At 71.5% G+C, this 57,671-nt stretch carries 41 protein-coding genes and 1 pseudogene (1 of these 42 running past the window's edge); 26 read left to right on the top strand and 16 right to left on the bottom strand.

The window, feature by feature from the left end:
- Together ACWCSV_RS10670 and ACWCSV_RS10665 are read right to left on the bottom strand one after the other, a co-directional pair.
- Window positions 1–592, bottom strand: partial view of an endonuclease/exonuclease/phosphatase family protein gene (locus ACWCSV_RS10670; protein ID WP_451140604.1) — the 5' portion only. It extends 482 nt beyond the left edge of the window; the window shows 592 of its 1,074 coding nt (coding positions 1–592); it begins with the start codon at window positions 590–592; its stop codon lies beyond the left edge, outside the window.
- Window positions 589–1,089, bottom strand: a complete 501-nt coding sequence (locus ACWCSV_RS10665; protein WP_451140602.1) for a MarR family winged helix-turn-helix transcriptional regulator — start codon at window positions 1,087–1,089, stop codon at window positions 589–591. Before ACWCSV_RS10665 ends, ACWCSV_RS10670 begins: the two co-directional genes overlap by 4 nt.
- Before the next feature lie 159 nt (window positions 1,090–1,248).
- Between ACWCSV_RS10665 and ACWCSV_RS10660 the strand changes: the two genes are divergently transcribed.
- Window positions 1,249–2,358: an MFS transporter gene (locus tag ACWCSV_RS10660; protein WP_451140600.1), complete on the top strand. Its 1,110-nt coding sequence runs from the start codon at window positions 1,249–1,251 to the stop codon at window positions 2,356–2,358.
- A gap of 108 nt (window positions 2,359–2,466) precedes the next feature.
- Here ACWCSV_RS10660 and ACWCSV_RS10655 read toward each other — a convergent pair whose 3' ends face one another.
- The 4 genes from ACWCSV_RS10655 to ACWCSV_RS10640 form a co-directional block, all read right to left on the bottom strand.
- Window positions 2,467–3,834, bottom strand: a complete 1,368-nt coding sequence (locus ACWCSV_RS10655; protein WP_451140598.1) for an NtaA/DmoA family FMN-dependent monooxygenase — start codon at window positions 3,832–3,834, stop codon at window positions 2,467–2,469.
- Window positions 3,835–3,844: 10 nt separating this feature from the next.
- Window positions 3,845–4,960 (bottom strand): LLM class flavin-dependent oxidoreductase, encoded by a 1,116-nt coding sequence (locus tag ACWCSV_RS10650; RefSeq protein ID WP_451140596.1) that lies wholly within the window; start codon window positions 4,958–4,960, stop codon window positions 3,845–3,847.
- The gene (locus tag ACWCSV_RS10645; protein ID WP_451140594.1) at window positions 4,953–6,374 is read right to left on the bottom strand and encodes an MFS transporter; all 1,422 of its coding nucleotides are present in this window, start codon (window positions 6,372–6,374) and stop codon (window positions 4,953–4,955) included. The genes ACWCSV_RS10650 and ACWCSV_RS10645 overlap by 8 nt, the downstream gene beginning before the upstream one ends.
- Window positions 6,375–6,606: 232 nt before the next feature.
- Window positions 6,607–6,747, bottom strand: coding sequence for a putative leader peptide (locus ACWCSV_RS10640; RefSeq protein ID WP_451140592.1), 141 nt, complete (start codon window positions 6,745–6,747; stop codon window positions 6,607–6,609).
- Between the two features lie 275 nt (window positions 6,748–7,022).
- Between ACWCSV_RS10640 and ACWCSV_RS10635 the strand changes: the two genes are divergently transcribed.
- Window positions 7,023–7,847 (top strand): DUF1684 domain-containing protein, encoded by an 825-nt coding sequence (locus ACWCSV_RS10635; protein ID WP_451140590.1) that lies wholly within the window; start codon window positions 7,023–7,025, stop codon window positions 7,845–7,847.
- Between the two features lie 353 nt (window positions 7,848–8,200).
- Window positions 8,201–9,226 (top strand): PLP-dependent cysteine synthase family protein, encoded by a 1,026-nt coding sequence (locus ACWCSV_RS10630; protein ID WP_451140588.1) that lies wholly within the window; start codon window positions 8,201–8,203, stop codon window positions 9,224–9,226.
- Between the two features lie 96 nt (window positions 9,227–9,322).
- On the opposite strand, the gene ACWCSV_RS10625 is transcribed toward ACWCSV_RS10630, so the two are convergent.
- Together ACWCSV_RS10625 and ACWCSV_RS10620 are read right to left on the bottom strand one after the other, a co-directional pair.
- A complete protein-coding gene (locus tag ACWCSV_RS10625) occupies window positions 9,323–10,873 on the bottom strand; it encodes a pectate lyase family protein (RefSeq protein ID WP_451140586.1) in 1,551 nt (516 codons plus the stop codon).
- A 1,127-nt stretch (window positions 10,874–12,000) separates the two neighbouring features.
- Entirely contained in the window at window positions 12,001–13,110 is a 1,110-nt protein-coding gene (locus ACWCSV_RS10620; protein WP_451140584.1) for a hypothetical protein, read from the bottom strand.
- A gap of 607 nt (window positions 13,111–13,717) precedes the next feature.
- Between ACWCSV_RS10620 and ACWCSV_RS10615 the strand changes: the two genes are divergently transcribed.
- Window positions 13,718–15,241 (top strand): glycosyl hydrolase family 18 protein, encoded by a 1,524-nt coding sequence (locus ACWCSV_RS10615; RefSeq protein ID WP_451140582.1) that lies wholly within the window; start codon window positions 13,718–13,720, stop codon window positions 15,239–15,241.
- 589 nt (window positions 15,242–15,830) lie between these two features.
- Window positions 15,831–17,330 carry a peptide ligase PGM1-related protein gene (locus tag ACWCSV_RS10610; RefSeq protein ID WP_451140580.1) on the top strand — a complete coding sequence of 500 codons (1,500 nt, stop codon included), beginning with the start codon at window positions 15,831–15,833 and terminating at the stop codon, window positions 17,328–17,330.
- 64 nt (window positions 17,331–17,394) lie between these two features.
- Here the strand turns inward: ACWCSV_RS10610 and araA are convergent, their stop codons facing one another.
- Together araA and ACWCSV_RS10600 are read right to left on the bottom strand one after the other, a co-directional pair.
- Complete coding sequence (araA, locus tag ACWCSV_RS10605) at window positions 17,395–18,906, bottom strand: L-arabinose isomerase (RefSeq protein ID WP_451140578.1); 1,512 nt, start codon at window positions 18,904–18,906, stop codon at window positions 17,395–17,397.
- Window positions 18,907–18,959: 53 nt separating this feature from the next.
- Window positions 18,960–20,672 (bottom strand): ribulokinase, encoded by a 1,713-nt coding sequence (locus tag ACWCSV_RS10600; RefSeq protein WP_451140576.1) that lies wholly within the window; start codon window positions 20,670–20,672, stop codon window positions 18,960–18,962.
- A 612-nt stretch (window positions 20,673–21,284) separates the two neighbouring features.
- Here ACWCSV_RS10600 and ACWCSV_RS10595 point away from each other — a divergent pair.
- From ACWCSV_RS10595 to ACWCSV_RS10565, 7 genes and pseudogenes are all read left to right on the top strand, one after another.
- Window positions 21,285–22,280 (top strand): ABC transporter substrate-binding protein, encoded by a 996-nt coding sequence (locus ACWCSV_RS10595; protein WP_451140574.1) that lies wholly within the window; start codon window positions 21,285–21,287, stop codon window positions 22,278–22,280.
- A gap of 76 nt (window positions 22,281–22,356) precedes the next feature.
- Window positions 22,357–23,916 carry a sugar ABC transporter ATP-binding protein gene (locus tag ACWCSV_RS10590; protein WP_451140572.1) on the top strand — a complete coding sequence of 520 codons (1,560 nt, stop codon included), beginning with the start codon at window positions 22,357–22,359 and terminating at the stop codon, window positions 23,914–23,916.
- The gene (locus ACWCSV_RS10585) at window positions 23,913–25,013 is read left to right on the top strand and encodes an ABC transporter permease (RefSeq protein WP_451140570.1); all 1,101 of its coding nucleotides are present in this window, start codon (window positions 23,913–23,915) and stop codon (window positions 25,011–25,013) included. The genes ACWCSV_RS10590 and ACWCSV_RS10585 overlap by 4 nt, the downstream gene beginning before the upstream one ends.
- A complete protein-coding gene (gene yjfF, locus ACWCSV_RS10580) occupies window positions 25,010–26,035 on the top strand; it encodes a galactofuranose ABC transporter, permease protein YjfF (RefSeq protein WP_451140568.1) in 1,026 nt (341 codons plus the stop codon). Before ACWCSV_RS10585 ends, yjfF begins: the two co-directional genes overlap by 4 nt.
- A gap of 55 nt (window positions 26,036–26,090) precedes the next feature.
- Window positions 26,091–27,212: an aldose epimerase family protein gene (locus ACWCSV_RS10575; protein WP_451140566.1), complete on the top strand. Its 1,122-nt coding sequence runs from the start codon at window positions 26,091–26,093 to the stop codon at window positions 27,210–27,212.
- A gap of 154 nt (window positions 27,213–27,366) precedes the next feature.
- Window positions 27,367–29,871, top strand: a pseudogene (locus tag ACWCSV_RS10570) (beta-L-arabinofuranosidase domain-containing protein); the annotation flags it as partial.
- Entirely contained in the window at window positions 29,872–30,066 is a 195-nt protein-coding gene (locus ACWCSV_RS10565) for an RICIN domain-containing protein (RefSeq protein ID WP_451140826.1), read from the top strand. It abuts the pseudogene before it with no gap.
- A gap of 59 nt (window positions 30,067–30,125) precedes the next feature.
- On the opposite strand, the gene araD is transcribed toward ACWCSV_RS10565, so the two are convergent.
- Window positions 30,126–30,845 carry an L-ribulose-5-phosphate 4-epimerase AraD gene (gene araD / locus ACWCSV_RS10560; protein ID WP_451140564.1) on the bottom strand — a complete coding sequence of 240 codons (720 nt, stop codon included), beginning with the start codon at window positions 30,843–30,845 and terminating at the stop codon, window positions 30,126–30,128.
- A gap of 451 nt (window positions 30,846–31,296) precedes the next feature.
- On the opposite strand from araD, the gene ACWCSV_RS10555 reads away from it, so the two are divergent.
- The 9 genes from ACWCSV_RS10555 to dhaL all read left to right on the top strand — a co-directional run bounded on the left by ACWCSV_RS10555 (window position 31,297) and on the right by dhaL (window position 46,496).
- A complete protein-coding gene (locus ACWCSV_RS10555; RefSeq protein ID WP_451140824.1) occupies window positions 31,297–32,334 on the top strand; it encodes a LacI family DNA-binding transcriptional regulator in 1,038 nt (345 codons plus the stop codon).
- Window positions 32,335–33,076: 742 nt separating this feature from the next.
- Complete coding sequence (locus tag ACWCSV_RS10550) at window positions 33,077–36,484, top strand: CARDB domain-containing protein (RefSeq protein WP_451140562.1); 3,408 nt, start codon at window positions 33,077–33,079, stop codon at window positions 36,482–36,484.
- Window positions 36,485–36,640: 156 nt separating this feature from the next.
- On the top strand, window positions 36,641–37,669 hold the full coding sequence (locus ACWCSV_RS10545; protein ID WP_451140560.1) for a bile acid:sodium symporter family protein: 1,029 nt from the start codon (window positions 36,641–36,643) through the stop codon (window positions 37,667–37,669).
- A 189-nt stretch (window positions 37,670–37,858) separates the two neighbouring features.
- Window positions 37,859–38,836 carry a hypothetical protein gene (locus ACWCSV_RS10540; RefSeq protein WP_451140558.1) on the top strand — a complete coding sequence of 326 codons (978 nt, stop codon included), beginning with the start codon at window positions 37,859–37,861 and terminating at the stop codon, window positions 38,834–38,836.
- 105 nt (window positions 38,837–38,941) lie between these two features.
- Window positions 38,942–40,804 carry an HSP90 family protein gene (locus tag ACWCSV_RS10535; RefSeq protein ID WP_451140556.1) on the top strand — a complete coding sequence of 621 codons (1,863 nt, stop codon included), beginning with the start codon at window positions 38,942–38,944 and terminating at the stop codon, window positions 40,802–40,804.
- Window positions 40,805–43,807, top strand: a complete 3,003-nt coding sequence (locus ACWCSV_RS10530; protein WP_451140554.1) for a hypothetical protein — start codon at window positions 40,805–40,807, stop codon at window positions 43,805–43,807. It begins immediately after the preceding gene.
- A gap of 138 nt (window positions 43,808–43,945) precedes the next feature.
- A complete protein-coding gene (locus ACWCSV_RS10525) occupies window positions 43,946–44,596 on the top strand; it encodes an endonuclease (protein WP_451140552.1) in 651 nt (216 codons plus the stop codon).
- A gap of 174 nt (window positions 44,597–44,770) precedes the next feature.
- Window positions 44,771–45,769: a dihydroxyacetone kinase subunit DhaK gene (locus ACWCSV_RS10520; RefSeq protein WP_451140550.1), complete on the top strand. Its 999-nt coding sequence runs from the start codon at window positions 44,771–44,773 to the stop codon at window positions 45,767–45,769.
- Window positions 45,770–45,821: 52 nt separating this feature from the next.
- Window positions 45,822–46,496, top strand: a complete 675-nt coding sequence (gene dhaL, locus ACWCSV_RS10515; protein ID WP_451140548.1) for a dihydroxyacetone kinase subunit DhaL — start codon at window positions 45,822–45,824, stop codon at window positions 46,494–46,496.
- A gap of 16 nt (window positions 46,497–46,512) precedes the next feature.
- On the opposite strand, the gene ACWCSV_RS10510 is transcribed toward dhaL, so the two are convergent.
- Together ACWCSV_RS10510 and ACWCSV_RS10505 are read right to left on the bottom strand one after the other, a co-directional pair.
- Window positions 46,513–47,301, bottom strand: coding sequence for a restriction endonuclease (locus tag ACWCSV_RS10510; RefSeq protein WP_451140546.1), 789 nt, complete (start codon window positions 47,299–47,301; stop codon window positions 46,513–46,515).
- On the bottom strand, window positions 47,298–47,507 hold the full coding sequence (locus tag ACWCSV_RS10505; protein ID WP_451140544.1) for a hypothetical protein: 210 nt from the start codon (window positions 47,505–47,507) through the stop codon (window positions 47,298–47,300). Before ACWCSV_RS10505 ends, ACWCSV_RS10510 begins: the two co-directional genes overlap by 4 nt.
- Before the next feature lie 494 nt (window positions 47,508–48,001).
- Between ACWCSV_RS10505 and ACWCSV_RS10500 the strand changes: the two genes are divergently transcribed.
- Entirely contained in the window at window positions 48,002–49,609 is a 1,608-nt protein-coding gene (locus tag ACWCSV_RS10500; protein ID WP_451140542.1) for a hypothetical protein, read from the top strand.
- A gap of 480 nt (window positions 49,610–50,089) precedes the next feature.
- On the opposite strand, the gene ACWCSV_RS10495 is transcribed toward ACWCSV_RS10500, so the two are convergent.
- Window positions 50,090–50,776: an HAD family hydrolase gene (locus ACWCSV_RS10495; RefSeq protein ID WP_451140540.1), complete on the bottom strand. Its 687-nt coding sequence runs from the start codon at window positions 50,774–50,776 to the stop codon at window positions 50,090–50,092.
- A 571-nt stretch (window positions 50,777–51,347) separates the two neighbouring features.
- On the opposite strand from ACWCSV_RS10495, the gene ACWCSV_RS10490 reads away from it, so the two are divergent.
- Complete coding sequence (locus ACWCSV_RS10490) at window positions 51,348–52,034, top strand: ScbR family autoregulator-binding transcription factor (protein ID WP_451140538.1); 687 nt, start codon at window positions 51,348–51,350, stop codon at window positions 52,032–52,034.
- Window positions 52,035–52,169: 135 nt separating this feature from the next.
- Here the strand turns inward: ACWCSV_RS10490 and ACWCSV_RS10485 are convergent, their stop codons facing one another.
- Window positions 52,170–52,796 carry a class I SAM-dependent methyltransferase gene (locus tag ACWCSV_RS10485; RefSeq protein WP_451140536.1) on the bottom strand — a complete coding sequence of 209 codons (627 nt, stop codon included), beginning with the start codon at window positions 52,794–52,796 and terminating at the stop codon, window positions 52,170–52,172.
- A 275-nt stretch (window positions 52,797–53,071) separates the two neighbouring features.
- Between ACWCSV_RS10485 and ACWCSV_RS10480 the strand changes: the two genes are divergently transcribed.
- On the top strand, window positions 53,072–53,752 hold the full coding sequence (locus ACWCSV_RS10480) for an AroM family protein (protein ID WP_451140534.1): 681 nt from the start codon (window positions 53,072–53,074) through the stop codon (window positions 53,750–53,752).
- A gap of 16 nt (window positions 53,753–53,768) precedes the next feature.
- Here the strand turns inward: ACWCSV_RS10480 and ACWCSV_RS10475 are convergent, their stop codons facing one another.
- The gene (locus ACWCSV_RS10475; protein WP_451140532.1) at window positions 53,769–54,551 is read right to left on the bottom strand and encodes an IclR family transcriptional regulator; all 783 of its coding nucleotides are present in this window, start codon (window positions 54,549–54,551) and stop codon (window positions 53,769–53,771) included.
- A gap of 249 nt (window positions 54,552–54,800) precedes the next feature.
- Here ACWCSV_RS10475 and ACWCSV_RS10470 point away from each other — a divergent pair, with 249 nt between their 5' ends.
- Window positions 54,801–56,477: an OPT/YSL family transporter gene (locus tag ACWCSV_RS10470; RefSeq protein WP_451140530.1), complete on the top strand. Its 1,677-nt coding sequence runs from the start codon at window positions 54,801–54,803 to the stop codon at window positions 56,475–56,477.
- A 56-nt stretch (window positions 56,478–56,533) separates the two neighbouring features.
- Complete coding sequence (locus tag ACWCSV_RS10465; RefSeq protein ID WP_451140528.1) at window positions 56,534–57,598, top strand: S-methyl thiohydantoin desulfurase domain-containing protein; 1,065 nt, start codon at window positions 56,534–56,536, stop codon at window positions 57,596–57,598.
- The last annotated feature ends 73 nt before the right edge of the window (window positions 57,599–57,671 follow it).

The following is a 57,671-nucleotide window of genomic DNA, read 5'->3' as shown; positions in this document are numbered from 1 at the left end:
GGGAGTAGATCGAGGAGTCGTACTCGGGGTGCAGCGCGTGGTACGGCAGCAGGGCACCGAGGCCCGCCCGGTCGAGCGCGTCGAGCCCCCGCGCCGGTGTCTGCTCCACGGCGAGTACGTCGATCCGCTCGGCGCGGACCATCTCCACCACCGCCGCCGGGTCCGCCGCCCCCTCGTCGGTGTTGAGGGTCGCCACCCGCAGGCGGGCGGCCGACGGCGGGACGGCGGCGGAGTCGGAGACGAACCTCGGCGTCACCAGCCAGACTTGGGCGACGATCAGGAGCAGCGCCACGGCCGCCACGGCCCAGGACCGCAACGCGCGAACGGTGGTCGTGAGGACCAGTACCAGCAGCGCCAGGAAGGCCGTGTGGGGGAACAACACCATCGGGACGGCGAGGTACGTACTTGCGTCCCGGCCCGTCAGCCGTACGGCGAGCAACGCGGCGGGTACGGCGAGCACGAGCCCGCAGGCCGCGAGCACCCAGAGCCGGCCGCGGCCCGCGCGCCGCCGGACACGTCCGCCGGGGCGGTGCGGACCGGTCCCGCCCGCGGAGCCCGTGCTGTCGGCGCCCAGCGCCGTACCGCCTCTCACGAGCTCTGCTCCGAGGCGTCCAGCACGCGCCGGAGCAGCATGGTGAGGGTGTCCCGTTCGTCGGGGGTGAGGCCGGCGAGGAAGACGTCCTGGGAGGCGTCGGCGGCGAGTCGCACCCGTCGCTGGAGGGCCGCGCCTTCCTCGGTCAGCGCGACGAGTTGGCGGCGGCGGTCGACCCGGTCCCGCTCGCGGCGCACCAGCCCGCGCTCCTCGACGGCGTCGAGGTAGCCCCCCAGGTGGCTGCGCTGGAAACCGAGCCGTTCCGCCAGCACGTGCTGGGGCAGCGGGCCGAAGTCGGCGAGTGCCGTGAGGGTGGCGAAGTGCGGTATCCGCAGGCCGTGTTGGCCCACCGCCTCCACCAGCGCCTCGTGCCCGAGGCGTGCCACGTGGCTGACGAGATAGGAGGGCAGCGCGAGGAGGCCGGGCGGCCGGGACAGGGATGCCGCGCTCTTCTCCCGGGAGTCTCCACCGGTCCCGCACGCGGGGATTTCGCTCATGTGTGCACGATACAGCGGCAGTTGCTGGACGTAAGAATAGCGCCATGTAATGATTCCTCGGTGATATAGCTCGCCTCACCGGCGCAGCGCCGCCCCGTTCCCCGAGCTCTCCGTCCGCCCTGTCCGTCCGGTCCGTCCGGTCCGTCCGGGGGAGGTCCGATGAGTGACATCCCCGCTCCGGCGTCCGATGGTCCCGCCTCCGCCCCGGCCCGTGGCACTGCGGCGCCCTTCGCGGCGCTGCTCCTCGCCGTGCTCTCCTTCTCGCTGATGCGGACGATGGCCGTCCCGGTACTCCCCCAACCGCAGAGGGAGTTCGGGGCCTGCACGACGTCCGTGTCCTGGGTGCTCAGCTTGTTCCTGCTCACCGCCTCCGTCGCCACCGCGCTGCTGGGCCGGGTGGGCGACATGTTCGGCAATCGCCGTGTGCTGGTCGCCGGCCTCGCGGTCTTCGCGGTCGGTGTGCTGCCGGCCGCGCTCTCCTCGGGCGGCCACCATCGGCGGTCCACCGCTCGGCGGCCTGGCCATGGCGCTGGGGGGCCCGGCGTTCGCGTTCGCCGTCGCCGGGACGCTGTTCGCGATGTCGCTGCCGCTTCTGACCGCCCTGCGGATCGCGCTCTCCCGGACGACGAACGGGCGGCCGCCGACGGCGGTGCCGGCGCCACCGCACGGCGGGAAGTCACCGACGGCCTGCGGCACATACGCCACGACCGGGTGCCGGCCGCGCTGATCATCGTGCTCGCGATCGGAGAACTCGGCTTCGCCGGTCCGTTGAACATCGGCGTGACCCTGCCGGCCGACGAACGCGGCTGGGGCGCCGCCGGACTCGGCTGGATCGTCGGGGGCTTCGGAGCCGGCGCGGCCGGGTCCTCTCTCCCGCTGGCCGTGCGGGGCCGCCTCCCGCGCGCCGGGCTGGTGCAACAGATCCGCATGACCCTCGGCGCGGCGGCGACAGGCGCGCTCACCTTCGCACCCTCGCTGCCCGCCACCGTCGCGGTCGGCGCTGCCGTCGGGCTGACCGCCGGGCTGAGCGAGGCGCTGGCGGCGTCCCTCCTGCAGACGACCGCCGCTCCCGCGTACCTGGGCCGGGTCACCGCTGTCTCCGGGCTGTTCTCGCTCGGACTCGCTCCGCTGACATACCCCCTCGGCGGCTTGGCCGCCGCCACCTGGGGAACGCGACCGGTCTTCGTCGCCGGCGCCGCGATGGTGGCGGCCGGATCCCTCACCGGGCTGTGCTCCCGGTCGCTGCGCAGGGCCGAACTGCCGCACTGAAAAGGTGACTCCGGACCGCTGACAGCTCGGTCCCGCCCCGTCCCGGCCGGCGGCTTCGGGTGCGGTCCCGCCCGTCCGTGTTATGCGGGACGGGCGGGACCGCACCGGTCACCCGCCGGTCGCGGGGAACGGCGGCAGGTCCAGGTGCTCGCGCAGGGTGGTGCCCCGGTACTCGGTGCGGTAGACGCCACGTTCCTGGAGTTCCGGCACGAGCTTGTCGACGATGTCCGTGACGGAGGCCGGAAGCAGGTGCGGCAGGAGGTTGAAGCCGTCCGCCACCCCCTCGCGCACGTACCGGCTCCACTCCTCGGCGATCGACGCGGGCGTGCCGACGAAGGACGGGTGCCCCGGTGACACCTCGGTCACCAACTCTCTTATGGAAAGACCGCGTTCGGCGGCCGTCTCGCGCCACTTCCGGATGGTGGCAAGCTTGCCGCTGCGCTGCTCGACGGCGAGGGTTCCCCGGGAGGGGTCGAGTTCCTGGTCGCTCGGTTCGATGTCGGGCAGCGGGCCGTCGGGGTCGTAGCCGGACAGGTCGGTGCCCCAGTACTGCTCCAGGAAGGCGATCGAGCGGGGGCCGTTGATCTGTTCGCCGCGCACCCAGCGGGCCTTCTCCTCCGCGTCGGCCGGGGTGTCGCCGATGACGACGTTCGCGCCCGGCAGGATGCGCAGCGAATCGGGGGTACGGCCGTGGCGGGCCAGCCGGTCGCGGAGGTCGGCGGCGTAGGCGGTGGCCTTGCCGAACTCGGCGTTGGCGGAGAACACCACGTCGGCGTGGCGGGCGGCGAGTTCACGGCCGCCGGGTGAGTCCCCGGCCTGGAAGAGGACCGGCCGGCCCTGGCGGCTGCCCGGAACGGTGGCGGTGGCCCGGAACCTCACGAGGTCGGTGTCGCGTTCGACCGGGCCGATGGCGCCGGGTTCGGCCCAGTGCCCGGCGCTCCCGTCCCGCGCGATCGCGTCCGGCGCCCAGGAGGCCCAGAGCTCCTTGGCCGCCTCGACGAACTGCCCGGCGCGCTCGTAGCGGCGTTCGTGCTCCAGCCAGCCGCCGTGCCGGAAGTTGGCTCCGGTCCAGGCGTTGTCGGTGGTGACGATGTTCCATCCGGCGCGGCCCTCGGAGAGCAGGTCGAGGCCGGCCAGGCGGCGGGCCAGATCGGCCGGGTAGTTGTACGTGGTGTTCTGGGTGGCCACCAGTCCGATGCGGGTCGTGACGGCGGCGAGCGCGGAGAGCTGGGTGATCGCGTCGGGCCGGCCGGCCACGTCCAGGTCGAAGACGCGGCCCCTGTTCTCCCGTACGCGCAGCCCCTCCCCCAGGAAGAACGCGTCGAACAGGCCGCGTTCGAGGATCTGCGCGATCTCGACGAAGGTCCCGATCTCGGTGTGCGAGGGGGCGTCGGGGTCGGACCAGATCAGCTGGGGTCCGACTCCGGTGTAGAACACGCCGAGGTGGAGCTGGGGGCGGGGGTTTCGTGCGGTCATGTCGGTCACCTCAGGTGTTCGTGGCCGCCGGGGCGGCGGCGAACCGGTTGGCGGGGCGGGGAAGGCCGAGCGTGTCGCGCAGTGTGTCGCCGGCGCGCGGTACGGGCCGCTCTCCGGTGCCCGTCAGGGCCGGCAGCACCCGCTCGGTCAGGACCGGCAGGTCGACGGCGAGCACGGCCGGGTGCAGTCTGACCCCGTCGACAAGACCGGCCAGTTCGCGCAGCAGACGGGCCAGGGCCTCGGGCGAGCCGACGTGGCGCAGCCGCCCGGTCTCCGGCCACGGGGCGGACTCGTCCAGGGCGGCGAGCCGGTCGGCCGCCGGGGCGTCCGCGTCGAGGACGACCTCCACCTCGGCGAACACCAGCGGCGCCCCGGCCTCCTTGGCCGTGGCGGAGCGTTCCCGGATCGCGGGGAGGTCGGACCGGCCGACGAGTACGACGTCGGCGCGGGCGTCCGCGTCCAGCCCGTCCGGTACCAGGACGACGAGTCCGCCCTGCGGAGGGCGCGGGGTGATCAGGGGGCCCTTGACCGAGAAGGAGGGGCCCTCGAAGTCGATGTGGTGCACCCGGTCCGCGTCGAGGAAGCGCCCGGTGACCAGGTCCTTGATGACCGCGTCGTCCTCCCAGGAGTCCCACAGCGACCGGGCGGTGTCGATGACGTCGGCGGTCTCGCGGGCCAGCTCGGCGGGGGAACGGACCGGCTCGCCGACGGTGGCGGCGTCGTCCGCGCCGTTCGCCGCGCCGACGACCCAGGCGCCCCGGCCGTGCGAGGCATGGTCCAGGCTCGCGAGCTGGGTGGCGAGGTGGAACGGTTCCGTGGTGGTGATGTGCAGGGTGGGCGCGAGGCCGATCCGGTCGGTCAGCGGCGAGACGTACGCGGCCCGGGTCCCGGCCTCCACCCGGCCGGCCGGGCCGCCCGGCGCGCCGGGCGGCAGCGGCGAGTCCGCGAAGGTGACGAGGGCGAAGCCCGCGTTCTCGGCCGCGGTCACCACGTCCCGCAGGGCCCGCGGGCCGAGGGCCGCGCCCGGCGGACGTCCCGAGTGCCGCCAGGACGCGGGGTGGGCGCCGTCGCCGTCCGCTTCCAGGGCGAGGTGCAGGCCGAGGGGCCCGGTGTCGTGATCAGTCATGAGGATTGCCTCCGGTCGAAGGGGTTCGGGGGACGCACGGGTCGGCGTGCGCCGAGGAGAGGGACGGCGCCGGGTCCCGGGGCCGGGAGGCGGTACGCGTACGGGCGCGGAGGACAGCGACGGCCGGACCGGCCGCGACCCACGCCCGGGAGGCCGGGCCGGGGGCTGTGGTGCCCCGGCGCCGGGAGAGCAGGAGGGCCACTGCGAGAGCGGAGAGCACGGCGACCGTGGCTCCGGAGGCGAGCCCCCACCGCACCCCCGCATGCTGGGAGACCCACCCGATCGTGGGGCCGCCGAGCGGGGCGCCGCCCATCGAGACGACGGTGTAGATGGCCATCACCCGGCCGCGCATGGCGTCGGTGACCTCCGACTGGACGAAGGCGCTGACCGCGGTGTTGAGGGTCATCAGGGCGAATCCGGTGGGCAGCAGCATGATCAGGAAGGTGGTGTAGGAGGGCATGAGGGCAGCCACCGCCTCGCTCACGCCGAACAGGACGGCGCCGACGACCACGGTCCGTACCCGGGGCGAGGCGCGGCGGGTCGCGGCGAGCGTCCCGGTGACGGTGCCCACGGACAGCGCGGTCGACATGAAGCCGAGGCCGCTGGAGCCGACGTCGAAGACACGCCCGGCGAAGAGGGTCAGGGTCGTGGGGAAGTTCACCGCGAAGGTGGCCACCAGCCCGAAGAGGGCCAGCACCCCGGCGAGTTCGGGCCGGGCGGCGACGTACCGCAGCCCCTCGGCCCCCGCCCCCGCCCATCGCGTGCGCTTCACGGGCTCCTGCTCACCCGCGCGCCCGGCCGCGGACGCGGGGGTGCGGGGGCGGATCGTCAGCAGCCCCAGGGTCACGGCCACGAAGGAGACGGCGTTCACCGCGAACACGCCGCCCGGTCCGATGAGTCCGATCAGCATTCCGGCGATCGCGGGTCCGATCAGCCGGGCCGCGTTGAGCGACAGGATGTTGAGCCCGGCCGCGTTCGGTATCAGCGAGGGGCCGACGAGCTCCGTGACGAAGGAGAGCCGTGCGGGGTTCTCCACGGTGAACACGCAGCCGAGGCCGAACGACAGCAGGTAGACCGACCAGAGGGGCGCGTGGCCGGAGAGCACGGCGACCGTGAGGAGCACCGCCTGGACCGCGTACAGGGACTGCGCCCACAGCAGGAGGGTGCGACGGTCGTACCGGTCGGCGAGTACTCCGCCCCACAGGCCGAACAGCAGGACCGGGGCGAACTGGAGGCCGGCCGCCCAGCCGACCGCCGTTCCGCTGTGCGTGAGGTCGAAGACGAACCAGTCCAGGGCCACACCCTGCATCGCGGAGCCGATGTTGGAAATGAGGCCGGTGCTCCAGTAGACGCGGTAGTCGCGGACCCGCAGCGCGGTGAACACCCCTGTTCGCGCGGTGTTCTTGGGCACCATGATCCTCTCGTTCGGGGCGCGCGGAGCAGCCGGGCGCGGCGGTCGCGCTTTCGCGTGAACACGCGGAGGGGTGACGGTTCGTCACAAGAGCGGGGGCGCCGCGCGGGAGCACCGGCGGACGCGGAGGGTGTTCAGCCCACGGCCCGGGGCCTCACGGCCGACGGACGTACGAGGAGCGGTCGTGCGTTCCGCGGTGGCACTGCGGCCGCGGGCGGGAGCGGAGTGCGCGTGCTCAGTGGCGCGGGGCGGTGTCCGTACACAGCGCGCTGCTCACCCTGAGCAGATCGACGTGGCGCCGGACGACACGGAACGCGAACGTCCCACCGTGGTGGCGAAGATGACTGCCGTGCTCGCTGAAGGGTCGCGCCCGCACGCCGGTCACCTCGCACTCTTCGGGTCGGTCGGCGGTCCGGTCCGGCCGCCGATGCACAGGATCACCACGTGGCGGCACGGGTGATCTCGTCGCAGGCTAACCCCTGGCGCCTCCTCGGACAATGCCGCCCCGGAGTGCCGCGCCGGTTCGCAAAATCCGTTCATACTCCGTTCGCAGAATCCGGGAATGAAGCTCACGCCGGGAGGAGTTGCGCTCTGGAGAACCGCACGGCCGCCCCGCGGGCCCTGCCCGCCGCACAGCACGAGGGAGTGCACATGACCGACCCGCAGACCGACCCGGAGACGTTCGCCAAGGAGTGGGAACTGTGGCACCGCGAGAAGGAGGAGCAGCTCGCCGGACCGCACGGGTTCCTCGCGATCACGAGCCTGCGCTGGCTGAGCACCGAACCGGAACGCTTCGAGGACGCCCCGGGTGCCTGGTCCACCTCGGCCGAGGGCGTGGTGGTGGAGCTGGCGGAGGGCGAGGAACTGACGATCGACGGAGTGACGGTGACGGGCCGTCATTCGTTCGGAGTCATCGCTGAACGCGACAGCCTGTACCCGGCGTACGGCGATGCGGTGATCGAGGTCGCCAAGCGCGGCGGGCACGACATCGTGCGCCCCCGCCACCCGGAGAACGCCCTGCGCACCGCCTTCACCGGCACTCCCGCCTACGCCCCTGCCGCACGCTGGGTCCGCCCCGGCAGGTTCCTCCCCTTCGAGGAGCCGCGTCCGGTGACGGTCGGTGCGGCGGTCGAAGGTCTGGAGCACGTCTACGACTCCCCCGGCCAGGTCGAGTTCGAGCTGGCCGGCGAGACGCACCGGCTCACGACGTTCAACGGCAAGCGTCCGGGGTCGCTGATGGCGCTGTTCACGGACCGCACCTCCGGTGTGACCACCTATGCGGCGAACCGGACCCTCCAGATCGGGGCTCCCGACGAACAGGGCGTCGTGCGCATCGATTTCAACCGTGCCGCGAACCTTCCCTGCGCCTACACCGACCTGGCGACCTGCCCGCTGCCCCCGAAGGAGAACCGTCTTCCGGTCGCGGTCGAGGCCGGCGAGCGCATTCCCCTGGAGCGCGGCGGACCGGCCGCCTGACGTCCCGCCCAGGCCGGTTCTGACCCTTCGTGGCGGATCGTCGGGCAGTGTGCGGTGCGTCGCGAGGCGGAGGGCCGCCCGTGCACGGAATGTGCACGGGTGGTCCGACAGCGCCGCGAGGTGCCGTGCCGGACACCGCCCCACGCGTCGCGGTCCGCGTCCCCGCTCCCGTACGGAGCGTGCGTACCGCCGTCACGGCCCTTCGACGCGCGGCCCGCCCGCCGGCAGCCTGCCGCACCGGCCCCGCATGCCCGGCGCGGGTGCGGGAAGCCCGGCGCGGCGTCCGGCCGCCGCCCGCGCCTTCCCGGATCATCCGGTGACATCAGCTTCAGCAGACGCAAGGAGCACCGCACATGGACGTCCACGCCTCACTGGCCGACGCGGTCGGCAACACTCCGCTGGTACGCCTCAACCGCGTCACCGGCACGGCTCTCGCACCGGTCTACGCGAAACTGGAGTACGTCAATCCCGGCGGGAGCGTGAAGGACCGCATCGCGCTCTCCATGGTCGAAGCGGCGGAGAAGCAGGGGCTGTTGGCGCCCGGCGGGACCATCGTCGAGGGCACCTCGGGCAATACCGGGGTCGGCCTGGCCATGGTCGCCGCGCAGCGGGGGTACCGGTGCGTGTTCGCGATCCCGGACAAGAGCAGCGCGGAGAAGGTCGCGGTGCTGCGGGCGTACGGCGCCGAGGTCGTCGTCTGCCCGGGCAACGTACCGCGTGAGCATCCCGAGCACGTGCACGCCACGGCCGTCCGGATCGCCGCGGAGACCCCGGGCGGCTGGCTGGCCAACCAGTACGACAACCCGGCGAATCCGCAGGCTCATTACCGTACGACCGGGCCGGAGATCTGGCGGCAGACGGAGGGCCGGATCACCCATCTGGTGTCCGGGGTCGGTACCGGCGGCACCATCACGGGGACCGGCGAGTACCTCAAGGAGGTCAGTGGCGGGAGGGTGACCGTCGTGGGCGCCGACCCGGAGGCCTCGGTCTACTCGGGCGGCGACGGCGGCCCGTACCACGTGGAGAGCATCGGCTATTTCCGTCATCCGGAGACGGTGGACAACAGCTGGCCCGAATCCTTCCACCCCTCGGTGGTCGACCGCTACGAGCGGATCAGCGACCGGGACTCGCTGCTGACCGCCCGGCGCCTGGCGCGTGAGGAGGGGCTGCTGGTCGGCGGTTCGGCCGGTACGGCGGTGGCGGGCGCGCTGCGGGTGGTGGCCGGTCTGGGCCCGGACGACCTGGTCGTCGTCCTGCTGCCGGACTCCGGCCGCAACTACCTCTCCAAGGTCTTCGACGACGACTGGCTGCGGCAGCTCGGACTGCCGGAGGACGACGGGGTGTCCGCCGGTCCGCGTCCGGTCCCGTCCCAGGGCTGAGCCCCGGTCTCCCGCGGGTTCACGGCGTCACCCGTGGGAACGCCGGTGGGGCCGGGACCGTCGCGCTCGACGGTCCCGGCCCCACCGGTCCCTCTGTCAGGCGCACGTCTCGAACTCGGCGACCTTCGGGGTGCCGCTGGAGCTGGTGATCTCGAAGGTGACCTTGCGCAGCGAGGTCGAGGCGAACGAGATGGTGCCCGCTCCACTGCCCGAGGTGAGGACAGCGCCGGTGTCACCGTTGAGGACCCGCCACGATCCGATGCTGGAGCCGGACGCCTCGCGGATGTTGACCGAGGAGACCGTGGTCGCGGCGTCCCACTTGACCGAGACGGAGCCCGTCGAGCCGGAGGGCGACCAGTAGGTGCTCAGGTTGCCGTCCTTGACGTTGCCGTAGCTGGTTCCGCTCGCCTTGCTGGAGCCGTCGGCACCCCCGGAGAGGCTGAGGTTGGTGCCGCCGGGCTGCGTCGGTCCGGTGGTCGGCGACGGCGTGGCCGTGGTGGGGCTCGGCGTGGGCGTGGTGGGGTTGCCGGTGGGGGTGGTCGGCGTGCAGTTGCCGTCCGAGACCTGGAGGCCCTTGTTGGCGCCTGCCGTCTGGGTCACGATGCTCGGCACGCAACTGGCCGCGTCGAGGCTGTAGGAGTACGGGATGCTGACGGTGGTGTTGGAGGTGGGGTTCGGGCCGGCCGGGTTGTTGTCGGAGGCGTGGGCGGACCAGGTCACGTTGTCGAAGGTGTTGCCGCTCACCTGCCAGTAGCCGGCCGCGTCGGTGTAGAAGGTGCCCAGGACGTCCTTGGAGTCCTTGAAGTAGTTGTTGTCCACCTTCGCCTTGGCCCCGGCACGGGAGTTGATGCCCGACTCGTTGAGGTCGACGTAGTAGTTGTTGTAGATGTGCGCGATGCCGCCACGCAGCAACGGCGTGCGGGAGTCGAGGTTCTGGTACAGGTTGTGGTGGAAGGTGATGAAGCCGTTGGAGAGTTCGGTCTCGCTGGACCCGATGAGGCCGCCTCGCCCGGAGTTGCGCAGGATGCTGTAGGACAGCGTCACGTACTGCGTGTTGTCCTTCATGTCGAAGAGGCCGTCGAACCCTTCGGCTTCGCCGCCCGAGGCCTCCAGGGTGGAGTGGTCGACCCAGATGTTGCGGACGTCGCTCTCCATGCCGATGGCGTCGCCGCCGTTGGAGGTGGGCGAGCCGGACTTCTTGACGTTCTTGACCGTGACGTTCTGGATGATGATGTTGCTGGACTGGCGTATGTGGATGCCCAGTTGGTCGAAGACGGCGCCGCTTCCCACGCCGACGAGCGTGACGTTGCTGATCTGCTTGAGCTCGATCACGCCGGCCGCGGTGTTGCAGCTGTCGCCCGACACCTTGGCGGTGTTGGCGTGGTTGATCGTTCCCTCCACCTGGATGGTGATCGGGGTGCTGCTGGTGGCGCGACCGCACAGGGCCTGGTGGATCTCGGTACCCGTCGTCGCTTTCACGACCTGCCCGCCGGCCCCGCCGGTGGTACCGCCGTTCTGGGTCGCGTAGCCGGTGACACCGCCGGTCGCGGCCGATGCCGAGGGCATCGACACGATGACGCCGGTCGCCGCCGCCAGGGCCGCCGTGGCCACTGCCGCGGAGAGTCGCAGTGCGACTGCTTTCCTCATGCTCGTCTCTCCCTGTTCGTCTTCGAATACGGGGTTGAGCGAATGGCATGTCCATGCCATTCATGAAGTCGTGCCGAGCCCGCCGACACACACCGGTTACGTTCCGACCACCCCTGGCGCGGGCTCGATCGCGCCGGTCGGATCGATTCGGCCGTTCTGCCGCGACCCACAAGCCTGCACCGCCGGCGGCACCGGCCACAGGGTCTCCGTGTCCGCACCACCGCCCACTCCCGCCGGTCGCGTCACACCGGGGGCGGGAACACCGCCCGGTGGACCACCGCCGGGCATTCCGACGGCGTGACCGGCCATCCGCTACAGGAAGTCGTCGCTGCCCGAACCGTGACGGACGGCGTGACGAGCATGGATCATGGCGTACACCCTTCACTCCGTGGCGCGGCGACGTCCTGGATGCGGCACCGTTCCGGATCGGTGGCGGCTCGCCGGTGAAGTCGCCTGCGGATGAGGTGACTTCACGTTCACCGGTGCGGGGCCCTGGAGAGGGAAAGCGCTTTCTGAACGTGAGGATAGGGCGGCCGTCGCGAGGCTGGCAAGGTTCTGGACGCGTACGGAAATGGGCGCCACCGCGACCGGTGGCCGAAGCCGGCCCACCCGGAGGTCCCACGCCAGGCCGTCCGGCACCGCGAACAGGGTTCACACCCCTGAACGTCCATGGGTTGCCGAACGATCCTCCCCAGGAGGACGACGGACACCATGTCCGCAGCTCACGACCGTGATTCTAAGGTTCTGTCCGAAGGAATGCGACACCGCACCCCGCGCCGGAAGCAATCTCTCCGCTCCGCCCGCTGGACGAGCGGGCGCCCCACGGAACCAGTCGTCCGAAGATCCCGGACTCCCGAAAATTTCCCCCCGGCGCACCCTCCGGCACCTGCCGAAGGGCGCGCCGATCGCCGCCGGGGACGCGGCGCGGGGGCCGCTCGGCCCATCCGTCCGACCCGGCCGATGGAAAGCGCGCACCCCACGGGCGGCTGTTCTCCGCTGCCGTCGTCGATGGGCTCACGGGCCCACGGGCACAGCACGACGTCGGTCCCGGGAGCCTGACCGCTCCCGGGACCGACGCGGTGACTGGGTGGTGTCCGGCCCGCGTTCGCCGGAGACCGCCTACGGCGTCAGAACGCCGAGGTGTACGCGGTGAAGAACGGGGCCTTCACCGGAGTCCCGCCGGGGCCGAAGCAGTTGACGGGAAGCTGTACGGTGCCGCTCGACCTGGCCCAGGGGGCGTACAGGCCGCAGTATCCGGGCCCGCTGCCGTAGGCGGTGGCGTGCGCGGTGTCCGAGGGGACGGCGACCGACGGGAGGGTGACGACGAAGGGCGCTCCCGAGCCGCCGAGGGTGTTGGTGGCGCCGGTGGAGTTGTAGTTGGTGAGCGCGGGCAGCGACCCGTTGTACCAGAGGTAGCCGAACGACTTCGGCGGGAAGGCCGGCCCGTGGACCGCCCGCAGGTAGGAGTAGCTCAGCGTCCACTTGGCGTCGTACGGGGCGTCCGACGCGTCGTAGCAGGCGACCACCGCCGTCTGCCCGGTGGCGCCCGGCGCCCAGTCGGACACCTTGCAGTGCGCGCCCTGCTGCGGGTCGACCGCGGTGACCTGGAAGTCGCCCGCGTAGCCCGACTGCCCGAGGCCGGGGAGCCACGCCTTCCAGATGCCGGTCGAGCCCTTGCTCACCGTGTTCACGGCCGAGGTGGAGTTGTACTGGGTGAGTACCGTGCCGCTGGTGTCGGAGTAGATGTAGCCGTACGACCCGCTCGGCGTGGCCGGCGCACCGCTGCTGGTGGTGTACAGGACGGTGAAGGTGGAATTGTCGGGTGCGCCGCTCGGGAGATAGCAGTTCACGAAGACGTCTTCACCGGTACCCACCTGCTTCCAGGCGGCGATCTGGCACCAGTGGGCGGTGCTGTTGACCGCGGTGGCGTGGGCGATCCCGCCCGCGCCGCCGATCAGCGGGAAGTGCGCCACGTACGAGCCGAGGCCGAGCTGGTCGACCTTGACGGGGTTGGCCGACGGAGAGGTCCAGCTGCCCCACTGACGGGTGGGGTCGGGCACGTAGCCGGAGGGCGGCGTGGGGTTGTCCAGGTAGGCGAAGCCCCAGCGGTCGGGGACGGCGGCCTGCGCGGTTCCGGCGGTCGGAAGGGCTGCCGCCAGCAGGGCGGCCAGCATCCCCATGATGAGCAGAACGGCTCGAACGCGTCTGTTCGTCGGTGCTGCGGTGCGGACGTGCATGGGCGTACCCCCTGTGGGTGAGGTCGGTGCTGCCTGCGCGGTCCGTGCTGTGGCTCGGGTCGGGCGTACGCCGGCGCGCCGCAGCGAACGCGGCATGATCGCGCGCCCGCCGGTGAGCGGACGAGGTGTCACCGGTTCGGAGCCCGGCGCTCAAGGTGCCAGAAGAACGGTCCGCCGCAGCCTTGCCCCGTCAGCCGTTCTGGGAACCCGCACATGCGCCCCGGGCACCCCGGAGGCCACTCCCCCACCGTGGCCGCCGTGCGCGCCGGCCCGTCGGGCCGATTCCGGGTGGTCTCCCGTCGCAGTGCCCCTATCCCGTCCCACCACCCCCTCCGAGCACCACCGCCCGCCGTGGCCGGAACGGGCGCCTGGACCCCGAACCAGCCTCCCCGAAGGCCAAGTTGGCCAAATGCCGGTAAAAACGTGGTCGAGTGGTCCAGTCCACTGAGCGCCCTCCCACCAGCGAAAAGCGCACACCGAGGGGAATTGGTCCACTCCCGGCTTGGTCCAGACCATTGACGTGCATCTGCCACCGCCGATTCCATGCACCATGCCACTACCGGAAGGCAGTCGGCGGCTCCTCCCCTCCTCCACAGCTGGGACATCCATGAGACTCACGCGCTCGTTCCGCACGGTCGTCACCGCCACGGTCACGGCGGTGGCCGCCGCCGGCCTCACGCTGATCGGGGGGCCCGCCCAGGCGGCGACGCCTCTCCCCTCCCACGTCTTCGCCCCGTTCTTCGAGACGTGGACCGGCGACAGCCCCGCCGCGCTGGCCGCGCAGTCGGGCACCAAGCACCTCACCATGGCGTTCCTCCAGACCGCCACGCCCGGCTCGTGTACGCCGTACTGGAGCGGGGACACCGGGATGCCCATCGCCGCGTCCTCCTTCGGCAGCGACATCAAGACCATCCAGGCGGGCGGCGGCGACGTCATCCCGTCGTTCGGCGGGTACACGGCCGACACCACCGGTACCGAGATCGCAGAGAGCTGCACCGACGTCAACCAGATCGCGGCGGCCTACGAGAAGGTCATCACCACGTACGACGTGACCCGCCTCGACATGGACATCGAGGTCGACTCCCTGGGCAACACCGCGGGCATCGACCGCCGCAACAAGGCCATCAAGATCCTCCAGGACTGGGCCGCCGCCAACGGGCGCAAGGTCGAGATCTCCTACACCCTGCCCACCACCACCTCGGGCCTGGAGTCCAACGCGCTCGCCGTGCTGCAGAACGCGGTCAAGAACGGGGCGCGCGTCGACGTCGCGAATCTCATGACGTTCGACTACTACGACAACGCCGCGCACAACATGGCGAACGACACCCAGACGGCGGCCCAGGGACTCGTCAACCAGCTCGCGGTCCTCTACCCCGCCAAGACCTCGGCCCAGCTGTGGAACATGGTCGGCATCACGGAGATGCCCGGCGTCGACGACTTCGGCCCGGCTGAGACCTTCACCCTCGCCAACGCCACCCAGGTCTACAACTGGGCCGTCTCGAAGGGCATCAACTTCCTGTCCTTCTGGGCGCTCCAGCGTGACAACGGAAGCTGCCCCGGCGGCGCCGCCGCGGACGGCTGCTCCGGAATCCAGCAGAACACCTGGGACTTCTCGCACATCTTCGCGCCCTTCACCGGCGGCACCACCACGACCCCGGCCAACGACTTCTCGCTGAGCGCCACCCCGGCCTCCGGCTCGGTGACCGCGGGCGGCTCGGTCACCAGCTCGGTGAAGACGGCGGTGACCGCGGGTTCGGCGCAGTCGGTCGCCCTCAAGGTCACCGGCGCCCCGGCGGGTGTCACCGCGTCGCTCAGCCCCGCCTCCGTGACGGCGGGCGGCAGTTCCACGCTCACCCTGGCGACGACGTCGGCCGCCGCCTCGGGTACGTACACGATCACCGTCACCGGCACCGGCGCCTCCGGGAGCCACACCGCGACCTACTCGCTCAAGATCACCGGCGGTGCGACGAACCAGTGCACGGCCACCCCGTGGGCCGCGGCGTCGGTCTACACCGGCGGCCAGACGGTCTCGTACCAGGGCCACACCTGGAAGGCCCAGTGGTGGACCCAGGGCGAGGTGCCCGGCACCACGGGCCAGTGGGGCGTGTGGGTGGATCTCGGCGCCTGCTGAGCAGCGGGGCGATCGCTCCTCCTGAGCTCCCGGGACGCTGAAGGTTCCTGAAGATCCTGCGGCCCCGGGCACTCGAACAGATCCGGACAGGGTCGGCAGCACGTCTGCCGGCCCTGTTTCCTTTGTGCTCCTTCGAGAGCCCTTGGAAAACAGTCGGCGAAAAGCAGTCTTGTACACGCCGGACCCCTGAGGCAAAGTTGAGTGGTTGTTTCCTCCGTTTCACGGAAGGGACAGAAAAATCACGGAACCATCGCTCACGTTCTCGTTTCCGGTTCTCCGCCCCCGCCTCCGAGCCTTTTCTCGCCCGTTTCGCAGACTTCCTCGTCCCGCCCGATGTGGCTCGTGGCGGCACACCTCAATGGCACGGAACCCGGCCCGGGGGAATTTCCCGTTTCCGCCGAGAATTGCATCCGGACATTCGATCATCGAACACGATTATTCCGTCACCGACTTCACCGACCGTGACCGCGAGGCCGTCACCCGAGTTGTCTCCTGCCCGAAGCCTTCCGTTCGGATCCGGCAGGGGAGCCCGGCCGGATCCGAACGAAAGGCCCACGTCCCATCCGGTACCCGTAGCTTCGAGGACGCTGTGACTGAAACGCATCGACGCCCCACGGCCCGCATCCACATCGAGAGCCGGGAATGCGGCCCCGAGGTGCTGGAGCGGCTGACCGGCGCCACGTACTTCCCCGAACGGCTGCTGGGCCCCGCGATCGTCACGACGGTCTGCCGTGCCGGTGGCCATCTTCTCTACGTGACGGCGCCGAGTGTGATCGACGGCGAGGAACAGGTGGACTACTACCTCGGGCTCCTCCTCCGCGGTGCGCCCGCCACGGACCGGGAGAGCGTACGGCGCCTGCGCGCACTCGTACGGGTTCTGCCGCTCGACGATGCCACCACCCGCTGGCTCAGCACCAAGGTGCTCGACCCGGTCAGCCCGCGTGCGGCCGAAGTGCGCTCCGCCTTGAGGGAGTTCGCCGATCACCATCGGAATTCCGGGGCGGACGTACGGCTGAGCTACTTCGAACCGTCCGAGCCACTGGAGGAGTTGGCCCGCGACCTCGACCTGCCCGGTACCCAGCCCTCGTCGGTCCACATCCCGCTGGGGACCAAGCACTCCGGCCGGGAGATCTTCGCCGCCGCCGGGATTCCGGTACCGGCGGGCAGTGGAGTGTGCCACGATCCCGGGACACTCGCCTCGGCGGTCGCCCGCCTCGCCGCGACCGGCCTGCGCGAGCTGGTGCTGAAGCTGGACAGCACGGCGTTCGGCGGGGGCCTCGGCAACGCCCTGCTCACGCTGGACGACGGCATCACCGCGCCGGGCGGCGACACCGTCGAGGAGCGGGTCGCCCGGGCGTTGCCCGGGGCGGCGCTCATGGACGCGAAGCTCACCTGGCAGGAGTACGTCACCCTGATGAAGGACGATGGGGTGATCGTCGAGGAGATGATCTCCGAAGTGCCTCTGCTCAGCCCGAGTTTCCAGGGGCGGATCACCGAACGTGGCACCGTCGAGGCCGTGTCCACCCACGACCAGGTCCTCGCCGACGACGGACAGACCTATCACGGGTGCACCTTCCCCGCGGCCTCCGGCTACCGGAGGCTTCTCATCGGCCATGGTCTGCGGGTGGGCGAGGTGCTGAGGGAGCGGGGCGTCGGCAGCGGTGACTACGGGGTGGACTTCCTCGCCACCCGGTCCGGGGACGGATGGCGTCTGCTGGGCTGCGAGATCAACCTCCGCGCCACCGCCACCAAGCACCCTTTCACCATGGCGGTGGGGCTGCTCGGCGTGGAGCCGACGCCGGACGGACGGTTCGAGGTGGACGGCGTCGAGTACGTCTACGAGGCGTCGGACGTCATCATGGACCGCCGCTACCGGGGACTGCGCCCGGCCCAGCTCATCGAGGCCGTCACCGGTTCACCGATCGGCTTCGACCCCGCGCGCAGAACGGGCGTGGTGCTGCATCTGATGAGCCCGGTCACCGAGTTCGGGAAGTTCGGCGCCCTGTGCATCGCCCGGAGCCGCGAAGAGGCGTCCTGGCTGATGCGGGAACTCCGCGACCTCGTGGACGGGTTGACGCCGCAGGACTGAGCGGGCCCCGGGGAGTGGCCCGCCCTGCCGGGCCACTCCCCGGATCCCAGTCGGCCAGGCACTGTCACAGACCGCCGGCGAGCCGGTGGTAGGCCTGGTTCCAGCGCAGTTCACGGGCGAACTGCCGAGGTGTGGTGGACGCGTCGATGAGGACGAGTTCGGTACGCAGCATCTCGGCCAGGTCGTCCAGGTGCTCGGCTCCCAGGGCGGTGGTGAGCACCGTGTGGTGCGGGCCTCCGGCGGTGAGCCAGGTCTCGGCGGAGGTCCGCAGGTTCGGCCGGGGCCGCCACACGGCGCGGGCCACGGGCAGTGCGGGCAACGGCTCGCTGGGGGCGACCACGTCGATCTCGTTGGCGACGAGCCGGAACCGGTCGCCGAGGTCGGTGAGCCCGACGACGACCGCCGGGCCCGCCGCGGCGTCGAAGACCAGGCGGACCGGGTCCTCCCGGCCGCCGATGCCGAGCGGGTGGATCTCGCAGCTCGGGACGTCGTCCGCGAGGGACGGGCAGACCTCCAGCATGTGGGCGCCGAGGATGAGTTCGTTGCCCGGCGTGAGGTCGTAGGTGTAGTCCTCCATGAATGAGGTGCCGCCGGGCAGGCCGTCGGCGGCCGTCTTGAGGGTCCGCAGCAGGACGGCGGTCTTCCAGTCGCCCTCGCCGCCGAAGCCGTACCCCTGGGTCATGAGACGTTGCACGGCGATGCCGGGGAGCTGTCGGAGTCCGCCGAGGTCCTCGAAGTTGGTGGTGAAGGCGCCGAACCCGCCGTCGGTGAGGAAGGTGCGCAGGCCTGCTTCGATGCGTGCCGCGTACCGCAGTGCCTGGTGGCGTTCGCCGCCGGCCCGCAGCGGGGCGGCCAGCCGGTAGGTGTCCTCGTACTCCTTGACGAGCTCGCCGACCTCCGAGTCGGTGGCGGCGTCGACGTGGGCGACGAGGTCGTTGACTCCGTAGGTGTTGACGGAGACCCCGAAGCGGAGCTGGGCGTCGACCTTGTCGCCTTCGGTGACGGCGACGTCGCGCATGTTGTCGCCGAAGCGGGCGACCTTGAGCGTGGCGAGTTCGGCGCGCCCGGCCGCGGCCCGCGCCCAGGCGGCGATCCGCGCGCGGGTGGCCGGGTCGGTGACGTGGCCCGCCACGGTCTTGCGGGCGACGCCGATGCGGGACTGGATGTATCCGAACTCCCGGTCCCCGTGCGCCGCTTGGTTGAGGTTCATGAAGTCCATGTCGATGGTGGCCCAGGGCAGGGCGACGTTCGACTGGGTGTGCAGGTGAAGCAGCGGCTTGCGCAGAGCGTCCAGCCCTGAGATCCACATCTTCGCCGGGGAGAAGGTGTGCATCCAGGCGATCAGGCCGATGCACCGCTCGTCGGTGTTGGCCTCCAGGCAGATCGCACGGATCGCGGCGGAGTCCGTCAGGACGGGTTTCCACACGATCCGGGCGGGCAGCTCCGCGGAGTCCGCGAGGGTGGCGGCGATGGTGCCGGACTGTTCGGCCACCTGCCGGAGGGTCTCCTCTCCGTAGAGGCCTTGACTGCCGGTGAGGAACCATATTTCGCGGACGGAGGGGGCCTGGCTGGGCACGGGGACTCCCGGTGGGTAAGTGGGGCGGGCGGGGTGGCGGGGTGTCCGGCGGGTCAGTCGGCCGGGGTGCTGGTGAGTGCGTGGTTGCGGATGCGGCGCAGGCGGTGGAGGAGTCCGTCCCGGACGCCGAACTCATCGTGGAGAAGGCGGTATTCGGCGAAGAGTCCGTCGTAGGCACCGGCGCGGGAGGGGTCGGGGACGTAGACGTTCCGGTGGAGCCTGCCCATGGCGGCGGTCGCGGTGCGGACGTCCCGGTGGGCTCCGGCGGCGACGGCGGCGTGGATGGCGGAGCCGAGGGCCGAGCCCTGCTCGGAGGCGGCGAGGGAGACGGGGCGGCGCAGGACGTCGGCGTAGATCTGCATGAGCAGGGCGTTCTTCGTGAGCCCTCCGGTGACGATGAACTCGTGCACCGGCACCCCGCCGGCTTCCAGCGTCTCGACAATGACCCGGGTACCGAAGGCGGTGGCTTCGAGCAGGGCCCGGTAGACGTCCTCGGGGCGGGTGGTCAGGGTGAGACCGACGATCACACCCGAGAGGTGGTGGTCCACCAGCACGGACCGGTTGCCGTTCATCCAGTCCAGGGCCACCAGACCGTGGCCGCCCACCGGTTGGGCGGCGGCCTTGCGGGTCAGCAGGGCGTGCAGGTCCTCGCCCCGCGAGGCTGCCTCGGCGGCGTAGCCGGCGGGGACGCCCTGGCCGATGGCCCAGCCGAAGATGTCGCCGACCGCGCTCTGGCCGGCCTCGTAGCCGTACGCGCCCTCGACGATTCCGCCGTTGACCACACCGCAGATGCCCGGTACGTCGGCGAGGGCCGGACCGTTCACCACGTGGCAGCTGGAGGTGCCCATGATGGCCAGCAGCCGGCCGTTCTCCACCGCCTGGGCGGCGGCCGCGGCGACATGCGCGTCGACGTTGCCGGCGGCCACGGCGATCCCCTCGGGCAGGCCGGTCCACTCCGCCGCACGGGCGGTCAGCGAGCCGACGCGTGAGCCGAGGGCCGACAGGGGGAATTCCAGGCGGGTGCGCGCGAAGTCCGCGAAGTCGGGGTGCAGGGCGGCGAGGTACTCCTCGGTGGGGTAGGAGCCGTCCTGGTGGATCCCCTTGTATCCGGCGGCGCACGCGTTGCGGGACTCGGTGCCGGTGAGCTGCCACACGATCCAGTCGGAGGCCTCGATCCAGCGGGCGCACCGGGCGTAGACCTCGGGGTCCTCCTCCAGCACCTGGAGCGCCTTGGCGAACTGCCACTCCGAGGAGATCTTTCCGCCGTAGCGGGCGATCCACTTCTCGCCCCGCTCGTGGGCGAGTGCGTTGATCCGGTCGGCCTGGTCCTGTGCGGCGTGGTGCTTCCAGAGTTTCGGCCAGGCGTGGGGCCTGCCGGAGAGCTCCGTCGCGGCGAGCGGGGTGCCGTCGGCCAGCGTCGGAAGCACGGTGCAGGCGGTGAAGTCGGTGGCGATGCCGACGACGTCGCGGGGGTCGACGCCGGACGCCTCCACCGCGGCGGGCACGGCCCGGCGGAGTACCTCGCACCAGTCCTCGGGGTGCTGCAGCGCCCAGTCCGGTGGGAGCGGTGTTGTCCCGCCGGGCAGTTGACGTTCCATCACTCCGTGCGGGTACTCGTGCACGGCGGAGGCGAGTTCTTCGCCGTCGCGCACCCGGACGACGACGGCACGTCCGGACAGGGTGCCGAAGTCGACGCCCACGGTGTACTGCTCGGCACCCGCCGGACCTGACGGGTCATAAGGCGTACGGGGCGGTTGGGAAGTCACCAGGGTTGCCCTTCGGGAAAGGTGGCCGACGGACGGCCCACCAGCGGCAGCGATATGCGGAGCCGGATGAGCGGGACCGCCGACAGCCGAAAGTGTGAACGCTAACAATTGCGAAATCAAGAGCAGTGCAGCCGCTTCGCCTTTCGTGTTCCGCACCGACCCCTTCGGAGCAGTCCGCGCGGAACCCACTGCGCGACACCGCCGCACCCCACGGCTCCGCACCGACCCGGGACCGCTCGCCCCGGGCGGGCGCGGGCACCGCGCACCCCCGGACCGATCGCCCGTCGACCCACAACTCCATTCATTCAGAGGCAACTTGATAGCCCTCCCGCCGGAATCCGCGACGTACCGAGGGCGCAAGGGCGCCCTCACCTCCGCGTCCACCGCACGCCCTCATGTCACAAACAGGTAACTCGCGCACAGGGCTTGAGATAGCGGAGTGTTAGCGCTCACACTGCTCGCGGCGCACCCCATGAACCTCCCGCCGTCACCACCCGGGCTTCCGGCCTCGCCGGAGCCCCGCACTGTCTCCGGCCGGGCCCACTCCACGTGCGGCGTACCGGATCGCACCACCTCGGCACCGAAGACATCCCTCCGAGAGGACACACCACCATGGCCCGCAGAATCGCCTACGCCCTCGCCGTCGGCATCCTCGCCGCCTCGACGATGACCGCATGCTCCGCCGAGACGACCCCCTCAGGCGGCGGCGCCGGCGGAGACAAGTCCGACGGCAAGCTCGTCCTCGGCTTCGCCCAGGTGGGTGCGGAGAGCGGATGGCGTACCGCCAACACCAAGTCCGTCCAGGAGGCTGCCAAGAAGGCCGGGATCACCCTGAAGTTCTCCGACGCGCAGCAGAAGCAGGAGAACCAGATCAAGGCGATCCGCACCTTCATCCAGCAGCGGGTGGACGTCATCGCCTTCTCGCCGGTGGTGGAGTCCGGCTGGGACACCGTGCTCAAGGAGGCGAAGGACGCCGGTATCCCGGTGATCCTGACCGACCGGGCCGTGGACTCGCAGGACACCTCGCTCTACAAGACCTTCCTCGGCTCGGACTTCATCAAGGAGGGGAAGTCCGCGGGCGAGTGGCTGACCGCGGAGTACAAGAACGAGACGGGCCCCGTGAACATCGTCGAGCTCCAGGGGACCACCGGGTCGGCCCCGGCCAACGACCGCAAGGCCGGCTTCGGCGAGGTCATCAAGACCGACCCGAAGTTCAAGATCGTCGCCTCCCAGACCGGCGACTTCACCCGGGCCAAGGGCAAGGAGGTCATGCAGGCATTCCTCAAGTCCCAGAAGGACATCGACGTGCTGTACGCCCACAACGACGACATGGCCCTGGGTGCGATCCAGGCCATCGAGGAGGCGGGCAAGAAGCCGGGCAAGGACATCAGGATCATCTCGGTGGACGGCATCAAGGACGCCTTCACCGCGATGACCGAGGGCAAGATCAACGTCGTCGTGGAGTGCAACCCCCTCCTCGGCGACCAGCTGATGGAGCTGACGAAGAAGGTCGCGGCCGGTGAGAGCGTCCCGGCACGCGTGGAGACCGTGGAAGGCGTCTTCCCGCAGGACAAGGCCGCGGCGGCCCTCCCGACCCGCAAGTACTGACGACCTGCGAGGCGGATGCGCGACGGAGCCCCGGCCTCGTCGCCTCCTCCGGCCACACCCGACGAGAGGAGGGCGGATGGCAGCCCCACCCACCCTTGAGACGAACCCCGCCGACCGCCCGCGGCCGGTGCTCGAAGCCCACGGCATCCGGAAGGAGTTCCCCGGCGTACTGGCCCTGGACGGGGTCGGCCTGCGGCTCTACCCGGGTGAGGTCCACGCCCTGATGGGGGAGAACGGCGCCGGCAAGTCCACCTTGATCAAGGTGCTCACCGGAGTGCATCCGGCGGACGGCGGCACCATCCTGGTCGACGGCGAGGCCCGCGCCTTCGGCGATCCGCTCCAGGCGCAGAACGCCGGGATCAGCACCGTCTACCAGGAGGTGAACCTCTGCTCCAACCTCTCGGTGGCGGAGAACATCCTCATCGGACGCGAACCGCGCAGGTTCGGCCTGATCCACTGGTCCGCGCTGCGGCGCCGGGCCGGCGAGCTGCTGGCGGAGCTGGAGCTCGGTCTCGACGTCACCGGTCCGCTGGACTCGCTCTCCCTCGCGGTCCAGCAGCTGGTGGCCATCGTCCGGGCGGTTGACGTCTCGGCGAAGGTGCTCGTCCTGGACGAGCCCACCTCCAGCCTCGACCGCGAGGAGGTCGCCCAGCTCTTCACCCTGGTGCGGCGGCTGCGCGACCGCGGGGTGGCCATCCTCTTCGTGACCCACTTCCTGGACCAGGTCTTCGAGATCTGCGACCGCGTGACGATCCTGCGCAACGGCCGGCTCGAAGGCGAGTACCCCATCGGGGAACTCACCTATGTCTCCCTGGTGCAGCGCATGATCGGTGGCGAACTGGCCACCCTGGACGAACTCTCGGAGGCGGCGCACGAGGAGGCCGAGGAGCGTGCGGCCGAAGAACCCTTCATCGAGGCAAGGCAGTTGGGCCGGACCGGCTTCGTCGAGCCGTACGACCTCGACATCCGGCCCGGCGAGGTCGTCGGGCTGGCGGGGCTCCTGGGCTCGGGCCGTACGGAAGCGGCGCGGCTGCTCTTCGGCGCCGACAGCGCGGACGCCGGGGAGTTGCGGGTCCAGGGCGAGGCGGTCTCGCTGCGCACCCCCCGGGCGGCCATCGCCCGCCGGATCGCCTTCTGCTCCGAGAACCGCAAGTCCGAGGGGCTGGTGGGCGAGCTCACGGTGCGCGAGAACATCGTGCTGGCGATGCAGGCGGCGCGCGGCTGGACGAGGCCGGTCTCCCGGACCAGGCAGGAGGAGCTGACGCGGCGGTGGATCTCCGCGCTGGACATCCGCCCCGCCGATCCGGAGGCGCAGGTACGCCACCTCAGCGGCGGCAACCAGCAGAAGGTGCTGCTCGCGCGCTGGCTGCTGACCGACCCGAAACTGCTGATCCTGGACGAACCGACGCGTGGCATCGACATCGGCGCCAAGGCCGAGATCCAGAAGCTGGTCGCGCGGCTCTCCGCGGAGGGCACCGCGGTGCTCTTCATCTCGGCGGAGCTGGAGGAGGTCCTGCGGCTGAGCCACCGTATCGGCGTGCTGCGGGACCACCGCATGGTCGCCACCCTGGCCAACGACGAGACCGTCACCCCCGAACGCATTCTGGCCACCATCGCCACCGGAGAGGACTCATGACCCCGCACCCCGCCAAGGGCCCGTCGGCCGGCGGCGTCGGACAACGGCTGCTGCGCCACCGGCTGTTCTGGCCCTCGGCCGTCCTGGCGGCCCTGCTGCTCGGCAATCTCGCCTTCACCCACGACTTCTTCGCCGTCCACGTGCGGGGCGACCACCTCTACGGCAGCCTGATCGACATCCTCCAGTTCGGCGCCCCCCTCGTCCTGGTGTCGCTGGGCATGACGCTGGTCATCGCGACCCGCGGGATCGACCTCTCGGTCGGCTCCACGGTCGCCATCGCCGGTGCGCTGGCGTGCGAGCACATCGCGGGTTCGCCGGCCCCCGGCAGTGTCCCCACCGTGCTCGGGGCGGTCGCGATCGCACTGGGCGTCGCGGTAGTGCTCGGCCTGGTCAACGGCACACTGGTCGCCCGGCTGGGCGTACAGCCCATCGTGGCGACCCTGATCCTCATGGTCGCCGGCCGGGGCATCGCCCAACTGGTGTCGGACGGCCAGATCATCACCGTCACGAGCGGCCCGTACAAGATGATCGGCGGCGGCTACTGGCTGATGTTCCCCTTCGCCGTCCTGCTGGCGGCGGTGATCGTGGTTCTCACCTCGCTGGTGACCCGGCGAAGCGCGCTGGGGCTCCTGATCGAGTCGGTGGGCGGCAACCCGGTCGCCAGCCGGCTGGTCGGCATCCGGGCGGCGGGTCTGCTGATCGTGGTCTATGTCTTCTGCGCCCTGTGCGCCGCCGTCGCCGGTCTGATGATCAGTTCCAACGTGTCCAGCGCGGACGGCAACAACGCGGGGCTCTGGATCGAGCTCGACGCCATCCTCGCCGTGGTCATCGGCGGCACCGCGCTGACGGGCGGCCGGTTCTCCCTCGGAGGGACGGTGCTCGGCGCCCTGATCATCCAGACCCTCTCCACGACGGTCTACACCCTGGGTGTCCCGCCCGAGACGACGCTGGTCTTCAAGGCCTTCGTGGTGATCGCGGTCTGCCTCATCCAGTCGCCCGTGTTCCGGGCGAAGGTACTGAGCCGCCGCGGACCGGCACCCTCCCGACAGCACGCCGAGGCGGACGACAGCCCGCTCCCGCAGGAGGTACGTACATGAGCACCGGCATCGCGGGTGTCGCCGGCACCCTCACGCGGCCGTTCCGCGCCCCCCTCTCCCCCCGCGCCCGCACCCGCGTCCCGCTGGTGGTCACCGCGGTCCTCCTGGTGGCGATGTTCGCCGTCGGTTCGGCGCGCTACGACGGGTTCTTCTCCGCCCAGGTCCTGCTGAACCTGCTGATCGACAACAGCTTCCTGCTGGTGGTCGCCATCGGTGTCACCTTCGTGATCCTCACCGGCGGCATCGATCTGTCGGTGGGCTCGGTGGTGGCCCTGTCGACCATGCTCACCGCCTGGCTGGTGGAGCGGCAGGGCTGGCCGCTGTTCGCCGTGGTCCCGCTGGTCCTGCTGGTGGGCGCGGGCGGTGGCGCCCTGATGGGGTGGGTCATCCACACCTTCGAGATCCAGCCCTTCATCGTGACGCTGGCCGGCATGTTCCTGGCGCGCGGCCTCTGCTACACGATCAGCACCGAGTCCATCTCCATCAGCGATCCGACCACCGTCACCATCGCCCAGACCCGGCTGGTGATGCCCGGCGGGCTGTTCGTCTCGCCCGCCGTGGTCATCGCGCTGGTCGTGCTCGCCGTGGCCTTCGTGGCGCTCCACCACACCCGGTTCGGCCGCAACGTCCACGCCCTCGGCGGCAACGAGAACTCGGCCCGGCTGATGGGGCTGCCCGTGGCCTCCACCAAGGTGGCCGTATACGCGGTGAGCGGGCTCTGCTCCGCGCTCGGCGGGGTGCTGCTGACGTTCTACATGCTCTCCGGCTACGCGCTGCACGCGGTCGGCATGGAGCTCGACGCCATCGCCGCGACCGTGATCGGCGGCACCCTGCTCACCGGTGGCTCCGGCTTCGTCCTCGGTACCGCGCTCGGCGTCCTGGTCCTCGGGATGATCCAGACGGTCATCAACTTCCAGGGCACGCTGAGCTCCTGGTGGACCCGGATCGTCATCGGCGCGCTGCTCTTCGTCTTCATCGTGCTGCAGCGGGTCCTGGGCGGAAACCGGAAACCCACGGGCTGAGCGGGACAGCACCACCCAGCCGCCCGACCATCGAAACCGACACCGAGGGACATACATGCGCCACCCGCCCGAGTCACCGGCCGCCCCGCCGCCGGCGCCCGACGAGCGTCCGTACCCGACGGGCCGCCCGTACCGGCTGTCCGACACCGGTACGGGCGACCGCTGGGTGTTCGGCTTCCCCGGGCAGGCCCGCGCCGAGGTCCACACCCTCGGCGCCCGGCTGCACTCGCTGCTCCTCCCGGACCGGTGGGGCCGTTTCGCCGACGTGGTGCTCGCGGCGTCCGACGCCCGTACGGTGCGCGGGCCGGCCTCCTACTTCGGCGCGACGGTGGGCCGCTACGCCAACCGGATCGCCGGCGGCCGGCTCGAGGTGGACGGTGTGGTCCGGCAGCTGGACACCCAGGACACCGGCCACACCCTGCACGGCGGACCGGACGGCTTCGACCGCCGGGTGTGGCGTGCCGAACCGGTCCACGCCTCCGACCGCACCGGCGTACGGCTCTTCCTGCGCAGCCCCGACGGCGACCAGGGCTTTCCCGGCACCTTGAGCGTCCGGCTCACCTGCACGCTGGCCCGGGACGACACCTTGACGTTCGACTACCACGCGGTGAGTGACGCGCCGACGGTCGTCAACCTCACCAACCACGCCTACTGGAACCTGGAGGGAGAGGGCAGTGGTGACGTGCTCGGCCACGAGCTCCGGATCCACGCACCGCGCTGGACCCCCGTCGACGCGGCGCTGATCCCGGACGGTCCGCACCGGCCGGTCGAGGGGACCCCGTTCGATCTGCGCCGCTCCCGCCGCCTCGCCGCGGTGTTCGCCCGGAACGACGAACAGCTTCGCCTGGCGGGTGGTGGTTTCGACCACAACTGGGTACTCGGCGACGCGCCGGACGCGGATCTGCGCAGCGCCGCCGTGCTCCACGCACCCGCCTCGGGGCGGCGCCTGGAGGTGCACACCACCGAGCCGGGGATACAGGTGTACACCGGCAACCTCCTCGCCGGCGGGATCACCGGCAAGAGCGGACACCCCTACGGCCCGCACGCGGGGGTGGCCCTGGAGACCCAGCACTTCCCGGACTCCCCGAACCGCGCCGACGACCCCAGTACCCTCCTCCGGCCCGGCGAGGTGTACCGCTCCCGCACCGAACTGCGCTTCTCCGTGGCGCAGGAGTGACCGCGTCCTCCCCGGCGACCGCCCGGCAGGAAGCGACCTTCCTGGTCACCAGCTGAGCCCACCCGGTCCCGCCCCCCGCACGACGCGTCGCCGGGAGCGGGACCGGCAGACCCCGTGCTCGTGCGCCCGCTCCCCCTCGGAAGGACGACCGCCCATGACCGCCATGAACCGCCGGCTCTTCTTCGCCGCCTCGGGAGGGGTGGCACTCGCCGCGCTCGCCCCGGCACTCGCCTCCCCCGCGTCGGCGGCCACCGCGGCCGCCGACGCGGTCGCCCCGGTCCGCGCCGAGACCGGCGCGCTCGTGCAGCCGTTCCCGCTGGGGAGCGTCCAGCTCACGGCGGGCCGCTGGCGGGAGAACATGGACCGCACGCTCGCCTATCTGCGCTTCATCGACCCCGACCGTCTGCTGTACAACTTCCGCACCAATCACGGACTTTCGACCAAGGGTGCCGAGCAGTGCTACGGCTGGGAGGCGCCGGACTTCGAGTTCCGCACCCACAGCCAGGGGCACTTCCTCAGCGCGTGGGCGCAGGCGTACGCGGTCACCGGGGAGAGCGTCTTCCTGGACCGGCTCGTGTACATGGTCGCCGAACTCGCCAAGTGCCAGGCGGCGCCGAAGGGTTACCGCACCGGATATCTCTCCGGGTTCCCGGAGTCGGACTTCGACACCGTCGAGACGGGCGTACGCAAGGGCGTGCCCTACTACTGCGTCCACAAGACGCTGGCGGGTCTGCTGGACGCCTGGCGGCTGGCCGGTCTCACCCAGGCGCGCGACGTGCTGCTCGCGCTCGCCGGGTGGGTGGACGTACGGACGGCACGCCTCACCACCGCGCAGATGCAGACCACGATGAAGACCGAGTTCGGCGGCATGAACGCGGTCCTCACCGACCTCTACCAGCAGACGGACGACAGCCGCTGGCTGACCGTGGCGCGGCGCTTCGACCACGCGGCGGTCATCGACCCGCTGGCGGCGGGCACCGACAGCCTGGACGGGCTGCACGCCAACACGCAGATACCCAAGATCGTCGGGAGCGCGCGGGAGTACAAGGCGACCGGGACCACCCGCTACCGGGACATCGCGGTCAACTTCTGGAACATCGTCACCACGAACCACTCCTACGCGATCGGCGGCAACAGCGTCGGTGAGTTCTTCAAGGCCCCGGGGGCCATCGGCCAGTACCTCACCGACAACACCTGCGAGAGCTGCAACACGTACAACATGCTCAAGCTCACCCGTGAGTTGTTCACCCTGGATCCCAATCGGGCGGCGTACGCCGACTATTACGAGCGGGCGCTGACCAACCAGCTCGTCGGGCAGCAGGATCCCGCCGATCCGCACGGTCATGTCTGCTACTTCACGCCGCTCAACCCCGGTGGGCGGCGCACGTACAGCAGGGACTACGACACCTTCACCTGCTGCCAGGGCACGGGCCTCGAAACCCACACCAAGCTGATGGACTCGGTGTACTTCTCCGACTCCGCGGGGCTCTGGGTGAACCTCTTCGTCCCCTCGGTCCTGACCTGGGCCGAGCGCGGGGTCACGGTCACGCAGACCACCGCGTTCCCCGCGTCCGACACCACCGTGCTGAAGGTGACGGGCACCGCGGGCCGGTGGTCGCTGCGGGTGCGCGTCCCGGGCTGGACGTCTGGTGCCTCGGTCTCCGTCAACGGCACCGCCCAGAGCCTGACCCTGACGCCGGGCAGTTACGCCACGCTCGACCGGACCTGGGCCTCCGGGGACACCGTCACCCTGCGGTTCCCGATGCGGCTCGCGCTGAACGGCACCCCCGACCGGCCCCAGGTGCAGTCGGTCTCCTACGGTCCGGTGGTGCTCAGCGGTGCGTTCGGCAGCACGGCGCTCGGCGGCGTACTCCCCCTGCTCACCACCTCGTCGATCGCTGCGACGGCGACGCCCGTGACGTTCACCGCCCGGGCGAACGGTGCCCCGGTGAGCCTCATCCCCTTCTACGACAACCATCACCAGAACGCCGGCGTCTACTGGGACGCCGACGGCAACGCCGGCGTCTCCGGCTTCCGGCTCGTCAACGCGCAGAGCGGCCTGGTCCTGGGCATCCAGGACATGTCGACGGCCGACGGCGGCGCGGCGCTCCAGTGGGACGACAGCGGCACCGCGGACCACGACTGGCAGTTCGTCGCGGACGGCGGGGCGCTCAAGCTCCGCAACGCCAACAGCGGCAAGGTGCTGGGCGTACGGTCCATGTCCACGGCCGACGACGCGGACGTGCTGCAGTGGAGCGACTCCGGTACGGCCGACCACCTCTGGACCCCGATCGACACGGGGGACGGGACGCACCGTCTCCGCAACGCCAACAGTGGCAAGGTCCTCGGCATCAGGGCGGGTTCCACCGCCGTGGGGGCGCGGGCCGTCCAGGACAGCGACAACGGCGGTGGGGACAACGCCTGGTGGTTCGTCCCCAGCGGGTACCACCGCCTCCAGAACCTGCGCAGCGGGCTGGTGCTGGGCATCAGCGGCATGTCCGCCACGAACGGCGGGCTCGCGGTCCAGTGGGGAGACAGCGGCACCGACGACCACCTCTGGCTGGCCGTTCGGGACACCGCCGGGCGGTTCCGGCTGCGCAACCTCCACAGCGGCAAGGTCCTGGGGGTCGAGGGGGCCTCCCAGGCGGCGGGGGCGCGGGTGCTCCAGTGGGACGACAACGGGACCACCGACCATCTGTGGCAGCTGCGTTACGGCTCGGCCGGCTGTTTCCGCATCTGGAACGCCAACAGCGGCCGGGTCCTGGGGGTGCTCGGCGCGTCGACCGCCCAGGGTGCGCAGGTCGTGCAGTGGGACGACAACGGGACGGACGACCACCTGTGGCGCTTCGTGTGACGGGCCGGTGCCGGTCCGGCGGCATTCACCGGACCGGCGCCGCTCCCGCCGCCCGGGGGTCAGGCGTTGCCGTAGTAGGCGTCCGGCCCGTGCTTGCGCGTGAAGTGGCGGTCCAGGAGATGCTGCGGCGGAGGCGTCGCCCCGGCTCCGCCCGGCCGCAGGGCGAGGGTGTGCAGCGCCATCCTGGCCACCGCCTCGCAGATGATCGCGTTCTCGAGCGACGCGGTCGCGGTGGCGCCCCAGGTGAATGGACCGTGGCGCGAGACGAGCGCGCCCGGCACTTCGCGGGCGCGGCGGTCGTCGCCCTCCAGCATCGAGACGACGACCTGGCCGGTGTTGTACTCGTAGTCCCTGGCGCACTGTTCGGCGGTGAGGTCGGCGGTGACGGGGACGGGGCCGTTGAAGGTGTCGGCGTGGGTCGTGCCGAGTACGGGTATGGGCACGCGGGCCTGGGCGAAGGCGACGGCGTGCTCGGAGTGGGTGTGGGTCACCCCGCCGACGGACGGGAACGCCCGGTAGAGACAGCGGTGGGTCTCCGTGTCGGTGGACGGCCGCAACCGCCCCTCCACCACGCTGCCGTCCGCGAGCGAGACCACCACGAGGTCCTTCTCGGTGAGTTCGGCGTAGGAGACGCCGGACGGCTTGATGACGAAGACACCCGATTCACGGTCCACCGCACTGACGTTTCCCCAGGTCAGCGTCGCCAGGCCGGCCTGCGGAATCCGCAGGTTGGCGGCCAGCACCTCACTGCGCAGTTCGCGGAGTGTGGTCTCGCTCATGACACGTTCACCGTCTCTCTGGACCGTCTCTCCGGCAAGGACAACAGCAACTGCTCTTTGGGATCACCGGCGGGTGATCCCGGACCGACACGTCACGTACGTCCCTTGTGCCACGCATGCCTCGCAGGGCCCGCGTGTCCTGTGGCTCGCCGCGTGCCGCCCGAACGTACGGGACGGCCGTACGTCGCGATGTCACGCGTACTGACGCAGCTAGATTGTGAGCGCTAACATGACACGAACTCAAGCCCCATGCGGTAACTGACGAGCAGCCGGGCGAGCGGACGAGGCCATGATGTGAGCGCACACTCCCCCTGAACGGGCGCTGGGCGGCAGCGACCTTCGTACACCTGCACAGGACAGGTACCTTGAGGTCGAAACACTTCCGACGCCCCGGACTCCACAGAGAGGAAATGGATTGCCCCGGCCCGCAGACGCCGCGAGGGCACCCACGATGGCGGACGTGGCACGCGTGGCAGGCGTGTCGCACCAGACCGTCTCGCGGGTCCTCAGCGACCACCCGAACGTGAGCGTGAAAACCCGCGCCCAGGTGACCGAAGCCATCGAGCGGCTCGGCTACCGCCGCAACTCGGCGGCCCGGGCGCTCGCGACCCGGCGCACCCACACGCTCGGCGTCATCGCCGTCAACACGACGCTCCACGGGCCGGCGAGCACCCTCGCGGGAGTCCAGGAGGCGGCACGCGACCGGGGGTACCTCGTCTCGGCGGTCACCCTGCGGGTGGCCAGCCGGGCAGCCCTGACCGAGGCGATGGAGCACCTCAGCGCGTGGGGCGTGGAGGGGATCATCGCCATCACGCCGCAGCGCGACGCGGTGCGCGCGCTCACCACGCTCCAGGCTCCGTGTCCCGTGGTGACCGTGGAGGGCGGGCACGATCTCGACCTGCCGGGAGTCTCCCTGGATCAGGAGCTCGGGGCGCGCATGATCACCGAACACCTGCTCGCCTCCGGCCACTCCACCGTCTGGCACGTCGCCGGCCCCCGCGACTGGCTGGAGAGCGAGGCCCGGACCGCCGGGTGGGAGGGCGCGCTCCGTGCGGCGGGGGCCGAGATCCCGACGCCGCTGCGAGGCGACTGGAGCCCGATGTCCGGGTACCGGGCCGGGCAGCAACTCGCCGGGCGGGTCGCCTCGTCGCCGCAGGGTCCCGGGCTCACCGCGGTCTTCGTGGCCAACGACCAGATGGCCCTGGGGGTGCTGCGCGCCCTGCGGGAAGCGGGTTTCCAGACCCCCGAGGACGTGGCGGTGGCCGGGTTCGACGACATCCCGGAGGCGGAGTTCTTCCCTCCGCCCCTCACCACGGTCCGCCAGGACTTCGCCGCGCTCGGCCGCAACAGCATCGCGCTGCTGCTGGAGCACATCGAGGGCACGGCGACGGGTACGGAGCATCTGACCGTCGCACCGGAGCTCATCGTGCGGGCCAGCACGGCACGCCGGCAGGGGGCGCGGCCGACCGCGCGCGAGGGCGGCAGGTAGGCGGGGGCCGGCATCGCCCGTCACCCCGGGGCACGGCGACGGGCGGTGCCGCGCCAAGCGGTCCCGCCGGAGGCCGCTCGGCGCGGCACCGCCCGAGCCGGGCTGAAAAGTCCGGGCCCGGACCGCGGGGGGCCCTTGGGCGCCGGCGCACGCGGACGCGCGCCGGCCCGTCCGTCCCTCCCGAGCCGGTGCCGGAGAGCACCGCGCCCGGTTTTCCCGGGAGAGCGAACCACCGGCACGTGCGCCCGCGCAACGTCGGCACCACCCTCAGCGCACCGCCCCCAGCGCGCCGCCCTCAGCGCACCGCCCTCGGCCCACCGCCCCCGGCGCGCCGTACGGGCACCGCCCGCGCGGGCCTTCTCACAGCGCGGCCCTTCCCCTGCGCGGCCCTTCGCCCGGCCCATGATCTCCTTGCGGCCCGTCCGCCTGCCCCGAGCTGCGCGAACGCACCACCGGCCGTCGTGCCGGTGCGAGAACCGTTGACAAAAGCGGAGCCTGCTAGAAACCTGTCACCTCGGCACCGCAAAAAATCAACTAGATCTCTCAAATTACCAATCAGAGAACGCGAGTTCACGGCAGGCGACCTGCTCCTCGCTCCTGCCGATGTCCCGATCGACCCCCACCGGCGTACCGGCAGCCCGCACGCGGCCGTCGCCGGGCGTCCGACGCCGCGCGTCGGACGCCCGGCGCATGCGCTCCCCGTGTCCGGCCGGCGCCGCAGGCCCACGGAACTGAGGACAGCATGAGAGGGAAGCAACGCGGATGGCGGCGGTTCGTCATCGGTGCGGTGACAGCCGCGCTGATGACCGTCGGACTGCTGCCGGTCGCCGCCTCGGCGGCCGGCCGGACCACCGACCTGGCGCTCGGAAGGCCGGCGTCGGCCGGCGGTTCGCTCGGCGCCTACCCGGCGTCGAACGTCACCGACGGCAGCCAGCAGACGTACTGGGAGAGCCCCGGAACGTTCCCGCAGTGGGTCCAGGTCGATCTGGGCGCCACGTCCGGCGTCGACCAGGTGGTACTGAAGCTGCCGAACACGTGGGAGGCGCGCACCCAGACGCTCGCCGTCCAGGGCAGCACGGACGGCTCCGGTTTCAGCACGTTGTCCGCCTCGGCGGGCCGGTCGTTCACCCCGGCCACGAGCAACACGGTCACCATCGGCTTCGCAGCGGCCCAGGTGCGGTACGTACGGGTGCTGGTGACCGCCAACACCGGCTGGAACGCCGCACAGCTCTCCCAGCTCGAGGTCTACGGGGAGGCATCGGGCGGCACGGACCCCGGCACACCCGCGCCCACCGGCACCAACCTCGCGCTGAACAAGCCGATCGAGGCCTCCTCGTACGCGCAGACCTACGTGGGCACCAACGCCAACGACGACCGGCGTGACACCTACTGGGAGTCGAACGGCTATCCCGCCACGCTGACCGTGAAGCTCGGCTCCGACGCCGACCTCTCGGCCGTCGTGGTCAAGCTCTCGCCGGACGCGGCGTGGGGGGCCCGCACCCAGAGCATCCAGGTGCTGGGCCGGGCGCAGTCCGCCACCGGGTTCACCTCGCTGAAGAGCCAGGCCGACTACGCGTTCTCGCCGTCGGCCAACGGAAACACGGTGACGGTCCCGGTCAGCGGCCGGTACGCCGACGTGCAGCTGAAGTTCTTCTCCAACACCGGTGCTCCCGGCGCCCAGGTCGCCGAGGTCCAGGTGGTCGGCACGGCCGCACCCAACCCGGACCTGACCCTCTCGGACCTGACCTGGTCTCCCTCCTCCCCCTCCGAGAGCGACGCGGTGACCGTGAACGCCACGGTGCGCAACACGGGTTCGGCCGCCTCGCCCGCGACGACGGTCAACGTCAGCCTGGAAGGCCAGGTCGTCGGCAGCGCCTCGGTGAACGCGCTCGCGGCCGGCGCCTCCGCCACCGTCCCGGTGAGCGCCGGCAAGCGCCCGATGGGTGCCTACTCCGTCTCGGCGGTGGTCGACCCGACCGACACCGTCGTCGAGCTGGACAACAGCAACAACAGCCGCACCGCCGCCTCCAAGCTGGTGGTCGCCCAGAGCCCCGGCCCTGACCTCCAGGTGACGGGCATCTCCTCCAGCCCGTCCAGCCCGGCGGTCGGTGCCGCCGTCACCTTCACCGTGTCCGTGAACAACCGGGGTACCACGGCGGTGAGTTCCTCGACGGTGACCCGCCTCCAGGTGGAGAGCACCACGCTGAACGGAACCACCGGGGCCATTCCCGCCGGAGGCACGGTCACCGTGCCGATCAGCGGCACCTGGACAGCGAAGAGCGGCGGGGCCAATCTGACCGCCACCGCGGACGCGACCGGTGTCCTCACCGAGACCAACGAGAACAACAACGTCTTCTCCCGCGCCATCGTGGTGGGACGCGGCGCCGCAGTGCCGTACACCGAGTACGAAGCGGAACAGGGCTCCTTCCAGGGCACCTTGCTCACCGCCGACCAGAAGCGCACCTTCGGGCACACCAACTTCGCGACCGAGTCCTCGGGCCGGCAGTCGGTGCGGCTCAACTCCACCGGCCAGTACGTCGAGATCACCTCGACCGTGCCCACCAACTCCCTCGTGGTCCGCAACTCCATCCCCGACGCGCCCGGCGGCGGCGGTACGGAGGCCACGATCAGCCTCTACGTCAACAACACCTTCGCCCGGAAGCTGACGCTCTCCTCCAAGCACAGCTGGCTGTACGGCGACACGGACAGCCCGGAGGGCCTGACCAACCAGCCGCAGGCCGACGCACGCAGGCTCTTCGACGAGTCGAACGCGCTGCTCGGCCAGACCTACCCGGTCGGCACGAAGTTCCGCCTCCAGCGCGACGCGGGCGACACCGCGTCCTTCTACATCATCGACCTCGTCGACCTGGAGCAGGTGGCGGCCCCGGCCGCGCAGCCCGCCGGCTGCGTCTCGATCACCACCTACGGGGCCGTGCCCAACGACGGCATCGACGACACCGACGCCATCCAGCGGGCGGTGACGGCCGACCAGAACGGTGAGATCGGCTGTGTGTGGATTCCGGCCGGGCAGTGGCGGCAGGAGCAGAAGATCCTGACCGACGACCCGCTCAACCGGGGGCAGTACAACCAGGTGGGCATCAGGAACGTCACGATCCGCGGCGCGGGCATGTGGCACTCCCAGCTGTACTCCCTCATCCAGCCGCAGAACGCGGGCGGCATCAACCACCCGCACGAGGGGAACTTCGGCTTCGACATCGACGACAACACCACCATCTCCGACATCGCGATCTTCGGTTCCGGCACGATCCGGGGCGGTGACGGCAACGCCGAGGGCGGAGTCGGACTCAACGGTCGCTTCGGCACCAACACCAAGATCACCAATGTCTGGCTTGAGCACTCCAACGTCGGGGTGTGGGTGGGCCGAGACTACGACAACATTCCCGAGCTCTGGGGCCCCGGAGATGGTGTCGAATTCACCGGAATGCGCATTCGCAACACATATGCGGACGGCATCAATCTCTCCAACGGCACGCGCAATTCGACGGTCTTCAACTCCTCCTTCCGGAACACCGGGGACGACTCGCTCGCCGTCTGGTCGAACAAGTACGTGAAGAACCAGTCGGTGGACATCGGCCACGACAACCATTTCCGCAACAACACGATCGCCCTGCCGTGGCGGGCCAACGGCATCGCGGTCTACGGCGGTTACGGCAACACCATCGAGAACAACATCGTCTCCGACACGATGAACTACCCCGGCATCATGCTGGCGACCGACCACGACCCGCTGCCCTTCTCCGGGCAGACCCTGATCGCCAACAACGCCCTGAACCGCACGGGCGGAGCCTTCTGGGGCGAGGCGCAGGAGTTCGGTGCCATCACCCTGTTCGCGGCCGGTCCCGACATTCCCGGCGTCACCATCAGGGACACCGACATCCAGGACTCGACCTACGACGGCATCCAGTTCAAGACGGGCGGGGGCTCCGTCCCCGGAGCACAGATCTCGAACGTCCGGATCACCAACTCGCCCAACGGCTCGGGCATCCTCGCGCACGGAGGGGCCAGGGGCAGTGCCACCCTGACCAACGTGTCGATCACCGGCTCGGCCCAGGGCGACGTGCTGATCGAACCCGGATCCCAGTTCGTCATCAACGGCGCCGCCAACACCGCCGCGGCGTCCGGCCGGTAGCGGCCCGGCCGGCACCGTCGGCCGGTACGCCCTGCGGGCGTGCCGGCCGACGTCCCCGGCCCGCAACCGGCCCCCGGCGCGACACATGATGGATGCAGTGACCACATATCGAGACGGGTTTGCGGGCGCACACGGAAGAAGAGTCTCATCGCGGCTGTGCGAAACGAACAGACGACACCGGATCACACGAGCACCGACGGCACGGGCTCCGACAGCAAGGCGGCGAGGCGCGCCGTCACGGTCTTCCCCGTACTCGTCCTCGTGGCGGGAGCGGCCGGCCTCCTCACGCCCGGGACCTTCGAGGGCTGGACGAAGGCGGTGCCGTACCTGCTCGGCGTCGTCATGTTCTGCATGGGCCTGACGATGACGCCCCACGACTTCAAGGGCGTGGCCAGGCGCCCCTGGGCGGTCGCCATCGGGCTGGTCGCGCACTATGTGATCATGCCGGGCCTCGGCTGGATCATCGCCCACCTGCTGGGGCTCCCGCCGCAACTGGCGGCGGGCGTCATCCTGGTGGGCTGCGCGCCCAGCGGCACCGCGTCTAACGTGGTGACCTTCCTGGCCCGCGGCGACGTGGCGCTCTCGGTCTCCGTGGCCACCGTCTCCACCGTGCTCGCTCCGCTGGTGACGCCCCCGCTGACCCTGCTGCTGGCCGGGGCGTACCTGCCCGTGGACGCCGGCTCCATGGTGACCGACATCCTCAAGACCGTGCTGCTCCCGGTGATCGGCGGGCTGGTGGTAAGACTCGTCGCGGGCAGGCTCGTCGACCGGGTGCTGGGCGCCATGCCCTGGCTGTCCTCGCTGGCCGTCGCCGCGATCGTCTGCGCGGTGGTCTCGGGAAGCGCGGGCGCGATCAAGTCGGCGGCCGCCACCGTGCTGATCGCCGTCGTCCTGCACAACGGCCTCGGCCTGGCCCTGGGTTACGGCGCGGGCAAGCTCACCCGACTCGGCCCGCCCGCCAGCCGTGCCATGGCCTTCGAGGTCGGCATGCAGAACTCCGGTCTCGCGGCATCGCTGGCGACGGCCCACTTCAGCCCGCTGGCCGCGCTCCCGGCAGCCGTCTTCTCCGTGTGGCACAACATCTCGGGCGCGCTGGTCGCGGCCTGGATGTCGCACCGTGCCCGGCGGAGCGAGCAGTCCCTTGCCGCGCCGGCCGCCGCGGGAACGGCGACGGCCGCTTCCTGAAAGCCGTCCCCCGGGGGACACCTGTTGCCCGGTGCGGAGGATTCATGCCTTCTGCACCGGGCACTCGCGTACGCCCCCGCAGGCCGGCCCGAAACCGTGTGCGATTGTCGGTCGGGCGTGATACTCACTAGGCCACGGGGAGGAAGGATCATGGACCTCCCCGTTCGACACAGGCCAGGGGGTGGGAACATGGCGTTGCTCCGCGATTGGACGCACGCGCTGGGGAAACAGGTGGGCAGGCCCGGCGCGCAGCTGCAGAAGGACTCCGGAGACCCGGATGTCGCGCGCATCTCGGCGGCCGCGGCCGCGGCGGACTGGGACACCGTGCGCGCGATACTCATGGCGCGCCCCGAGAGCGAGGACCGCACGGAGCTGCTCAGGACCGTCGGCGACACCGCACGGGTGGAGCGATGGATCACCGAGGTGGCCGAGGCCGAGCCGGAAGCGGCCCTGCCCCGGGTCGTCGCCGGGATGCGCTACCTCAGCTGGGGCTGGGAGGCCCGTACGGCGGCGCGGGCGACCCACGTCTCGCGCGAGCAGTTCGAGGTGTTCCACGACCGGCTGCGCACGGCCGAGCGGTGGTTGTACGAAGCCGCGGAGCGCGAGCCGGGGTGGACTTCCCCCTGGTACGGCCTGCAGACCACCGGCCGCGGCCTCCAGGTCGGCCCGGCCGTCGCCCGGCGCCGGTTCGAGGCCACGGTGCGGCGCGATCCGTACCATGTCGGCGCCCACGCGCAGCAGTTGCAGCAGCTCTGCGACAAGTGGGGCGGCTCGCACGAGGAGATGCACGCCTTCGCGCAGTCGTCCGCGTTCGGCGCTCCCGGCGGCACCCTGCTGGGCCGGCTCGTCGCGGACGCGCACATCGAGCAGTGGCTCGCCCTCGACCAGGGTGACGACGCCGCGTACATGCACCTGCCGGAGGTGGCCCGGTCCCTGCGGAAGGCCGCCGGGCACTCCTACCGGCACCCGGACTTCGTCCGCCGGGGCTCCTGGGTCCAGCTCCTCAACTCCTTCGCCCTGGCCTTCTCGCTGGTGGGCGACCGCGACGCGGCACGGGAGTGCTTCCGGGCCACGGAGGGCCGCGTCACCGAGTCCCCCTGGTACTACCTGAACCACCGCGACCCCGCCGCCGCCTACCGGAAGCACCGCGCGGCAGCCGGACGCTGATCCGCCGACACTTCCTCCCGCGCCCCTCCACCGACCTCACCCGTCCGCGTCCTCGTCCAGCGCTCCGCGCTCCGAGCACGCGCCCACCACGAAAGTCAGCACAAGGTGCCTCCTTCCGAGACCGCCCACACCTTCCAGGTCGACCTGCGCGGCCTGGTCGACCTGCTCTCCCACCACCTCTACTCGTCCCCCCGCGTCTACCTGCGTGAGCTGCTGCAGAACGCGGTGGACGCCATCACGGCCCGTCAGGCCCTCGATCCCGGGGCGCCCGGCCGTATCACGGTGCGTACCGGCGACACCCTCACCGTCACCGACACCGGTGTCGGTCTGACCGAGGCCGACGTACACCAGTTCCTCGCCACCATCGGCCGCAGCTCCAAGCGGACCCTGGACGGCGCCCTGGACGGGGCCGGCCTCGACGCGGCCCGCGGCGAGTTCATCGGCCAGTTCGGCATCGGGCTGCTCGCCTGCTTCGTCGTGGCCGACGAGATCGTCGTGACCAGCCGCACCGCGGCCGACCCGGCGGCGCCGGCCGTCGAATGGCGCGGCCACTCCGACGGCCGGTACACCATCCGTACGCTGCCCGCCTCGGCCGTTCCCGAGCCGGGCACCATTGTGCGCCTCACCCCGCGCGCCGACAACGCCGAGTGGACCGAGCCGGAACAGGTCGTCGCCCTGGCCCGGCACTACGGTGGCCTGCTGCGCCACGAGGTCGTCGTGGCCGGCCCCAGGGGCGAGAGCCACCGCATCAACGAGACACCCCCGTGGGAGCGGACGCACCGCTCGCCGCTCGCCAGGCGCGAGGCGTTCACGGCGTACTGCCGCACCCTCTTCGACTTCACCCCGCTCGACACCATCGAGCTCGACCTGCCGGCCGCCGGGCTGCGCGGTGTCGCCTACGTCCTTCCCACCGCACTCAGCCCGGCCCAGAAGGCGGGCCACCGCGTCCATCTCAAGGGAATGCTCCTCACCGATCAGGCACCGGAGCTGCTCCCCGAGTGGGCCTTCTTCGTGCGCTGTGTCGTCGACACCACCAGCCTGCGGCCGACCGCGTCCCGGGAGTCGCTGTACGAGGACGGCACGCTCTCCGCCGTACGGGACGCACTCGGCGAGCGGATCCGTGACTGGCTCACCGGCCTCGCCGCGAGCGATCCCTCCCTGCTGCACCGCTTCATCGACACCCACCACCTCGCGGTCAAGGCGCTCGCCCGGTACGACGACGAGCTGCTGCGCATCGTGCTGCCGTGGCTGCCGTTCGAGACCTCCGACGGCAACGTGACGCTGGAGGAGTTCGCGCGTACCCACCCGACGCTGCTGGTCACCCGCAGCGTCGAGGAGTTCCGCCAGGTCGCCCCGATCGCCTCGGCCGCCGGACTCGGCGTCGTCAACGGCGGCTACACCTACGACCGCGACCTCGTGCACCGGCTGCCGGAGATCCGGCCCGGCACGGCCGTCGCGGACCTGGACCCGGCCACCGTCACCGCCCACCTCGACGCCGTGGACACCTCCGCCGAACTGCGCGCGGCGGCCTTCCTCGCCGTCGCGCGGGAGACGATCGGTGTCCACGACTGCGACGTCGTCCTGCGCGACTTCCAGCCCGTCACCGCCCCGGCGCTGCTCCTCGACAACCGGGAGGCGCGGCACGAGCGGACCAGGTCGAGCCTGGCCGCCGACAGCGACGGCCTCTGGGCGGACATCCTCGGCTCGCTGCGCCAGGAGGCCCCGCGCGCCCAGCTCGTCCTGAACCACCTCAACCCGCTGGTCCGCCAGGCCATCACGATCACCGAACGGGGCCTCTCGGTCACGGCGGCCGAGGCGCTCTACGGTCAGGCCCTCCTGCTCAGCCGCCGCCCCCTGCGGGCGAGCGAGAGCGCCCTGCTCAACCGGGCCTTCATCGGCCTGCTCACCCACGCCATGCACCAGCCCGGCACGGCGGAACCCGGCTCCGGCCAAGGGAAGGAACTGTAGATGCTGGACACTCCCGAAGCCGTGGTCGAGGCGCTCCGCGAGAATTTCGACCGCCCCCACGGACTGGCACGCACGGTGGTCGCCGAGGAACTCGTCGAGGCGGCGGAGGTATTCGAGAAGCCCGATGTCCTGGTGACGGCGCTGCTGGAACTGATGTCGGCGTACGAGCACATCGGCGAGCACGCCAAGTCGCCGGTCGCGTTCGCGCGGCTGCTCAAGCTCTGGGACACGGCCCCCGAGTCCTTCAGCGAGTGGGAGGCCCACCAGGTCTTCTGGCGGTTCAAGTGGGTGACGACCTCCCTGCTGCAGGTGCCCGAGGTGCCCCTGGCCTCCGTCCACCGCTGGACCGACGAGATGCGCCGCCGGTACGAGGCGGCCGGTCACTCCCTCCAGCCGGTGGCGGCGATGCGCCACCACATCGCCTCCCACACCGGCGTGGGCGTCGCCGATGCGTTCGACCTGTGGGTCACCCGGCCCCGCAGCGAGCTGAGCGACTGCGAGGCCTGCGAGGTCCGGTACCTCGCCCTCCACCACGTGGCGGCGGGCGACGACGACGCGGCGCTGGAGACCTGGAGCCCGGTTCTCGGGGGAAGCACCAGCTGCACGGACGAGCCACAGATGAGCCAGGCCCAGGCGCTGCTGCCGTTGCTGCGTCTCGGCCGGACCGACGAGGCCCGGTCCCATCACCTGACGGGGTACCGAAAGGTCCGCGGCAACACCGGCATGCTGACGGAGGTCGGTCTGAACCTGGAGTTCTGCGCCCTCTCGCGCAATGAGGGCCGCGGGCTGGAGATCCTCGCCGAGAACCGTCCGCTCTTCGAGGCCACCGGCGCCCCGGCGGCCCGTCTGGACTTCCTCACCGGTGTGGAAGTGCTGCTCGCCGCCCTGGCCGAGGACGGCCACGCCGGCACGGCCGTCGCCGGGCCGCCCGGACGGAACTGGACGGCGGGCGAGCTCCTCGCCCGCGTCCGCTCGGACGCGGACCTGCTCGCCGCGGCCTTCGACGCACGCAACGGCACCGCGGCGGTGGGTGACCGCCGCCGCGGGCGCCTCGCCCGGCGCGCGCTCCTCGACGCGCCGCTCCCCCTGGGTCTGCGGACGTCCCCCGCCCGGTCCGCCACGCCCGCGGTCGCCGAGCCCGCGCCGGTACCGGAGGTTCCCGACGACTTCGTCGCCCTGGTGCTGGAGGCCCGGCGTCTGGAGTCCCTGGGGCATCCCGGGGCCGGTCGGCTCTGGGCCCGGGTGGCGGAGCGTCTGGCGGACGGCGCCGCCCACGACGATGCCCTCGGGCCCGAGGCGCTGCTGAGAGCGGAGGTCAGCGAGCACCTCGCCGTCCACCGGTTCTCGTACAGGACGCACGACCCGGAGAGCTACGCCGGACTGCGGGAAGCCGCGGAACTCTTCGCGGAGCTGGACATGCCCTGGCACGCGCTCTCCGCCCGCTGCCGGGTGTTCGCGTGGGCGACCGCCGCCGAGGAGGACCTGGGCCCAGCGGCGCCGGGCGGCTCCGGGGCCGCCACCGGCCGGCCGGACGCCGACGCCGTCCGGGCCGGGCTCGACGAGGCCCTGCGCGAAGCGGAACGCCTCCTGGCCGAGGTCCCGTTCGCGTCGGAGGCTCGCGGTGCGGCGGAAGCCGCGTCGGGTGAGGGCCTGGAGTCGGAGCGTGTGCTCTCGTACCTCTCCGTCCTGTTCTCCGTCGCCTTCGCCGCCTATCAGGAGGCGCGGCTGGGGCCCGACGAGTCGCACGAAGCCCTGAAGCGGTTCGAGGAGGCGGCGCACCGGCTGCGGTCCGAGGCGGAGCGCCTCTACGTTCCCCACCAGGTGGCCAACGTAAGGCAGTTCACCGCCGACCTGGCCGGCCGCCGGGGCGACACCGTCCTCGCCGAGGCGGAGTTGCGCGAGGCGCTCCGGGACGTGGAGGCGTCCGGGCGGCCGTGGCGCGGTTCCCGTCCCCGTGCCCTGCTCGCCCAGCTCCTCCTCGCACAGGAGCAGCCGTCCGAGGCCTCGGAGCTTCTGCACCGGGTGATCTCCGACGTGGCCCGTTACGACGACACGGACTTCCAGCTGGCCGGCGCGTACGCGCTGCACGGTCACGCCGCCACGCATCTCGGGAACACCGCCGACGCGGTGCGCCACCTCTCGGAGGCCGCAGCCCGGTACGACCAGGAGGAGGAGTACGAGCAGGCCACCGGGGTGCGTCTCCAGCTCGCCGACGTGCTGGCGCGTTCCGGGCAGCAGGCCGACGCGGTCGCCGTGCTGGAATCGGTGCTCTCGCAGGAAGCGCTGCCCTCGCTCGACGAACGCATGGTGGCCCAGGCCCGGTTGCTGCTGGCCCGCGGTATGCGGGAGCTGGAGGAGTTCCTGCCCGCGGCGGAGGAGTTCCTGCGTCTCGCGGACACCGTGGCGGCCTGGGAGGACGACCGGGAGACCCACACCCTGGTGGCCGCCGAGACCGCGATCACGCTGGCCATGGCCGACCGCTGGGGGCCGGCGGACACGGCGTACGAGCGCGCCCTCGCCGCACACGCCGAGGCCCCCAACCCGTCCCTCGTCCGGCACATGATGTGCGAGTTCGCACGGCTCGTCATGCTCTTCCGGGGCCCCGAGGGACTGGACACGGCGCTGGGGCACCTGACCCGGGCAGAGACGGTACTGCCCGCCGGCCCGGAGGCCGTCGGCTCCTTCGCCCTCTGGTACGAGGACGGCGCGGTGCACTACCGCCGCGGCCGGGTCCTCGCGGACGCCGAACGCTTCCCCGAGGCGCTCGCCGCCGTCGAGGCCGCCATCTCCGCCTACGACCTGGGCGGGGAGGACGGCGAGGTGCCGCGCGCCGAGGCGGTCCGCATCGCGGCGCTCATCGAGGGGAAGGGGCTCGACCGGCACGAGGAGGCGATCACCCGGCTGACCGCGGCGGCGGCACGCTGCCGCAAGGCGGGGCTGGCCGAAGCCGCGCGGATACTCGACGCCCTGCGCGCCGAGTACCTGAAGCAGCGGCAGGGCTGAGCACGGCAGTGGGGGCCGGACCGGCGCACCGCGCGCGGGCCTGCCCCCACTGCCGCCGGAGCTCCGTGCCCGGCCGCCCGAGCCACCGTCCTCCTCTCCGCGCGTGCGTGCCCGTGCGGAGAGGTGGACGGTGGAGGCATGGGCGACCGGAAGACCCTACGCCTCCTCCTCGACACGTACGGACGGACGTACGCCGACGAAACCGGCATCCGCTTGCGGGACACGCCTCAGCCCCTGTACCAGCTCCTGGTCCTCAGCCTGCTGCTCAGCGCGCGCATCCGTGCCTCCGTCGCGGTGGCCGCGGCGAAGGCGCTGTTCGCGGACGGCATGCGCACCCCCCGGCGGATGGCCGACGCCACCTGGCAGCAGCGTGTCGACGCGCTGGGCGAGGGCGGCTACCGGCGGTACGACGAGCGGACCGCCACGCAGCTCGGCGACGGAGCGCGGCTGGTCCTCGACGACTGGGCCGGTGACCTGCGGCGGCTGCGCCGGGAGGCGGACGGCGACGCGGAGGCGCTGCGCGCCGGAGTGCGGCGCCTGCCCGGGCTGGGGCCGGCCGGGGCTGACATCTTCGTACGCGAGGTGCAGGCCGTCTGGCCGGAGACCCGTCCGTACGTCGATGCCAAGGCGTTGCAGGGCGCGGAACGCCTGGGCCTGCCCACCTCCGCCGACGCCCTGCTGCGCCTCGCCCCCCGCGGCACCGAACCGGCGGTACTCGCCGCGGCACTGGTGCGCGCGGCGCTGGACAGGCACGCCGCCGGGTCGATAGGGCTGTCCGCCGGGGCGTGATCCGGCGTACGGCGCACAGGAGTGATCGATCGTGCTGCTGTGCGCCGTCACGTAATGGGCTGAGTTTGTCTCTGCGAGTTGCCACATCGGGCACCTCCCTTCAGCATGAAGTGACCTGTCTGGAGGGTCGTCTCACCCGGCCGCACAAGGCCCCGGGACGAAAGGGCGCCACGTATGGCCGCGTACTTCGAGAACAGCACTGACGACCTGGTTCCGAACGCGCTGGCCGGCTTCGCCCGGGCCCATGCGGATCTCGTCGTCCACGACGTGGAGAACGGCTACCTCGCCGCTCGCCACACCGCACCGTCCCGCCGTGTGGGACTGCTCTCCGGCGGTGGGTCGGGGCACGAGCCGATGCACGCCGGGTTCGTCGGCGCGGGCATGCTGGACGCCGCCTGCCCGGGCCGGGTGTTCGCGTCGCCCCACAACCGGCAGGTGTACCAGGCCTCGCTGGCGGTGGCCCGCGCGGAGGGCGTCCTGCACATCGTGAAGAACTACACCGGCGACCGGATCAACTTCGGTATCGCCGCCGAACGCCTCGCGCACCGGGACGTCCCCTGCGCCCGTGTTCTCGTCGACGACGACCTCGCGTCCGACTCCGAGGACATCGCCGCCGGGCGGCGGGGCACGGGCGGCACGGTGCTGCTGGAGAAGATCCTCGGCGGCGCCGCCGACACGGGTCTCGGCCTGGACGAACTGGCCACGCTCGGGGCGGCGCTGGCCGGCCGCTGCCGGACGCTGTCCGTCGCGTCCACCGCGCACACCGCACCCACCACCGGCCGACCGGCGTTCGAACTCGCGGCCGGGGAGCTGGAGTACGGCGTCGGCATCCACGGCGAGCGCGCCGACCGCACGCGCAAGGAGGGACCCGTCTCCGCCCTGGTGGAGGAGATGACGGACTCCCTGCTGGCCGCGATCCGTCCGGGCCCGGAGGAACCGGTCGTGGCGCTGGTCAACGGCCTGGGCGCGGTCACTCCGCTGGAGCTGTACGGCATCTTCGGCGAGCTCGGCCGGGTACTGGACGACCGGGGTGTCCGTCTCGCCCGCCATCTCGTCGGCGACTACGTCACGGCCCTGGACATGCGGGGGTTCTCCCTCACTCTGCTGGTGGCCGATTCCCGGACGCTGGGCTACTACGACGCACCGGTGAGGACCGCGGCACTGCGCTGGTGAGCGGTGACGGGGACATCGGTGACCGGGACGCGTGGAACTGAAGGAGAACGCCATGGCGACAGCTTTCGACAGCACGTTCACGAGCGGCTGGATGGACCGGTTCGCGGCTTCGGCCCATGCCACCGAGACCGAGCTGACCACGCTCGACCAGCAGGTGGGCGACGGCGACTTCGGTGTGAACCTCAGCGCCGGAGTACGGGCCGCGCAGCGGCTGCGGAGCGAGGGCGGCATCCCCGGTGAGGGCGATCCCTCGGCTCCCCTGGGGAGCACGGCCAGCGCCTTCCTGGACGAGATCGGAGGCACCAGCGGTCCGCTGTTCGGGCTGCTGTTCCAGGCGCTCAGCGCGGCCGTCGCGGCGGAGGGTCCGGCCCTCACCACGGCGGGTCTCGCCGCGGGTACCGAGAACGGCCTCGCCGCGATACGCCGGGTGGGTGACGCGAAGCCCGGCGACAAGACCCTGGTGGACGCGCTGACGCCGGCCGCCGAAGCACTGCGGGACGCCCCGGACGGCACCCCGCCGGACCGCGCGCTCGCTCTCGCCGCCGATGCCGCCTGGCAGGGCGTGCGGGAGACGGCCGCGCTGCGGGCGCGGATGGGCCGCGCCAGTTATGTCGGCGAGCGCGCGTCCGGCATACCCGATCCGGGAGCCGTGGGCGTCGCCCTGCTCTTCGCCTCGGCGGCCGACACCATACGCTCGCTGGGACCCCATCTGCGGATCACCGGTTGAGCGGACCGGACGGCCTTCAGGAGAGCGAGGTCGGCCTGCGGGGCGGCGGGACGGCCCTCAGCAGCTCCCACAGGGGGCGTGAGCCGGACGCCCACACGGCGAGGGTGTGGCGGTCGACCACGTGCAGGCGCTGTTGTTCGGCGAAGGCCACGGCGGGTGCGGTCACCCGGCCGTTGGTCACGATCACGGCGACATCGGCTCCGTGCACCTGCCGGGCGGTGCCGTTGAGTACCTGCAGGTCGGGCGTGCCCACCGCGGAGCCGGAGAGACCACTGCGCCGGTGCTTGCACTGGATCACCCAGCGCCGCCCGTAGGGGTCGGTGGCCTTCACGTCGGCGCCCAGGTCACCGCCGCCTCCCACCCGGACCGCTTCCCGGCAGCCGTCACGCCGCATCAGGTCCCGTACCGCGTCCTCGAACTGGCAGTGGTGCAGGGCGTCCAGGTGGGGAAGCCCGTACCGCGGCCCCTGCCGGCGGACCGCCTCCCCTCGCGAGCGCCGCCGCCTGCGGTGGAGCAGCCCACCGGCGGCCGACCCCGCGAGCGCGCCGAGGACGACCAGCACCCACCCGTGCGCCGACAGCCGGTTCACCACGGCCACCAGCAGCGCGACGCAGAGGACCGCGCTCCCGGGGGATCCGGTCAGCCGGTCCCCGGTACGCCGGCGCCCCCGGCCCGGCCTCCGGGCAGTCGACCGCCGAGCGCCCGACCGCTGAGAACCCGACCGAGCCGGACCGGGCCCGCGGGGGGTTCGCCGCGTCGGCGGACGTCCGGTCACCGTCCGGCTCTTCCGCGCGCGGGGGCTCATCGGCCGGCCTGCCCGAAGCCGCCGACGAGTTCGCCCGGGAAGTCCAGGATTCCCCTGCCCACCGGGGTCGGAGCGATCAGCACCCCGAGCGCCAGGACGATGACCACGGTGAACCTCTCGTCGAGCCGGCTCCGGGCCTCCGTACGCCGCCGCAGCCCGAACAGGACGGTGACCGCGAGCAGCACAGCCACATTGATCGTCAGCAACCGCCGAACCTCCCACAGAACACGAACGCCGCCCGGGGGACGGCGGGCCCGCCCCCGCGTCCTGTGTAGCCGGAGCCCGGAGTCGGCGGGGACGCGTTGACGGCGAATGGCAGTAAAGCGATCTCCTTGGCCGGAATATGCGGCACCGTTTCGGCGGGCCCCGCCGGCGCCTGCCCTGCCCGGTGGTGGCCGTTCACGGTCTTTCGTCGTCGTTGGTGGCCGTTCACGGTCTTTCGTCGTCGTTGGTGGTCGTTCGTCAAGGCGGCCGGAGCGAAGCACGCATTCGAAAGAACGGACGAACCTCGCGCGTGTACTGGCACCCGGCGGTACCTGGCACGGACGATCCGGCCGCGCGCGCCCAAGATCGCGTGCACCTGGTGGAGTTCCGGGGTCCTGGGGCCGTACTGCCACGTACGGTGGGTCCGTTGCCGTGCCCGTCCTCCGTGACAGGTACGGCGACAGGCAGTTGGAACGGCGGGGAAGGAAAGAGCGGGATGACGAAGGCGGCCAGCGGACTGGACGAGCGCGTGGTGGGACGCAAGTGGACGGTGCGCGTGGACGCGACCGGCTGCAGCGGTACGACGGTACGGGTCACCTGCAGCCGGCCGTCCTGCGCCGAGCAGCGCCTGCCGACGACGCCCGAGGGACGTGCGGCGGCGGTCGCGCATCTGAGGGCCCACCTCAAGGCAGCCGTCGGACCCCGGGCCCACGCGTACTGCGCCTGCAAGTCCGAGGACTGCGGCGCGCACATCCGTCCCGCCGTCGGCCGGTACGAGCACGCGCAATCCTGGCGTTGCGGCGGCGCGGTCGTCCTGGCCGTGGTCACCGACCGGGAAGGCCGCTGGTGGCGTGCGTTGGAGTGCTGCTCCCGCTGCGCCGCGGCCACACCGGGCACGAAGATCGTCGCCACCGCTGCAGCCGTCCACCTCCCGACGGCGAGCGCTTCGGGCGCGACCGTCTCGACGACGGCCGCCCCGCAGGCCGCCGCGCATGAACGCCCTTCGATGGCCGCGCAGTTCTCCCACAGTCCCGCGTCCGGGTCCTCTCCCGTGCCGGAGTCCGTATCCACGCCCGCGCCCCGGCCCGGCCCCCGGAAGGTGCCGAAGCCCCGTCCCACGCCCCGTCGCCCCCAGGGGTACGAGAAGATCGCGCAACGGGTCATCCCCCATGACCTGCGCCCGGTCGTCCTGCGTGACGAACTCGTCGAACTCGGGCACATGTTCCGCGCCTACCAGAAGCGAACCGAACCCGATCTGGCACTGCTCGCGGACCTCCACATGCGGAAGGCGCAGGCCTTCATGACCTGGTCCGACGTCACCGGGGACGTCACCCTGCGGCTGGAGGCCCAGCGCGCCGCGCACGCCGCCACCGCCGCCCGTCTCCAGCACCAGCAGCGCACCGGCGCCAGCGCGGACGGTGAAGGTCCGACGGTGGAGCGGTTCCTGGTCGGCCCGGCGCAGTGGACCAACGCGCGCTCGGTCCTCGCGCACCTGGCCGACCACGCCCCGCTGCCCGGCGCGGAAGCACGCCTCCTGACGGTGATGCTGACCCTGCGCACCGCGCACACCGGCAGCGGCAATGTCGTCGGGCAGGATCTCAACGCGTTGAACCTGACCGATCCGGATTGCCTGCTGGCGGAGTTGGCCGAGTGCGGCTGGCTGTCCCTTCCCGGCGCCGCGGGTGACATTCTCGCCGCCCGGCCGGAGAACCCCGTTCCCGTCACCGTCCCGTCCCTGGTGCCCAGTGCCGACGGTACGGGCCCGCTCACGTTCGGCAGGAAGATGCGCCCCAAGCTGAGTGGGTGGGCGCAACGCGTCGTCTCGGACAAGAAGCTCCGCAAGTCGAAGTCCTCGCCCGCCACCCGGATGCTGGCCCTGACGCTGGCCGCCCGGACCAGCTTCGACGGGCGGCTCGGCGCCGACGGCGAAGGCGTCGATCTGGAGGACGTCACCGCCTGGTGCCCGGTGGACCGGGATGAACTTCCCGCGCTGGTGGAGAAGTTGTCAGCGACGAACTGGCTGGCCGAGGTCTCCCTCACCGACACCGGTATCACCGGACGGGTGGCGGAGCGCATTCTGCCGCTCACCTGCCCGTACCCTTGAGGGCTTGCAGGGAATCGAGGTGTTGCTTCCCTGCAAGCCCTTGGAGGACACCCCGCTCGAATCCGCATGACAGGCGGCCTTCGAGCGCCCCCGCTCCCACATCACCGCAAGGGGAACGCCGCCTGCTCATGCCAGTTCTCGCCGTCACAGACCAGGAGCTGAACCGACGCGACGTGCGCGGTGACCGGCAGACGTCCGGCGAGGTCGGCCTCGATCTCGTCGAGTACACCCCGCTCCTGTCCATGGGCAACCGTCAGGTGCGGAACGACCTCGGCAAACCGGCCCCCGCAGGGCGGAACCTCCGACCACCGTTCGCAGACGACCCGGGGGCGGTATCCATGGGCCGTGCCCCGGGAGAAGCACCCGGGGCACGGCTCCGCCCGCCGCCGCGGGACGGGTGCGACGGCACGGGTGCCGCCCCGTTCTGCCGGGGCGGCACCCGCACGGTGGACCCGGTGGCGGGCCGTCGTCCGCGGGTTGTCAGTCCTCCCCTGCGATGCGCGTCTGCGCCCAGGCCACGAGGTCCGGATCGGCGAGGTTCGCGACCCAGGAGTCGGCGTGCTCCGCACCCGGCCCGTCGGGGAACGGCCCGGTGCCGAGCACGCGGAGGCCGGCCTTCCGCGCGGAGACGATGCCGGTGACGGAGTCCTCCACGGCGAGCGCCTCCTGCGGGGGGACCCCGCAGAGTCCGGCGGCGACCGTGTACACGTCCGGATGAGGTTTGGGCCGTACGCCGTCGCCCGCGACGACCACATGGTCGAAGTGGCCGAGCAGGCCGGCCCGTTCGAGGCTCGACTCCACCATGTCGAGGGGGCAGTTGCTCGCCACCGCCAGCGGAAGGTGCCGGGCGGCCAGCCGTACGAGCGCTGTCGCGCCCGGCATGGTGACCGGGTCGTCGGCGACCAGTGCCGTGAAGTGTCTGAGCAGGCTGTCCGTCATGTCGTCGACGAAGTCGGGTTTTCCGCACTCCTCGGCCATGAGGGCGCCGCACTCGGTGTAGTGGACGCCCTTGGCCCGTTCGGCGAAACCGGCCGGGGGCCGGAGGCCGAACTCGCTGAAGACCCGCTGACGGGCGTCCTGCCAGTGACTCTCGGTGTCCATGAGGGTTCCGTCGCAATCGAAGACGATCGCCGACGGGGACCAGGAGAAAATGCGATGAGCTGTCATTTCTCTGCCGTTCTCGGAGAGCGCGCCGACCCCGCCCGGTCGGCGGGTGCAGTGACATAAAGCCGCGGGAAAGGCGCACTCGACTGCTGAGATCGCGATGGCGAAACGATCTCGGTGAACACACGCGAAGGCGAACGGTGTCGCCTCCCGGGCACGCCGCGACGGACGGATTTCCGCCTTGTACGAGGTGAGCCCGAAACATCGTAGGGACTACGTTAATTTCGGGATCTCGCGCCCCGCAATCACTACTTCGAGTGTTTGACTGCCGATCACGGCCGGAGCGACCCCCCGGAAGAACACCGCGCCGAGCCATCGAAAGAGCGGCATCTCACCCCTCAACCGCACTCAATGCAAGGCAAGTTGAGCAATCGGGAACCATACGGGCGGGTGGTGCGCACGGACGCGGCCGTCGGCCCGACTGCGAACCGGTTTACGAATTAATCAATGCCGCCCACGCACGGGCACAGTCGAAGAATAATAAAATCTCCGCGTGTCGAATCTCCGGCACCGGACCCCAGGGCGCAACTCTGCGTCCTACGCGGTCAGACATGCGAGCGAAGGCAGAACACCCGTGCAGGACCGAGCGCAAGCAACCAGGAAAGTTCTCCTGGAATCCGCGGCACACCTCTTTGTCGAACAGGGATACGCGGGCACCAGCATCAATGAGGTCGGTGACCGTTCGGGCCGGACCAGTGGAGCGATCTACTTCCACTACTCCAGCAAGGAGAAGCTGGCGCTCGCGGTCGTCCGCGCGCAGTTCGCCAGCTGGCCGCAGCTGAACGCCCGGTACACCGCCCCCGGCATCCCTCCGCTGGAGAAGCTGGTCGCGCTCAGCTTCGATGTCGCCCACACCCTGCGCGAGGACGTCATAGCCCGCGCCGGCGCCCGCCTGTGGAACGAACGCCGCAGCATCGACGCGGCCGTACCCGCACCGTTCGCCGGCTGGACCGCCGCGGTGACGCGGCTGCTCGCCGAGGCACGGGCGCGAGGCGAACTCGCCGGCGGAATCGACCCGTCAAGCACGGCCACCACCCTCGTGTGCTCCTTCTTCGGGCTCTACACCCTGACGGACGAGGTGGCGGGCGAGCGTGAGCTGGGGGCCCGGCTGAACCAGTGGTGGCTGCTGGTCCTGGGCGCGTTGCAGGCCCGGCCCGACCCGGCCGCCCTGCTCGCCCGCGTACGCTCGCGCCTCGCGGTGAACGGCGTTCGCATCCCGCCGAGGACGCGCCGAAGGGAACCTTCGGACGCGGCCCCGTGACCTGGTTGCCGGTTCGCCGGTTCCCTCGTCTTCCGGACCAGGTGGGAGCGGGAGACCCCGGACCCGGTGGGAGCGTAAAGACCCCGCTACGCGCCGCGGGCGCGACTTCTCCGCCGACGCCGGAACGGCGCGGACTCACATGGCGGGACGGGAGTGCACGCTGACGGCATATCCGCAGCCCGGGACGTAGGCGTCGCCGCTCCACGTGGCGTAGCGCTGCCGCAGGGTCAGGCCGGCCTCGGCGCACCAGTGGTCGAATTCCTCGATGGTCACCGGCGGTTCCGGCAGCGGCAGGTGTGCCGCGTCCAGCCCCATTCCCGTCACCAGCAGGCCGCCGGGGCGCAGCACGGCGGCCAGCTGCCGGACGACTGCCTGTTCGGTGCCGGAAGCCAGCAGGGGGATGACGTTTCCGGCGGCGAGCGCCAGGTCGAAGCGGGGATCCAGTCCGAGGGTGCCCAGTTGGGCCAGGTCGCCGAGGAGCCACTCCTGCGCAGGGGCCTCGCGGCGGGCGACGGCGAGCATCGAGGGATCGACGTCCACACCGGTGCAGTGATGGCCCAGTTCGGCGAGCCGGATCGCGATCCGGCCGGTGCCGCAGCCCGCGTCGAGCACGCGGGCTGCGGGCTTCAGCAGTGCGTCGCAGAAGGCGGCCTCGCCGTGGATGTCGTGGCCTGATTCGGCGAGCCGCGCGAAACGGCGGGCGTACTCCTCTCCGGCCTGACCGCCGGTCAGTTCCGCCCAGCGGTCTTGTTGCCCAGTCATGTTCGGTGCGCCTTCCGGTCGGCCCGTCCAGCGGAGCGCGGACGGAGTCGTCGTGAATTCTCGCAGTGCCCCGAGGGGCACGGACGCCCGACGCCGGGCGAACCGGACGCGCCCCGCGCCGGCCGGACCTGGAGCCCGGCGCGCGGACGATCTCCTCGCGACGGCCGCGCGGGGACGGGCCTCTTCCGATCAGGTCTACCGCTCACCGACGCATGCGGCTAACGTTTTCCGGAACCCATGTCCATTATCCGGAACTGCCGGAAGAACGAGGCACCGTGCGCACCTTGACGTTTCTCACCATCGGTCAGGCACCACGCCCGGACCTGTCCGGCGCCATCGAGGCGCACCTGCCGCCCGCGACGCGCGTGCGGCACGCCGGCGTGCTCGACGGCCTGACCCGGGCGGAGGCCGAAGCCCGCTTCGGGCCGGTGGACGGCGGGGCGACGCTGCTGAGCAGGCTGGCCGACGGCGGCCCGGTGACTCTGGACGCCGCGGCCGTCGGGACGGGTCTGCAGACCCGCGTGGACCAGGTGGAGGAAGAGGGCGCCGATGTCGTGGTGCTGCTGTGCACCGGCGTGTTCCCCGGGCTCCGGACCCGCCGTGCGCGGCTCGTCGAGCCGGACGTGCTGGTGACGGGGTATGTGACCACCGTACTGCGGGGCAGTCGGGTCGGGATGGTCGTACCGCTGCCCGAGCAGGTGCCCGAGGCCCGCGAGAAGTGGCGGGCCGTCACCCCGGCGCCCCTGTTCGCCACGGCCTCGCCGTACGCCGACGACGTCTCGGCCCTGTGCGACACGGCTCTCGCCCACCTGGAAGCGGGCGCGGGCGCGCTGATGCTCGACTGCATGGGCTACGGGGACCGGCACCACCGGGCGCTCCGGGCGGCCGGTGTCACCGTGCCGGTCCTCACACCGGGTGCGGTGGTGGGTGCGGCTCTCGGACCGCTGCTGAGCTGAACGGCACTCCCGCCGTTCAGCGGGTGACGTCGCTCTCCGCGTAGCGCAGCCAGTACGGGTCGCCGATGCGCTTGCCGACGCGCAGGGCGGCGTCCCGTACGGCCCGGCCGAAGCGCGCCTCGTTCTCGTCGCGCAGTTCGGGGGCGGGCAGCGCGATCCCTATGCCGAAGACCTGGCCCGTGTCCCCGTCGAGGACGGCGGCGGAGATCCCGGCGACGTTGGGCACGTACTCGCCGCGCGAGGACTCCCAGCCGTCGGCGCGCACGCGGGCCAGGCAGGAGACCAGCTCACCGGGGGTGCGGGGAGCCGTGCCCGTGCTCTGTTCGAGGCGGGGGTCCAGGAGCCGCAGCACCCGCGGGTCGTCGAGGCGGGAGAGCAGCGCGCGGCCCATGGAGCTGGCGTAGGCGGGCGCCCTGGTGCCCGCCGGCGTGTATGCCTGGAGTGCGCCGACCGTGCCGATCCGCATGTGGAGTACGAGCGACTCGGCGCCGTCGAGCACGTCGACGTACCCGGTGTATCCGATGTCGGCGACCAGCCTGGCCAGCTCCTCCTCCAGGAGGGAGGCGGTGCTGCGCGAGACCCGGAAGTGGTACGAGGCCTCCATGACGAGCTCACCCGGGCGGTAGGCGCGGCTCATCGGATCGCGGTCGAGGAAGCCGTACTCGGCCATCATGCTCAGCGTCCGCGACACCGAGCTCTTGGGCAGGTCCAGCGCCCCTGCGACGTCCGTCACGGTCAGGTCGCGCTGCAGGCGCGCCATCAGGCGCAGGACGTCGCGCGCGTTGGCGAGTGTGCTCACCGGTTTCCGCCTCCCCCGAGCTCCCCCGAGTCGTGTCGTCCGATCGTAAGGGGCGCCGGACCTCCTGCGTGACCGCCCCTCGTCCACTGTCGCGGACTGCCCGCATGTCGAGAAATCCGGCTTCTCCCTTGACGGCCGAGTGCGCCGTATGGATGATCCAGAGATCTACATATTAAGACCTGGTTCCGGATTATGGAACCTTTCGGTGGCCGCAACAGTCCGCCGCCCGATCAGGAGCACGGGAGAACCATGAGTACCGACGCCGCTCCCCAGGCCGTCACGGACACTTCGCACACCTCGGGTGATGCGCACAGCGCCGGCGAGGCACGACGCCATCCCCGCGCCCTCGCGCCCGGCAATCTGATCCTCACCGTCGTGCTCAGCGTGTTCGGCGCCGTGGTGGGCGTGCAGCTGCTCGCCACCCTCGGCGTCACCCCCAGCACCTCGCTGATCGGGGCACTGGCCGCGATGACGCTCGCCCGGGTGCCGCTCGTCTGGTTCCGGGGTTTCCGCTCGGTGCACGCCCAGAACCTGGCGCAGACCAGCATCTCCTCGGCCACGTTCGGAGCCGCGAACAGCCTTTTCCTGCCGATCGGGATCCCGTTCCTCTTCGGGATGGACAACATGATCGTCCCGATGCTGATCGGGGTCTCCGCCGCGATGCTGGTCGACGCCTGGCTGCTCTACCGCATGTACGACACCCCCGCCTTCCCCGCGAAGAATCCCTGGCCGCCCGGGATCGCAGCCGCCGAGGCCATCAAGGCGGGCGACGAGGGCGGCCGTCGCGCCAAGGTGCTCGGCCTCGGGCTGCTCACCGGGATGGCCGGAGCCGCGTTCGCGCTGCCCATGTCGGCCTTCGGCGTGGCGCTCATCGGCGGGTTCGGCGCCATGGCCGCCTTCGGTGTGGGCCTGCTGTTCACCCAGTACGCCGACCCGCTGTTCGGCCTCGACCTCAACGCGATGTATCTGCCGCACGGGATGATGATCGGCGCCGGTCTGGTCGCCCTGGTCCAGGTCGGCCGCACCATCGTCAAGACCCGGCGGAGCACGGCGGACGAGTCCCGGACCGCCCGCGCGGCCATGACGGCCGACGCTCCGGAGGACACCCCGGACGGCGCGAAGCGCCTGGGCCGCTCGATGCGCCTGGGCTTCGGCGCCTACCTGGTGATCTCCGTCCTGCTGGCGTTCGGCACGGGTGCCGCCACGCACATGAGTCCGGGCATGCTGATCGGCTTCCTCTTCTACGCCACGGTCGCCGCGTTCCTGCACGAACTGCTCGTCGGAATCGCCTCCATGCACTCCGGCTGGTTCCCCGCCTTCGCGATCGCCCTGATCACGCTGCTCCTGGGCATCCTCATCGGCTTCCCGCCCGAGGCTCTCGTCGTTCTGTCCGGCTTCACCGCCGCGACCGGTCCGGCCTTCGCCGACATGGGGTACGACCTCAAGGCGGGCCACCTGCTGCGCGGGGAGAACGCCGACCCGGCCTTCGAGCTGGAGGGCCGCCGCCAGCAGCTGATCGCCGCGATGATCGGCTTCGGCGTCGCCATCGTGGTCGTCGTCGTCTCCTACCGGATGTTCTTCGACAACGGGCAGACCGCCCCGATCGACGCCGCGTACGTCGCGGCTATCAAGGCGGGCCCGTCCGTGGAGACCGCCCAGCACCTCGCCCTGTGGGCGATCCCCGGCGCGCTCGTGCAGCTCGTCGGCGGCTCCAGGCGCCAGCTCGGCATCCTGCTCGCAACGGGCCTGCTGATCACCACACCGATGGCCGGCTGGATGGTCGCCGCCGGCATCGCGGTCCGGATCCTCGCTCCGCGCGTGCTCGGACCGAAGGCCAAGGAAGACCTCGACGTCTTCGCCGGCGGAGCCATCGCCGGTGACGCCCTCTACTCGTTCGGCAACGGCCTGTTCAAGGCGGCCAAGTAGCCGGACGCCCGCTCGTCCTTTCGTACGTACCGCACAGAACCACCCTGGGAGACCCCGTGAAGCGACAGCTGACCCACGACGACATCCGCGCGGCCGTGTACGGCGGTGCCGTACTGGGCGGAGGCGGCGGCGGGTTCGTAGAGCGGGGCCTGCGCACCGCCGAGCTGGCCCTCCAGGTGGGCGCGCCCGAGCTGTGGACCGCCGACGAGTTCCGGGCCGAGGACCTGACCGCGACCGTCGCCCTCGTCGGCGCTCCCGCCGCGCCCGACCCGCAGGTGCTGCCGACCCACCTGCTGCGCGCGCTGGAGCTGCTCCGCCGCGACCTGCCGGGCGAGCTCGTCGCGATCCACACGAACGAGAACGGCGCCGAGACCACGATCAACGGCTGGTTCCACGCGGCGATGACCGGTCTGCCCGTCATCGACCTGGCCTGCAACGGCCGTGCCCACCCGTCGAGCGTGATGGGCGCGATGGGCCTGCACCTGGTGGACGACTACCGCTCCAGCCAGGGTTACGCGGGCGGCAAGCCGTACGCCTATGTCGAGGGCGCGGTCTCCGGACATCTGGAGGCCACCTCGAACGTGGTCCGGCGGGCCTCCGTCGAGGCCGGCGGCTGGGTGGGCGTCGCCCGCAACCCGGTCGGCATCGGCTACGCGGTGAAGAACGGCGCCCCCGGCGCCATCGGCTTCGCCATCGAGCTCGGCCACCGATTCCTGGCGGACGGCCCGGTCGGCGCCGCGCAGCACCTCGGCGGCGAGATCGTCGCGAAGGGGCGTGTGCGCGAGTACCGCTGCGAGCAGCGCGAGGGCCTGGACGTGGGGGTCGCCGTCCTCGACGACGCCGACGGCACCACGCTGCACTTCGTCAACGAGTACATGGCGCTCGACCTGGCCGGCGGCCGCCGGGCCTCCTTCCCCGACCTGATCACGACGTTCGACGAGGCGGGGCAGCCGCTCGCCTCCGCCGACGTCGCGGTCGGCGAGCAGGTCAGCGTCCTGGTGGCCCCGGCCGCGAACCTGCTCCTGTCCACGACGATGTACATGCCCGACGTGTACGCACCGGTGGAGTCGTTGCTCGGCGTCGCGTTCGCCCCCGAGTCGCGGGTCCTCGCCGACGCCTGAGCGGGGCTGTCGGACACGACCTCTCGTGTCCGACAGCCCCCGGGACGCGCGGCGGCCGGACCCCCCTCGGGTC

This window comes from Streptomyces sp. NPDC001770 (assembly GCF_053596135.1).
Note: the sequence above shows the minus strand (reverse complement) of the source record. Positions and strands in the feature narration are given on the sequence as shown.

What these genes read in the sequence shown, in the direction of transcription:
- ACWCSV_RS10660 (WP_451140600.1), top strand. Translation starts at nt 1,249, where the DNA reads ATGAGTGACATCCCCGCTCCGGCGTCCGATGGTCCCGCCTCCGCCCCG.
- ACWCSV_RS10615 (WP_451140582.1), top strand. Translation starts at nt 13,718, where the DNA reads ATGAGACTCACGCGCTCGTTCCGCACGGTCGTCACCGCCACGGTCACG.
- ACWCSV_RS10485 (WP_451140536.1), bottom strand. Translation starts at nt 52,796, where the DNA reads ATGACTGGGCAACAAGACCGCTGGGCGGAACTGACCGGCGGTCAGGCC.
- ACWCSV_RS10620 (WP_451140584.1), bottom strand. Translation starts at nt 13,110, where the DNA reads ATGCACGTCCGCACCGCAGCACCGACGAACAGACGCGTTCGAGCCGTT.
- ACWCSV_RS10590 (WP_451140572.1), top strand. Translation starts at nt 22,357, where the DNA reads ATGGCAGCCCCACCCACCCTTGAGACGAACCCCGCCGACCGCCCGCGG.
- ACWCSV_RS10665 (WP_451140602.1), bottom strand. Translation starts at nt 1,089, where the DNA reads ATGAGCGAAATCCCCGCGTGCGGGACCGGTGGAGACTCCCGGGAGAAG.
- ACWCSV_RS10525 (WP_451140552.1), top strand. Translation starts at nt 43,946, where the DNA reads ATGGGCGACCGGAAGACCCTACGCCTCCTCCTCGACACGTACGGACGG.
- ACWCSV_RS10655 (WP_451140598.1), bottom strand. Translation starts at nt 3,834, where the DNA reads ATGACCGCACGAAACCCCCGCCCCCAGCTCCACCTCGGCGTGTTCTAC.
- ACWCSV_RS10625 (WP_451140586.1), bottom strand. Translation starts at nt 10,873, where the DNA reads ATGAGGAAAGCAGTCGCACTGCGACTCTCCGCGGCAGTGGCCACGGCG.
- ACWCSV_RS10645 (WP_451140594.1), bottom strand. Translation starts at nt 6,374, where the DNA reads ATGGTGCCCAAGAACACCGCGCGAACAGGGGTGTTCACCGCGCTGCGG.
- dhaL (WP_451140548.1), top strand. Translation starts at nt 45,822, where the DNA reads ATGGCGACAGCTTTCGACAGCACGTTCACGAGCGGCTGGATGGACCGG.
- ACWCSV_RS10595 (WP_451140574.1), top strand. Translation starts at nt 21,285, where the DNA reads ATGGCCCGCAGAATCGCCTACGCCCTCGCCGTCGGCATCCTCGCCGCC.
- araD (WP_451140564.1), bottom strand. Translation starts at nt 30,845, where the DNA reads ATGAGCGAGACCACACTCCGCGAACTGCGCAGTGAGGTGCTGGCCGCC.
- ACWCSV_RS10495 (WP_451140540.1), bottom strand. Translation starts at nt 50,776, where the DNA reads ATGACAGCTCATCGCATTTTCTCCTGGTCCCCGTCGGCGATCGTCTTC.
- ACWCSV_RS10520 (WP_451140550.1), top strand. Translation starts at nt 44,771, where the DNA reads ATGGCCGCGTACTTCGAGAACAGCACTGACGACCTGGTTCCGAACGCG.
- ACWCSV_RS10635 (WP_451140590.1), top strand. Translation starts at nt 7,023, where the DNA reads ATGACCGACCCGCAGACCGACCCGGAGACGTTCGCCAAGGAGTGGGAA.
- ACWCSV_RS10500 (WP_451140542.1), top strand. Translation starts at nt 48,002, where the DNA reads ATGACGAAGGCGGCCAGCGGACTGGACGAGCGCGTGGTGGGACGCAAG.
- ACWCSV_RS10530 (WP_451140554.1), top strand. Translation starts at nt 40,805, where the DNA reads ATGCTGGACACTCCCGAAGCCGTGGTCGAGGCGCTCCGCGAGAATTTC.
- ACWCSV_RS10540 (WP_451140558.1), top strand. Translation starts at nt 37,859, where the DNA reads ATGGCGTTGCTCCGCGATTGGACGCACGCGCTGGGGAAACAGGTGGGC.
- ACWCSV_RS10555 (WP_451140824.1), top strand. Translation starts at nt 31,297, where the DNA reads ATGGCGGACGTGGCACGCGTGGCAGGCGTGTCGCACCAGACCGTCTCG.
- ACWCSV_RS10510 (WP_451140546.1), bottom strand. Translation starts at nt 47,301, where the DNA reads ATGAGCCCCCGCGCGCGGAAGAGCCGGACGGTGACCGGACGTCCGCCG.
- ACWCSV_RS10585 (WP_451140570.1), top strand. Translation starts at nt 23,913, where the DNA reads ATGACCCCGCACCCCGCCAAGGGCCCGTCGGCCGGCGGCGTCGGACAA.
- ACWCSV_RS10630 (WP_451140588.1), top strand. Translation starts at nt 8,201, where the DNA reads ATGGACGTCCACGCCTCACTGGCCGACGCGGTCGGCAACACTCCGCTG.
- ACWCSV_RS10470 (WP_451140530.1), top strand. Translation starts at nt 54,801, where the DNA reads ATGAGTACCGACGCCGCTCCCCAGGCCGTCACGGACACTTCGCACACC.
- ACWCSV_RS10650 (WP_451140596.1), bottom strand. Translation starts at nt 4,960, where the DNA reads ATGACTGATCACGACACCGGGCCCCTCGGCCTGCACCTCGCCCTGGAA.
- ACWCSV_RS10575 (WP_451140566.1), top strand. Translation starts at nt 26,091, where the DNA reads ATGCGCCACCCGCCCGAGTCACCGGCCGCCCCGCCGCCGGCGCCCGAC.
- yjfF (WP_451140568.1), top strand. Translation starts at nt 25,010, where the DNA reads ATGAGCACCGGCATCGCGGGTGTCGCCGGCACCCTCACGCGGCCGTTC.
- ACWCSV_RS10550 (WP_451140562.1), top strand. Translation starts at nt 33,077, where the DNA reads ATGAGAGGGAAGCAACGCGGATGGCGGCGGTTCGTCATCGGTGCGGTG.